The sequence below is a fragment of the Hydrogenophilus hirschii genome (genome assembly GCF_054656675.1).
Genome location: NZ_BAAHXQ010000001.1, coordinates 1271494 through 1328192, shown reverse-complemented (window position 1 = coordinate 1328192; position 56699 = coordinate 1271494). Strand labels below are relative to the sequence as shown.

Below are 56699 nucleotides of genomic sequence, written 5' to 3'. Positions count from 1 at the left end.
ACCTCCAAGGAAACCACGATCGGCTCGACCGTCGGGATCACCAGGATCGAATCGCGAAAGACCTGTCCTGGAACGACTTTCAACGAAGCAGGCGGGATAAGGATCGCCACACCGCCATTGCTGACGTCGAGCACGCGAAACGGGACGAGGTGCGGCGGTGCGCCGGGCGGAGCGGTATTCACTTTACACACGACGTTGTGGGATAGTGGTACATGGACGCGAAAATACTCGCGCCGCTGCAACCGGAGGATTCCGGTTGGGCGGGACGCTTGAAAGGCGCGCGTGCCTTGGTAATGCGCTAAACGCAACGATTCGACCGCGAATTGGGTCAATATGCCGTCGAGTTTTCCCTGGCAAACCGCCGGTTTTTCCACTACGCTTTGGTTGAGTGCTTCGTTTTGACTGAGATCAAGGAACAGCGCGTGATCCGCTAGACCTACGATCTGGGTGGGCATCACGTAGCGCTGCGCAACGAAAAGGCCAAGGTTCGTCCGTTGCTGCCACAAATTGCGCAAGATGAACTCGATCTCTTTCGGATGCGTGACGATGTGATCGGCGTAGCGGTCGAAATCGACCACGCGCAACGGTTCCTGGGCTGAACTCATGTGTTTCGTGGTTGCGAACGTATCGTTATCGGGTGTTCCTCCTGCATTTATATCACAATTTACCCATGGCCCCCTTTTTCTGCTGCTCTACACGGTACACCCACGCCAAGAGTTCAGCAACCGCGACATAGAGTTCCGGCGGAATGCGGGCGTCCAGGTCGAGCCCGATCAGGAGCTTCAACAGCTCAGGAGATTCATGGACGAAAACTCCCGCTTCCTTGGCTTTCTCGATGATCTGTTGCGCGACGATCCCTTTGCCTTTGGCGACGACACGAGGGGCTTCGTCGCCCGGTTGATATTTGAGCGCAACCGCAGCCGGGCGGGGAGCCGGTTGGGAGCGCGTATCGTTCGGTTCGGCCATCAGAGAGCTTCCGCTTCAACAAACGGGCGCCATTCGAGCTTCTGCACCGGAAGTTCGTCGTTTGCGAACGCCGCAAGCAGCTCGTGCATCCGCGCTTTGAGGAGTGTTGCGGTCTCTTCGGATGCGGCAGCAATCGCCACCTGTATCCCGTGCGGTGCGATCTCGACCCAAAAGGCGATCTTACCCAGCGTTTCCGAATCGATCGTCAGTTTAGAGCGCCACATCGGTGCCGGTTCGTCCGATTCGGAACCGGAGTGACGGCTGTCGCGGTTTTCGTCGCTGATCTCCCAGCGAACCTCGGTTCCAAGCCACGCAGAAAAGAGGAGATCGACACGGCCAAACGCCAGTGCGTCGAGTTGCCGTTGGACGAGTGGCAGTAGACGCTCAGGAATCGGCGTTTGCGCCGCAGACGTGGCAGACGACTGCCGCAAAGCATCCTGGGCGGTTGTTTCGGTGGCTTCTCCGGCTGGGGATGTTTGTGCAGCTCCTGGTGTGGCACGGGTCGAAGCGGTCGCTGGGTTGTTGTCCACGTTGTCATTACCCAACTCCACACCCAAAAGGCGTTGGACCAATGCCAGGAGCTTGTCCGTAGGGGAGGTTGAGCGGGGTGTTGCGGCTTGAGCAGATGCCGCAAGCGGGGCAAACGCACTCGCGAGCGCCGATTGCACCGCGGCTCTATCCCGTTCGATCGTCGCCTCCTGACCGATCGGAAGGCGTTGGGTCTGCGGTTCGGCTTGTAATTCGGTAATCGGATAGTGGCCTTGGGCCCACCGTGCCAGATGGGATTCGTAAAAGAGGCCAGATTGGCGAACGGTATCGGCAAGTTGTGACGGCACGAGTGGCGCGTGGTTTTGCTGAAGTCGCGCGTCTACGGGGGACAATACCGAGCGAAGCAGCACGTGGACCGGTTGGTTCTCAGAAAGATTCTGAAGCGCTGCTGAAAAGGGGTAGCGCGCCAGAGTAGGCGGGGTTGCTGGATTGTGCGCAATAGTCTGTCCTGTCTGCGCAGGGCTTTCCGGTGGTGTTCGTAGCGAAGTAGGGGTGATGAGTGCCGCCTGCTGCGCGGCGGTAACCTGTGCTGGCGTGTGGGATTGCGCTGCGGGCGCTGCCTGCTGCGCGGCGCTAGGTTGTGCAGGCGTGTGGGCTTGTTCCGCGGGTGGTGGCGTTGCGGTTGGCTGAGGTGTGGGTAAAGGATTGGAGCGTGCCGCGGGTGGTGGCGTTGCGGTTGGCTGAGGTGTGGGTAAAGGATTGGAGCGTGCCGCGGATAAGGATGGCGGGCTAGCAACCGATACCGGAAGCGGCGTTCTGGGTTCTGCGGTCGTGATCAGTTGGCGAAGCAGCGCCGCGGTTTGCGAAAATTGCGTTTGCGCCGCGGGGTTACTCGAAGACACCTGCGGTGGCGAGCTTGTGGCGGGGGCAGACGCTTCTCGGGCCCAGACTTGGTTCCCTTCGCGACGCATCACCACCAGTTCCAGCGTGTCACCCGCTTTCAGCGGGCGATCCATCGCCAAGGTCATCTCTTGGTCCGCCACCAAAGCCAAGAAGGTACCGTTGGGCAGCGGTCGCTGTATGGTGGCTTGGAAACGTTGCCCCTCTTGCAAGGCGCTTGGCAGTTCACTCGCCGTCGGGCTGACCGGGGTGATGCGGTGCAGCGCCTCGACGCGCGGTGCTGTCGTTTCCGGCGTCAATTCCTGGCTGAAAAGACGGATGCGCGCGGCCAGATCTGGAGGGATCATCTGGGATCAGGAGGGAGAACGTTCCATGCGGTGAGCAGTTTGCACAGACTCTGATAAGCAGGGTCGAGGTGTGTGCGCGCTTCGTTCAGCGCCTCCTGTGCCGCAAGCAACGCGGTGCGGCGCTCCTTTGCATCGACTGACGGTTCGCTGCTCGCCCTGCGATCCGCTTCGATGAGTAGTGGCAGGTTATTGGCAATGGTCTCCGCTTCTTCCCACGCGTTACGCTCCACTGCCTCCCGCAGCGCTTGGCAGTGTTCCGCAAGTTTCTGGTGTGGCGAGGTGTTTCCAGACACAGGCATAGCGTGTCTCACCGTCTTTCTCTACGAGGTTGCGTAGGTCTTTTTTCGCGCCTCTTCCGGCATTTCGGCCCACGCGTCTCGGATGGTGCGCAACAGGTTGGCCGCCTCTTTGAGCGGTGCGGCATTGTTGAGTGCGTTGGCGTGGGTGAGGCGCTCCGCGATGTAATCGTAGAGCGCAGCCAGCCGATCGGCCAGTTCGCCACCGGCCTCGAGATCCAGCGCGGCCTTCAGGCCTTCGATGACGATCGCGATCGCTTTGTTGATCGCAGCTGCGCGTTGCGGAATGTTGCGTTGTTCGATCGCCACTTCCGCTTGCGCGATGGCCATCAGCGCACCGTCGAACAGCATCAGGATGAGGCGATGCGGGTCCGCGGTCTGGACGGCGGTTTCAAGGTCGACCTGCTGGTAGGCGTTCACGCCACTCGTGCGGTTGAGCATGCATTCTCCTTTCGGGGGTTACCCACTACTGCTGCCGCTCAGTTGGGCCAGCTGCTGGGCCAGATAGGTGCCGGTCACGTTCATTTGGCCAACCAGCGCATCCATCGCATTGAATTGACGCAGATACATGGCTTCGATGCGCGCCAATCGATCTTCCAACAATAGTTGCTGATTGTCCAACAGCTTCACCGATTGTTGCAAACCTTTGATGCGCAGATCGATCAACCCGGAGCTTTCGGTGTAGGTATCGACCAGCGAAATGCCTTTGGCGGCCAATCCTTCAGTGGCGCCCGAACCGGCAAAGAAGTTGGCTACCGAGGCCCAATCGCTATTGAGCGCGTTCGTCAATTTGCTGTCGTCGATGGTCATGCGCCCGGTGACGTCGAACTCGACCCCGAAATCGAGCAGACGGGAAAAATTCCCCAACCCGGTGACTTCTTGACCCAGTACCTGCCGCAGTTGGTTGCGCAAACCGCGCAGACTGGAGTCGCCGTACAGATCGCCAAACGTTTTGTTCTCTTCGTCGTACCCGGAAAGGGTGTCGATCTGGTCCATCACCGTGTTGTAGGCATCGGCAAGGTTTTGAATTGCCGTTTTGGCTGGGTCGAGATCGCGGTCTACCGTTAGCGATTGCGTCGTGTTCGATTCCCCGGTAAGCGTCAGTGTGACGTTGTCAATGACGTCTGTGAGCGTATTGCTGCCGCGCGTAATGGCAATGCCATTGACCGTCAGTTGCGCGTCTTGTGCGCTTTGCACGCGGTAGAGCGTGTCGCTGCTGTTGGTGGAGAGCGCGTTGGGGTCATTGAAAGAGAGTCCGGCAAGCGCCCCCGTTCCCGTCAAGGTAAACGCATTCGCCGTTCCTGTTTCGGAACTGGAGATGACCAGTTGATCGACGGAACCGTTGTTGATGATGGTTGCGGTTACCCCTGCGTTGGCTTCGTTGATCTGGTCGCGGAGCTGTTGTAGTGTCGTGCCCGCTGCGATCGTCAAGGGAACCGTGTTTCCCCCGACGGTGATGTCGAGGGTGCCACCACCAGAAGGGTCAAACTGCGTTGTCGCGCTGGTTGCTACGCGCTGTTGTCGGGCCAGTTGCTGAACCGAAAGCTCGTAGATTCCAGCGGCTGCTCCCGGTTGCGCGGTGGCCGTGAAATCGGCGTTCGAGGCTACGGACGCTTTCGCTGCCGAAAACGTATCCGGGTTTTGTAGCGCTTCTAGTGCGCTTTGCAGTTCGGAAAGCGCCGATTTGATTTGACCGAACGCCGAAATTTGATTTTCATACTGGGTGCGCTTCTGTTGCAGACGGGTCAGCGGTTGCCGCTCGACCTGCATGATTTGCGACACCAGCCCTTGAATGTCCAGGCCGGAACCGATTCCTGTGGCGGTGATGGCCATGGCGCACCTCCTTTGCCGTGAGGCAGAGTTCGCTTACGCTTTTTCGCGTACCAGCAATCCTTGCAGTTTATCCAGTGCTTTGGCGATTTCCAAGATCTCTTGCGGCGGGATCTGCTTGATCACCTCTTTCGTGTTGGTATCGACGATCTTGATCACCAATTTTTCCGTATCTTTGTCGATTTGAAATTGTAACGCGCTGTTGAGCGCAGAGACGGTTTTCTGCACCTTTCGAACGGCATCTTCGACGGTTCGTTCGTCGAGTGGCGCGTTGGGTTGTGGCGCGGTGGCCTGCTGTGTCGCCGCGTTGGTTGCCTCTTGCGGTGGCGTTGGGCGTTCCGTACCCGAAGTGGCACGGTTTTGCTGCAGATTCCTTTCCGTCTCCGTTGCCCGAACAGCAGGCGGTGGCGTGACATCGCGAACCATCTGCGTTGCGCTCTGTTGCGGTAACGATACCGTGGGCGTAGTGCTCATCGTCGTCTCCTCATGGTCGAAAGGCGTCGTGCGCCAGGTCTCCCTCGCGCCGCCGCCTTAGCCCTTACCCGAATGTTACGCGGTTTGCTTAGCGCAACAGACTCAACACGTTTTGAGGTGCCGCGTTCGCCTGCGCGAGCATCGCGGTACCCGCCTGCTGCAGGATCTGCGCGCGCGACAGCGCGGCGGTCTCTTGCGCGAAATCGGCGTCGCGGATGCGGCTGCGCGAAGCCGAGAGGTTTTCGATCGACACTTGCAGGTTGTTGATCGTGGCCTGGAAGCGCGATTGCACTGCACCGAGCGTAGCGCGGATGTCGTTCACCGTTTTGAGCGCCGCATCGACTGCGCTGATCGCCGAAAGCGCGGCATCGACCGCTGAGATGGTGATTGCCGAGCTGGTTGCCGCGGCAGACCCGCCCGCAATCGCGGAACCCACATTACCTGAGGAGAAGATGCTGAGGGCATCAAAGCCAATTTTGTCGGAAGCGGTGATCGCGCTCGCGCCGCCCGCAGAATAGACGCCATTGGAATCAAACCCCGATGCGGTGGTTGTCCCGGAGAAATTGGCCCCCACTTGGAAGACGAACGCGGCAGCACCCGTTGCCGCCGAAAGCACCTTCACGCCGTTGAATTCAGTATCCCGACCAATGCGCTCGATTTCGAGCTGCAGTTGGCGGAATTCTTTCTGCAGTGCATCGCGGTCGGCAGTGGAATTGGTTGCATTCGCCGATTGCACCGCGAGATCGCGCATCCGTTGCAGAATATCACCGATCTGCCCCAGCGCCCCTTCGGTGACCTGCGCCATCGAGATCGCGTCGTTGGCGTTCCGCACTGCAACGGTCATCCCGCGAATCCCCGAGGTCATCCGTTCGGAAATCGCGAGCCCCGCGGCGTCGTCTTTCGCGCTGTTGATGCGTAGCCCCGAGCTCAACCGCTGCATTGCAGTCTGCATGTCGAGCCCCGTTTTGTAGAGGTTCCGTTGCGCGTTGAGGCTCATGATGTTGGTGTTGATCACGCTCATGGCTGGCTCCTTTCACTTTTCACTCGTTGATCTCAAGCCGTCAGGCTTTGTGTGTGTTAACGACGCGACGAGAAAAAGCTTTAGGGTTTTTTGATGACGACACGGTTCTTGCCGCTGCGTTTGGCTTCGTACATCGCGGCGTCGGCACGCGCAAGCGCCGTCTCCAACGCTTCGCCCGGCAAAACGGGCGTGACGCCCGCACTGAAAGTGATCACGCGGTGGCTGTCGCCGTAGAAGAAGAGTTCGCGGGTGAGCGCGCGTTGCAAACGCCGGACGACTTCCGCGGCTTGATCGAGCGGGGTATCGGGAAGCAGCAAGACGAACTCTTCACCACCGTATCGGCCGACGATATCTTGCGCACGCAAATGGGTGCGCGCCATGCGGGCGAGATAGACGAGCGCTTCGTCGCCCGCTTGGTGTCCCAACGTGTCATTGAGTTGCTTGAAATTGTCGATGTCCAAAAGCGCCGCGCAGAGGGGCGAACCCAACCGTTGGGCTCGATTCGCTTCGCGCGCGAAACTCTCTTCCAAACCACGACGATTGAGAAGCCCCGTAAGCGGGTCGCGGGCCACTTGCGCGCTCAATGCGGCAAGTTGCGCTTCCAGTGCTTTGACGCGCGCGTCCGCTTGCTCGGCCTGGGCTTTCGCCGCAGCCAATTCGCGGTGCGAGCGGCTCATCTCCTGATGCATTGCCCGTGTGTCTTGGAGAAGCTGTTGCAGCAGCGGCGAGACTTCAGCTAGGTCCGATGCCTTTTCGATGATATCGGCAGCTTCTTCCAACTCTTTCTGATAATCGGCGGAAAGATTGGTCACGCCGGCGATCTCGTCGAGGAAATGGGCGATCAGCGACTTGAGTTCCGCTTCTGCGGCGCGGCGAGCGGCAAAGATCTCCGCCTGCCGGTTCAGCGTCTCTTCCAGGCGAAATTCCGCTTCTCGAAGTTGCCTCAAATCGATTGGTGTTTGGGAATCTTCGGGGAGAGTTTGACGAAGGAGTTCGATCTGACCGTTTAGCCACTCCGGATGTGGGGTGAAAAGCGCGATGTTGCGCAGAATCACGTCGAGGAGATGGACTAGTTCGGCGATCAAGACGGATGCATCATCACGCGGCTGAGTGGTGGTATGTGCAGAATTTGTATCCGAAGTAACGGTGTGGGATTCTGGCGCGACGGGCAGCTCAGTTTTGGAATGAGGGGTAAGTTGTGCGGGACCGACTGCTGGGGGGCTCTCTTCGAGTTCGCTTTCGCTTTCATCACGTGTGGGGGCGCGTTTCCACGCAGCTACCAAATTGTTGAGTCGATCGAACAGGCGTTCGGGATTCTTGGTGGCCAGCACCCGCTCGAGCGAACGACGCTTCATCTCCGTGGTCCACTCGCGGTGGGGGAGTTCCCAGGCAGCGATCAGACGACGGATGAGGTCGTTCCAAGGGAGGTCTAAGAGCTTTTGGAACCGTTCGGGGATGGGCTCAGGAATCCCAGCCAGCTCACAGTACATCCGGGTGAAGTGCTCGGGTGTAGGAGGAAGGCGTTGTTGCGCCAGACGGACGAGCGTCTCTTTTGCGAGTTCGGTGGGTGCGGTAGCTCGAGGCATCTTTATTAGCCGGGTATTATGCTTGACAGTTTTCGGGATAGTAACTCAAGTTGTAATTGATCGAGGTGTGGTCCAATCGGTAAACTGATCACTTCATGAGCCAAGCGTTCAGAAATTGGGAACGAACCAGGTGGAAAGCCCAAATTCTCATAAGCCTGTTGAAGATGAGGAGGAATGGGATAGTGAATCAGAGTTTGAATTCCTTCTTTCGCCAGACGCTTCTGGAAGTCATCTCGGCATGCGTGTCGCACAACAAAGAGATGCCAAACAGGCTGTGCCCATTGAGGTGTATGGGGTAATATGATTTCTTTATTGTATAGTAAGCGATGATAAAAATCAGCGATTGCTGCTCGGCGTTTATTCCATTCGTCCAGATATTTCAATTTGACTCTCAGAACAGCAGCCTGAATAGGATCCAAGCGGCTGTTCCACCCCCGGACTTCGTTGACATATTTTACCTGCGAGCCATAGTTGCGGAGTAAGCGAATGCGGTCGGCAAGGTCAGGGTCGTTGGTCGTGACCGCACCTGCATCCCCCATGGCTCCTAGATTCTTGCCGGGATAAAAGCTCCAGGCAACGGCATCGCCGTGCGCCCCGATGCGCTTTCCCTTGTAGCATGCCCCGTGCGCTTGAGCGGCATCCTCCAGCACGCGCAGGCCGTAGCGGCGCGCAAGCGCAAGAATGGGGTCGAGGTCTGCTGGTTGTCCGTACAAATGCACCGGCAGAATAACCTTGGTGCGCGGAGTGATCGCCGCCTCGATTCGTTGGGGGTCGATGTTGTATGTGGCGGGATCGGGCTCCACAGGCACCGGTGTGGCGCCACACTGGCTTACCGCCAGCCAGGTGGCAATATAGGTGTTCGAAGGAACGATGACTTCATCCCCAGGGCCGACGTCCATGGCCAACAAGGCAAGGCGCAGTGCATCCAGACCATTGCCAACCCCCACGGCGTATTTGGCATCGCAATAGGCGGCGTATTCGGCCTCAAACGCCTCGACCTCTTCTCCCAAGATATACCAGCCACTGTCCATGACACGGGCCACAGCAGCATCGATTGCCTCCTTGAGTTCCAGATAAGCAGCGCGGAGATCAAGGAAAGGAATCAGGCTCATTTCAACCCCAAAGCCGCAAGATAAGCGTCGTAGTCGCGTAAATAGTCGCTTTCGTCGTAAAAATCCGAAGCCAGAACCATACAAACAGCACCCGAGGAGAAGTTATCCAGTTCCCGCCAGATCATGGGACAGATGTAGAGGCCAAAATAAGAGCGATTGAGGTGAAAGCGCTTCTTATGACTGCCATCATCCAATACCACATCAAAGCTACCCGACATGGCAACCATGAACTGGTGAAGCGCCTTATGGGCATGCCCCCCCCGCTCCGCACCACCGGGCACATCGTAGAGATAGTACACACGCTGAATTTCAAAAGGGATATGCCGATTTGCTTCGATGAAAGTCAAGTTGCCGCGGGGGTCGGTTATTTTAGGAAGGTCGATGAGGCGACAATCATCAACTGTCATACGCAATCCTTCTCAAATCAATTTCATAGAATTCGTGCACAGTCCCTCCCCCCCCAAATTCGGACTTAAAGCGGTATAGACTATCGTTCAAAATCATCCCATTATTTTCTGTACAGATGCCAAAATCGAACCAACGTTTGCCTTCTCGAAAAGCTTTATTAATGCAATACTCAAACACAACATCGAGTGCAGCTGTCTCGTAACCAATTGTGCTAGAGCCAACATACTGGACATGGACAACTAATGGAGTGATAAAGAGCACAACCCCAGCGATCACTTGATTGGCAAGGATTGCCACTACACAGCGGATGTTGTTAGGAAAGCGTTTCGCCAGCAGGGTAATTTCAGCCAAAGTATGAACTGGTTTGGCGTCATGTTTTCGGTTCAAATTGTCTGTTAGCACTGGCCAGAACTGTGGAAAGTATTCATTTCCTTCATGAATTTCAACACCTGCGCATAGCGCTTTTCGTAAACACCTTTTTCTCCTTTCAGAAGTTGGGCGTCTGTTTTGTAGATCAATAGTGCTACTTAAGTCGCAACGGATTCGTTTGGCGCCTAACCTGAACAGTGCATATACGTCGTCTTGGGAAGGTGTTAGGTGATAAAACCATGGAACAGATTTATACAGGAGAAGATGGTGGCCTTGCTCGGCATAGTGTTGAAAAATCAAAGACAGAGCCGCAATCTGTTGCTTTCCCTTTAATTTTCCCTGATGAAGAAGCCCGCCATAGGTGAGACCGGGATGACTCACAATGCAACGTTCATCACTGGGTAATTGAGCAGCAGGAAAAATACCTACCCATTTTTTTTCATTTTCAACAATTAGAGATCGGTCTTGAAAACGATTTCCATGGTACGACAAAAAAAGACGCGTATGCAAAAAGGTTGCCTGATGCGCGGAAGCACAAAACGCATCCCAGCTTTCAGCATCGGAATCCTGGTAGGCTCGGACTCGAAGACTCACTCTTCCTCCAGTACCGCCACTGCAAAACCGTTGCGGCCAAAATCGTTACCATTGTAGAAGACATATAGCCGGTCATCGATCTGGATTGGTGCGGCATACATAATCGCGTCGGAATCGAAACTGTCAGGCGTTACGTCGAGATTAAGGCGATCATCCATTCGTTGCCAGACATATCCATCTGGGGATTCAGCATAGCCCAGGCGGTAGGCACGATACGATTTGCGCCGTACCGAGTAGAACATTCGATAGCCCCCACTTGGCTTTGGGATGACGCATGGACGACCAAATCCGTGTTCATCAGGTTCGGTAATAGAAATTTGAACAGTTCCTTGCGCAGGCCAGTGAATTCCGTCTGCTGATTCGGCATAGCGGATGTCATAGACAGGCATCGACTTTCCGTCAACATCAAGCCATTGACTGCCCGCTACATACCACAAACGGTAGCGATCGTGCTCTTTGACGCAGTAGGGGCCACCACGGAAGTAAAGTTCGCTGTCGCTTCGCTCAAGAATAGGAGTTCGGCTGGCACGCAGGAACGTTTGGCCTCTGTCGTGAGAAATTGCAAGACCTGTCAACAGTCGATAGCGAATTTTTTGTCCAAGTTCAAAGCCGACGTAGTACATGTACCAGTTATCGCCACCCAGATCAACGATTGAGCACAGCAGAACACCGTTTTCGTCGAATGTACCGGGTGCTCCAATATCCAGTAGAGGTTCATCGGCCACGGCGATGACATGAGTAGGGTCGTTAGCGAGCACGTCAACATAACCTGGCCGCCCAATGCCTTGATCATCACAGCAGGTAATGAATACCCGGATTACTGAATCATTTAGGCGAATGGGTGTGGGAACCATGGCGTGGCTTCGTGCCCACCACATGGAACCATTTGGTGAATAGACTATGCCAAGTTTTTTCCAACGCATAAAATCAGCTTTTGATCTTGAAATAGCGCAAGCTAGATACCCGAGACGGTTCAGCAGATGTAGGACCGACGAGCGACGCAGGTTCAGTTGAGCGGGTAATGGTTACACCAGGACCAATCCAGTTATCTCGGCCAATGGTCAAGTTGTTAGCGATAGTGCTGTTCACGCCCAAAAAGGTGTTTTCTCCGATATCACAGAAACCCGAAATCACGACGTGAGATGAAATAAAACAATTGTCGCGGATAATCGAATGGTGGCCGATATGGTTGCCACTCCATAGAACGACATTGCGACCGATTTTGACGAAAGGCTGTACCGTGTTATCCTCGAAAATGAAACAGTGCTCACCAATCTCGACATTTCGCCAGACAAAGGCTCGAGGGCTAATATAGGAAGCAAGATGGTACCCTTTATCTTTGGCTGTGTCTGCTAAACGGGTACGCAATCTGTTTAGTTGGGTATAAACAATAGCGACGAATACGTCGTGGTTTTCAGGGGAGTAGGAATGTTCCAGGTTTTCGAACGGAACGACCGGTAAACCATTTAGGCGATCTCGTTTGAGATAAGCCGATTCGACCGCAAAGGCCACCACCTCATAGGGTGTATCAGCGTCGAAGTACTCATGAGCAATCTCAGCGAATGCGGAATCTCCGACAATAACAAGTTTTTTTGTTTTCATGGTAGTCATGGTTTTCGAATAAGAATATCTTCTCGGCGGTTTGCCATGGGCAAACCTTCTGCTTGAGGGAGTATCCATGCGTGAAATCCTTGAGCACGTGCACGAGAAAGAATAGCTAGAACAACTGAATCGTCAATGTGACCCAATTCAAGTTGATTAAATCGAACTTCTGGCAAATCATCACGACCAGTAAATTCGCGGTGGTATTTTATTCCTGTTGGACTTGAAAAAAAACGCTTGCGCATCGTAATGTTAGGAATGTCTCCAAGTAAAATTTCTCCGCCAAGAGTTAGAAGTGAAAGGGTAGAGTCGATGAATGTCCAGAGGTTGCCTTCAACAAAAACATATTGAATAACACTATATGCAATGATCGCATCGACTTTTCCTTTAAGCTGAGTAATCAACGTACTTACTTCTTCAGGATAGCGCCCTGGCCACTTATGGATATGTGATCCATCTGGTAGTAATGCAAGCATCTCTGGGCTATCAACGAAATGTAGTTCATGTTCGTGTGCTTTGCAAAAATCTGCTAACATTACAGGCAAGAGGCTGCATCCAGGACCGATCTCAAGAACGATCTTTTTTTTGTCATTCAGCGGACTAACTTTCGATATAATGTCAGAAAATATTTGACTTTCTTTTCCGTCTCTGTAATTATCTGGAAAACCTACCTTTTCGTGACGGCTCAAGTTTTTTGATTGAGCTAATTCACGAAATTTTTCATAGGTCAATTCGTTGAAATTAATATTTTTTTCTTTCGAACTCATGATGATTTATATATTCTTTGTTGACGATGTGTTTTATATTTTTTGAGTATTCATAATAATTTTTTTGTTTTTGCTAGTTTATACCATTTGTCAAGTTCTTTAGAAATCATTTCAGCAATATAACTTATTCCATAAAATTCAGCGTCAAATTTTCTCTGTTTGAGTGTGTCTATTGTTGAAAGTGTTATTTTATTTTCATATTCCTCTTTATCAATGTAAGGATTGGACAGGCCAGTTCCAAATCTATATTTTAGTAGCGGCTCTCCCCAATATATTATTTTTTTCATAAAAAAAGAACGAAAGGTTAGGACTTGATCTATGTATAAATTTGAGTGTAAAAGAGGGATATGGGTAATCATGTTTGGGGTGTATGCTGAGGATGCGCCTATTGTAAGCCCTACAGATGTTGGATTGGTTGCGATATTTTCCAAGTTTATTGGCCTTTGGTTTATCGGAGGTATCCAAAATTTTTTTTCTTGATCCATTATTTCTACTGGGGTGTGTATGTATAGAAACTCTGGTGCACCAAGACTCACCCAAAGTTCGGTTAATGTCGAAGCTCTCTTGGGGATTGAGATATCGTCTCCGTCTTGGATTACAACGAGATTAGCAAATTGAGATATTTCTTCCATGGATTTCTTGGCGTTCATGACTGCGCCGACATTTTTGTTATTTACTTTTACTATTACTTCGTGTTTCGTGTTGTTTTTTCTAACAAAATCTTCTATCAGTGAGGCAGTGTTATCTGTGGATGCATCGTCTGAGATATAAATTGTTAAATTTTCATAATCCTGATTGTACGCAGAAATTAGTGAGTCAATTATATATTTTTCTTGGTTGTATGTTTGTATGTAGAGAACGGTTTTTGGTTTTTTCATTTCATTTCCTTAAGTTTGTTATTACTGAATTCCATTTTGATTTTGTTTTATCTAGTGTGTATAACCTTTTGACGAACCAATTCAACTCTTTTCCTGCCCCAATGAAATTTTTGCTCAAGCAAAGATATAGAATTTTTTCAATCCATTTTTCTGGAATGTTTGGTGCTAGTGTAACGGGTGGGTTATCCTTTTTGTATGGAAAGATATCTGTTGCAATAACCGGATACCCCAACGCTCCATATTCTATTATTCGTAAGTTGCTTTTTGCTTCGTTGAATTCATTGTATTCGAGCGGCGCCAGAGCGAGATCGAGATCAAGCTCCGCCATTTTCCTGGGGTATTCGTGGAAGTCCACCCATCCATGTTTCTCAGGAACGAGATGTTCGAATTCGGGGAGCCACATCCCCATGAAGACCCAGTGGACTTCGTCTTTGGTCGCTTCGATCACCGGTATCAGCAGTTCCAAATCGCCACGGTGTTGCATCGCACCGACCCAGCCAACGCGTGGTTTGCGTGTGAGTCGTTCGGGATCATGCCGTTTGCGTTCGAGCTCTTGATAGAGCGGCTCCCAGGTCTCCCATTCGATTGCGTTGGGAATGACGTGGACTTCGGTACCTGGAGCGATATCGCCTACCAGTTCGGCAAGGGGATCGGTGCTGACGACGACTGCGTCCGCTAGCGCGAACATTTTGCGCAGACGTGCGCGGGCGTCGGGAGTGGTGCGGCGCGCCAGGTGGTAGAGACTGCTTTTTCGGGGCACGGCGTCCAGCCGGTCGTCCATGCCGAAGATGAGGCGTAAGTGGGGGTAGAAGGTTTTCCAGGCTTCGACGGTTTCTTCGACAGCGGGCCCCAAACGTTGGTGGAGCAGGACCACGTCGGGTTTGAGTTTGCCGATTTCGCTCACGCTGGGCATGCGGGGCGCGTCTTCGGGTACTGATTCGGCTTGAACCCATCCGGCACGCACCAAGGCTTGCAGCGGCATGCGGACGCGGTACTGGCCGCTGCCCCCTTTGACGGGAAAACCGAGTACTTTGATGCGGTTGTTGTGGTGGCGCTGCCAGGAAAGCGGAAAATTGAGGTCGAGCGTTGGGGTGGTGGCGGCGTAGTCGAAGTGCGGGGATGCAAAGGGATCGACGACAAGCCGTTCGCCCCAGCGGGCAAAGAGTGCGCGATGGGTTTGGGTACGTGCTTCCTGGTGTTGTAGGAGCGCAAGGGGTTTGCGTAGCATGCGCCCAACGACTGCGCTGCCGTGGTGGATGAGGCGGCTCAAGGGTTGCACGCGGATCTCGAAACCCGCGGCTTCGGCTTTGAGGCAGTAGTCGATCTCAAAGTCAAACTGGGCAAACGTCTCCTCATCGAAGCCGCCAAGCTGGGCGAAAAGCGCCCGGCGGGTGGTGAAGCCGACCGAGGATAGGGCGCTGACTCGATGGGGCAGCGCGAGTTGTTTGAGTGCGCCAACGTCGTTGAGTTTGGCTTCGCGGTAGGCGGGGCGTGCTGGGGCCCAGAGGTCGCTCCCCCCCAGCCAGAGGCCAGCGCTCTCAATCAGGCTGAATTCGGGTTGCACAAGCAGCGGTCCAACGGCTCCTACCGTTGGGTCGGCTGCTTCGCGCACCAGCCGTTCGAGCCAATGGGGTTCGCGAGCTTCGATGTCGCAGTGGAGAAAAACCAGGATCTCCCCGTTTGCTGCCGCTGCGCCGACGTTGTAAAGGCGCGCGAGCGCATAGGGGCCTTGGTCGCGCACGATCGAGACGTACGGGTGTTGCGCGCGGATTTCGGCAAAGAGCGCGGCGATGTCGGGGTCTGTGGTGGCATGGTCGACCAGGATCAGTTCCCAATCCGGATATTGGGTGTGTTCTAAGAGTGACGTCACGGCCGCTTCGGCCAGGTGGTAGACGTCGGCAACCGGCATGATCACGCTCACTTTGGGCCAGGTAGCCATTTCGCGTTCGATGCGCCAGGTACCAGGGAGGAGGCCGGGCAGGATCGCGACGTTTTGCTGCGTGCGCGCAAAATGGTCTTCGAGCGCCAGGCGGCGCGCCAAGGTCTCTTGGGACGCCTCGCCAATTTCGGAATCCTGGCTAGCGGTATTCGGGTCTGTCTGATCCGGGATCGAGACGAGCGGCTCTGTGACGTGGTGGATGCGGGCTTCCGGGATTTCACTGACGCGCAACAGGGCGTCGTATCGTTCGGCATGGGGATAGGGTTGAAAACCACCCAGCGCGATGAGCGTTTCCGTGCGGAACCACACGGCCGGGCCGATGTAGTCGAAGCCGTAGAGCAAAACCCTGTCGAAGTCGGGTTTGAACCACGGGCTGTGGCGGGTTTCCCCTTGAAGATGGTCGTGGTCGCTATAGACCGCGACAACCTGCGGGTGCTCGACGAACGCTTCGGCAATGAGCAGCAGCGCTTCCGGTGCCAGTTGGAACCCGGCAGGAAGCACGGCAACGGCGTCTCCGCCATATTCGGGGAGCAGCGCATTCACCGCCTGCGCGACGATTTCAGGCGCGTCGAGGGTGTCGAGTTGCAGCCAGCCCAGGAAATCGGCTTCCTGGAAAATGGGGTCGGGAACCGGTTGGTCGGAGACGACGATCCAGCGCCAGTGGGGGTAGAGTTGGGTTTGCAGCGAATCGGTGGTCTGCGCAAGCAGCGGCAGGTCCGATTGGCGGGCAAAGGTGATGAGGGTGACGACCGGGCGATGCGCCCAACTCATCATCCGTTCCGCGAAAACTTCTGCGTCCGCTTCTTGCAGAGAACGGCGTTTGCGCCACGCCTCAAAACGGTCTTCCGGGTTGTAGATCGCTTCCGGTGTAGGGAGGGTGACGGGGGTGATGGTGAGGTCGTAGGGCGGAGGGAGTTGTTTTTCGGGGGGCAAGACCGTGTTGAGGATCGCGGCGTATTCACCCGCGTGGGCTTCCAGTGTGCGGTGTTCGCGGACGTACGCGTAGGCAGCCTCACCAAGTTCCCTTCGCGCTGCTGGGTTTTCGATGAGGTCGATGAGCGTGGCGAACCACTGCTCCGGGTCGTTGGGGATGACTTTGGCCAAGCCGAGGGCTTTGGCTTGGGCAAACGGGGCGACGTCGGAGCAGAGGGTAGGGATACTGAGCGCGCTGTACTCGACCCATTTGAGGTCCGACTTGCAGCGATTGAACGGGGTGTCGTCGAGCGGCGCGAGCGCGATGTCGAGGTCGAATTTGGCGAGTGTGGGGAGGTAGTTCCAATAGTCGACTGGGGTTTTGATCAGGCGGACTTGCTCGCACGCTTCGAGGTCTTGGGTCCAGGCGCCCATCAGAACGATCTCTACACGCTCTCGGTACAGGCTGGCGACGCGCAGGAGCGCGCTTTCGATCTTTTTCAGGTCCGGTGTGTGGCTGACGGTACCGGCAAAACCGATGCGGATGGGGGCATCGCTCTGTTTCGCTGGCCGGGCACGGCGAGCTTCCGCGATGAACTGGGCGGGCAGGTGATTGGTGAAGAGGTGGCACGGTCGATGCGGCGCCCCCAGGGTTTCGGCAAGGGGTTGGGTGGTGGTGATGACAGGGAGTTCAGGAAAATTTTTGAGGAACTTGTCGATTGCGCCGATGATGCTTGACGCATAGTAATTGAATTCGGGGTGGTTGGGCGGCAGCGCGGAGAGGTTGTCGTCGATTTCAAAGAGGCAGGGGTAGTTAGGGACGAGCTTTTCGGTGACGAATTCGTAATGATGGACGTTGACGAAGTCGCGGTGAATGAGGTAGAGGTCACAGCCCTCCTCGAATTGACTGGGGGAGGGGATGAGGCGAAAGCGGACGTGGTGCGCCAGCGCTTTGAGCGGATTGAGGATACGCAGGTTGAGGAGGAAGTGGGAAAGCGAATGTTGCGAGCAGACGCCAACAGTGATTTTTTGCCCAAAGTTTTGGGTTTCGATAATGGGCATTCGGGGCCTCCTCCTGCGTTTTTCTTCATTATAACGAGCCGCAACCGCGTTACAACCACCCTTTGCGCTTGAAGTAAAGGTAGGGTGCGATTCCCGAAATCACCATCATCAGGAGCGCCAGAGGATAGCCTAGCTCCCAATGCAGTTCTGGCATGTGATCGAAGTTCATGCCGTAGATGCTGGCAACGAGCGTGGGCGGCAGGAAAACCACCGCAGCGATCGAGAAGATTTTGATGATCTGGTTTTGCTGGATGTTGATGAACCCCTGCGCGGAGTCCATGAGAAAGTTGACTTTTTCGAAGACGAAGGTGGTGTGGCTCATCAGGGTTTCGATGTCGCGCATCGTTTCGCGGCAGTTTTCTTGCAGTTCTGGGTTGCTGTTTTTGAGTTGCCGCAGGAGGTAACCCAGCGCCCGCTGGGTATCCATTAGACAGAGCCGGATCCGTCCGTTGCTGTTTTCGATTTTGGCCAAGCGGTCGATCGCTTCTTCCAAGTCGGCATTCTCTTCTTCGAGCACCATCACGCTGACGTCCTCGAGCCGTCGGTGAAGGTCTTCGATGGTGTCGGCCAGGTTCTCGACTTTTTGTTCGAGAATGGTCACAAGCAGCGTCATCGGGTCGCTGGCTGGGATTTGTCCATGCCGGGCGCGCATGCGCAGCAGACGAAAGTCAGCAAGCTCTTCTTCGCGAAAGGTGATCAACCGCTGCGGTTGCAAAATGAATGCGACCGTTGAGGTGATGTGCCGTCCTTCTTCCTGGGCAAGGAACAGCGAGTGGATGTGCAGCCCTTGTTGGTCTTCGAAGAAGCGGGCTGAGGCTTCGATCTCTTCGACGTCGTCGACGTCGGGCAGTTCGGCGTTGATGATGCGCTCGATCTGAGCGCGCTCTTCCGGGGTTGGGTCGATCGCGTCGATCCAAAGGGCGCGGTTGAGCGAATCGGGACGCTCGGACGCGTTTTCCGAAAGGCGGAGTTCGCTGAGACAGCCGTTCTTGCTGGTGAATGCGCGGAGCATGTGGTGTGACCCTGACCTATTTTGCGGCTATTATAGTGTATGTCATTGACGAAACCGTGACGGAGGGTGAGATGAAGCAGCGGCCGGTCCGTTTTTCCCGCTATTTGTCGCTGCGGCTTTTTGCCGTGGCGCTCTTGACCGCGCTGCTGGCGGGGGTTGGACTACTGGTATTGGTGGTCGCGCCGCTTCTGGTGGAACGGGCAAATGCGCTTTTTGCCGCCCGGACCGCTGCGGTGGAACAACAGATGCGCGCGTCGTTCGCCCCCTTGACGACGCTGTTGCGGGTGGCGCCCCCAGCGCATTTTGGGCCAAAGCCGTATGACGGGCTCGACCGTTTCATCGCTCGCGCCCGGACGGTCATCGAAACCGTTCCGATCGTGACTTCCATGGTTGCGGGAAACGAGGCGGGGGTGGGGTGGCTCTATCTGGCGGTACCGGAGTTGCCCCCTCTGGTTCGGTTGACCGACCGGACGGAGTGGGGGGATCGGCACCGTTTTCTGTTCCTCGACGAGCAAGGGAAAACGGTCCGAGAGGAAATGCGTTACCTGCCTTATGATCCCCGGGATCGCGCGTGGTATCGGTTGGCACAAGAACATCCAGGTCAGGTGGTATGGACGGAGCCGTACCGCTTTTTCACGACCAAGGAGACTGGGGTAACGGCGTCGATCGGGTGGCGGGATGACCGCGCCGGTTTTGCTGCAATGGGGTTCGACGTCCGGTTGGTCGAGTGGCAGCAGGTAGCGAGGGATGCCGCCGCACAGCTGGCAGGGCGGGTTGTGATCAGCGACGGCGCGGGTCGGGTGATCGCCGATTCGCAAGGGATTGCCATGGCATCTGAAGCCGGTGAGAATGACGTGTTGCCGCAATTGCCACTGGCACAATCCCCATGGTCTGAGCTGTTGCGCCATTTTGGGAAGGCCACGCTCTTTTTCGACACCGGTACGTGGTGGGTGGGTACGGTTCACGCTTTGACGTTTCCTGGGTTGGCGTGGCAGGTGTGGTTGTTTACGCCACTTACGCATGTGATCCCCGATTGGTACCTCTGGGCTGGCGGTTGGCTTTTGGTGGTGGCGTTCAGTTTTTTGTTGGCACGGGTGTTGAGCGTGCGTTGGGCCAAGCGGTTGGCAAAGCCGCTTCAGACGTTGGCTGCTGCGGCAGAGGCGATCGGCAAACAGCAGTTCGATACTGCGGTGCCGCGTCAGCAAGCCGTTTGGGAACTTTATCTTTTGGCGCAAGCGCTCGACGGGCTGCGACGGCGGTTGCGGGTGGCAGTGGGGCGGTTGGAAAAGCAACGCGAGGTTCAGCATCAGCAAATAGCCGCGCTCAACGCGTTGGAAGAGCGGCTCTCGTACGTAGGGCTACATGACCCGGTCACGGATCTTCCCAACCGTCGTCTTTTCGTGGAATCGCTCAAGCAAGCAGTACTGCGCGCGGCACGGCAGCGGACACGGCTCGCGGTGCTTTTCATCGATTTCGACCATTTCAAGACGTTGAACGACACCCATGGGCATGAGGCGGGTGATCGCTTCTTGATCGAGATGGCGGCGCGTTTGAAAACGTCGCTGCGACGCAGTGACCTCGCTGCGCGCTTGGGGGGCGATGAGTTCGCGGTGCTGCTCGACGGTGTAGGGGAAGAGGAAGCGATCAGAGTGGCGCAAACACTGCTTAGCCACCTCTCTGAACCGGTGGCGTTGGGAGCTGTCTCGTGGCACGCCAGTGCCAGTATTGGGGTGGCGTGCTTTCCGGAGCACGGCAGCGACCCGCAAGCGTTGCTGCGCGCTGCCGACCTGGCGATGTACTGGGCCAAAGAAACCGGGCGTGGGCGGGTGGTGTGCTATGCACCGGAAAAAGACGAAGCGTTTCATGCGCAAGAGTGGATCCGAAGCGCACTCAATGGTGCGGAGGCGCGTGGGGAGCTCTCTTTGTGGTGGCAGCCACAGATCGCGTTGGCGACTGGAGCGGTGGCGGGCGCGGAGGTGCTGCTGCGTTGGCACCATCCTGAAAAGGGGTTGGTTTCCCCCGCGCAATTCATTCCTGTGGCGGAGGCGAGTGGGTTGATGATCCCTATCGGGCATTGGGTGCTGGAGCAAGCGTTGCAGGAGTGGCGCAGTCTGCTGGCAGAAGGGGTGGCACCGCCACGCGTTGCAGTGAACGTTTCCGTGATTCAGTTGGCGCGGGCCGATTTTGCCACGATGGTCAAGGAGGTGCTGGAGCGCTTCGATGTCCCGCCGTCGGCGCTGGAACTCGAACTGACCGAGTCGATGATGGCAGATATGCCCGTAGCGCGCACGCGATTGGCCGAGTTGGAAGCGCTTGGGGTGCGGTTGGCGATCGACGATTTCGGAACAGGCTATTCGTCGTTGGCCTATCTGAGCGCGCTGCCGTTCGACCTGTTGAAGATCGACGCGATGTTCGTTCAGGCGATCGGTTCGAGCTATGCTCGAAACTGGTGTACGGAGTGATTGAAAAGGGCGGCGTACTCTGCTGAAATCGGTTTTACCGAACTGATGAACAGCAAAGGAGCACGCCACCATGAGTAAAGATAACATCGTTTCTTTGTTGATGCCAGGGGGTATCGAGGACTCGTTGACGGAGTTGCTGCGCAATGGCGCCAGGCGACTGATTCAGCAAGCGATCGAGGCGGAGCTGGCCGAGATGCTGGCAAAGTATGAGGGGCAGACAGACGAACAGGGGCGCCGTGCGGTGGTTCGCAATGGTTATCTGCCGGAGCGGGAAATTCTGACCGGCGTAGGACCGGTAACGGTGAAGGTGCCGAAGGTGCGCAGCCGTGGGAAGGAATCGGTGGTATTTCGCTCCTCACTGGTGCCGCCGTATGTGCGCAAAGCCCGTCGGGTGGAGGCCGCTCTGCCGTGGCTCTACCTGAAGGGCATCTCGACCGGCCAGATGAAAGAGGCCCTGGAGGTGCTCGTCGGCCCCGAGGCAAAAGGGCTGTCTGCTTCGGTGATTGGCCGCCTGAAACGGGAGTGGGAAGCGGAATATACCGAATGGTGCCAGCGGGACATGAGAGGGGTGCGCTGGGTTTATTGGTGGGCAGACGCCATCTACAGCGGCCTGAGGGCCGAGGGCCAGAAGCTGTGCGCCCTGGTGATCATCGGCGTCAACGAATGGGGCGAGAAACATTTTCTGACCATCGAGGATGGCATTCGGGAATCGACCCAGAGCTGGCGGGAGGTGCTGCTGGGGCTGAAGCAGCGCGGCCTTGATGTGCCGCCGAAACTGGCAGTAGGCGACGGCGCCTTGGGCTTCTGGGCGGCGCTCGAGGAAGTGTATCCCGAAACCCGTCACCAGCGCTGCTGGGTGCACAAGACGGCCAACGTACTGAACTACCTGCCCAAAGCCGTTCAGCCCAAGGTCAAGAAAGCCTTGCAGGAGATCTGGATGGCCGAAGACCGGGCATCAGCCCACAAGGCCTTCGACCATTTCGTTGCGACATACCAAGCCAAATACGCGAAGGCGGTGACCTGCCTGGAAAAGGACCGGGAGGCCCTTCTGGCCTTCTACGACTTTCCGGCCGAACACTGGGTGCATATTCGCACGACCAATCCCATTGAGTCGGCCTTTGCCACGATTCGCCACCGGAGTGACCAGGCCAAAGGCTGCGTGAGCCGAAACACCCTGCTGGCAACGTTGTACAAACTGGGAATGAGCGCACAGAAACGCTGGCGGCGGATACGAGGGTTCAACTACCTTGCCAAGGTTGTCGAAGGAGTAAAGTTCAGGGACGGAGTGGAAGTCAATGACAAACGCGAAACCGACGAAAGCAGGAACGCCGCCTGATCAGGTCATACACCAGATTTGACTATAGCTCGATCGGTTCGTCGTCCGCTGCCGATGCGCTGGTCGAAAGCTTCGTGCGGATCGCGAAAGCGCTTCAGATGGATACCGTCGCCGAAGGGGTGGAGCAGGAGGAGCAAGCTGAATTTTTGCGGCGCAACGGAGTTGCTTTTGCTCAGGGCTATTTCTTTGCCCGTCCAATGCCGTTTTCGGCTTTTCGTGATTGGATGTTGCGGCGCACAAGTTCTGTTAATCGCTCTTGAATTTTTTCTTATCACGTCGTAAGCTTTGTGCCACGCGATAGCCATTTGACGCGTTCACACCAAAGAAGGAGACTTGCATGTGGAAGGTTCTGGCGATTGACCCGGTGAAATGCACCGGTTGTCTGCAGTGCGAGATGGCTTGTTCGATCGAAAACTACGGCGTGATCGCAACGAGCAAATCCCGCATCAAGGTGTTCAATTTCGAGCACGAAGGCAGAAAAGTCCCTTATACCTGTACCCAATGTGCCGAAGCGTGGTGTCTGCACGCGTGCCCGGTCGATGCGATCCGTCTGGACCAAGGCACGGGGGCCAAGGTGGTCGACGAAGGGACCTGCGTGGGATGTAAAGTGTGTACGATCGCGTGTCCGTTTGGCACGATCAATTACGTGCAGGAGACCGGCAAGGTGCAGAAGTGCGACCTCTGCGGCGGAGATCCGGCGTGCGCCGCGGCGTGTCCTACCGGCGCGATCACCTATGTGGAGGCCGACTGGGCGGGGTTGAACAAAATGCAACAATGGGCAGCGAAAACCGCCGCTGCGGTGTTGGCGTAAGGAGGAGGGTGCGATGGGTTACGCAAACCGCATTTTGCGCGTCAATCTGACGACGGGGACCTGCCAAGCCGAACCGCTCAACGAAAAGTGGGCGCAGTTGTACCTGGGGTCGCGGGGGTTGGCAAGCCGGTATCTGGTGGCAGAGGTCGATCCAAAGGTCGATCCGCTCTCGCCCGAAAACAAATTGATCTTTGCTACCGGGCCCCTCACGGGGACGATTGCCTCGACCGGTGGGCGCTACACGGTGGTGACGAAAGGGCCGCTTACGGGCGCGATCGCCTGTTCCAACTCCGGGGGATTTTTCGGCGCCGAGCTGAAATTTGCCGGTTGGGACATGATCATTTTCGAAGGGCGTGCCGAAAAACCGGTCTATCTCTACGTGGAGGACGACCAGGCCGAACTGCGGGACGCCTCCGAACTGTGGGGCAAAAGCGTCTGGGAGACCGAGGAGTGGATCAAGACGAAACACCAAGATCCGCTGATTCGCGTCTCTTCGATTGGCCGTGCTGGGGAGAATCAGGTGCTCTTTTCGTGCATCGTCAATGACCTGCACCGCGCGGCCGGGCGTTCCGGCGTGGGCGCGGTGATGGGTTCGAAGCACCTCAAAGCGGTGGCGGTGCGGGGGACCAAAGGGGTCAAGGTCAAAGACCTCAAACGGTTCCTCGAGGCAACGAACGCCGCAAAGCAAGTGCTGGCGACCAACCCGGTGACCAGCCAAGGGCTGCCGAAATATGGCACCCAGGTGTTGATGAACGTGATCAACGAAGTGGGGGCGTTGCCCACACGCAACATGCGCGAAGTACAGTTCGAAGGGGCCGATGCGATCTCAGGCGAAGCGATGCACCGCCCGCGGCCCAGCGACGGTAAACCGCAACTGGTGACCAACGCGGCATGCTTCGGGTGCACGATCGCGTGTGGACGGATTTCGAAGATCGACAAAAACCACTTCACGGTGAAAAACAGCCCGAAATATTGGGGGGCGTCCGGAGGTTTGGAATACGAAGCAGCCTGGGCACTGGGGGCCGACACGGGGGTCGATGACCTCGAAGCGTTGCAGTATGCGAACCTCTTGTGTAATGAACAGGGGATGGATCCGATCTCGTTCGGTTCGACCGTTGCGGCGGTGATGGAGCTCTATGAGCGCGGCGTGCTCACCGCGGAACAGATCGGTTTTCCGGCACCGTTCGGTTCGGCGGAAGCGCTTGCGAAATTGGCCGAACTGACCGCGAACGGCGAAGGGTTCGGTCGCGACGTCGGGCTGGGTTCGAAGCGGCTCTGTGAGAAGTATGGCCACCCGGAACTCTCGATGACGGTCAAAGGGCAGGAGTTTCCGGCGTACGACCCGCGGGGGATCCAAGGGATGGGGTTGGCCTACGCAACCAGCAACCGCGGCGCGTGCCATCTGCGTGGCTATACCGTGGCGTCGGAAATCCTGGGTATTCCGGAGAAGACCGACCCGCTTACCACGGAAGGGAAACCGGAGCTGGTGAAGGCGTTCCAGGATGCCACCGGTGCGTTCGATTCCGCTGGGATCTGCGTGTTTACCAGTTTCGCCTGGACGGTTGCCGACATCGCGCCGCAGCTCGACGCGGCGATTCCGGGAGAATGGACACCAGAACGGCTGCTTGAAGTGGGCGAGCGGGTCTGGAACCTGGAGCGGTGGTTCAACACGCGAGCTGGCTTTTCCGCAAAGGACGACACGCTGCCGAAACGGCTGCTCGAAGAGCCGGCCGCGACTGGCCCCGCGAAAGGGATGGTGAACCGCTTGGGCGAGATGCTGCCGAAATACTACGAAGTGCGCGGCTGGACCGCAGACGGTGTGCCGATGCCGGAAACGTTGGCCCGTTTGGGTGTCGACGTGTGAACGGGGTCTTAGCGTAAACACCGATGGGGCTGTTGCGGGCATGCGACAGCCCTTTTTGCTGGGAGGAGTTGTGTGATGCGTCATCTGATTTTGGGTAATGGCCCGGCAGGGGTTGTCGCTGCGGAGACGCTACGCCGGTATGCGCCGGAAGATGAGATCTTGCTCTATGGTTGTGAGGGGGAGCCGCCCTATTCGCGGATGGCGATCCCGTACCTTCTGGAAGGGAACATCGACGAGCGTGGAACGTATCTGCGCAAACAAGAGGGGTATTTCGCGGCGCAGCGCATTACGCTGCGTGAGGGACGGGCGGTGGCGGTGGACACGGCCGCACGTACGGTGCTTTTCGCGGACGGACATCGCGAGCATTTCGACCGCTTGTTGGTGGCTACGGGTTCTTCGCCGATTCTGCCGCCGATTCCCGGGATCGATCTGCCCGGGGTGACTCCGTGCTGGACTTTGGCCCATGCGCGCGCGATTGCCGAGCGTTTGCAGCCGGGGGCACGGGTGGTGCAGATGGGCGCTGGTTTTATCGGTTCGATCCTGTTGGAAGCATTCGTCAAAGCGGGTGCAAAGCTCACGATCGTCGAACTCGGTGATCGGATGGTGCCGCGGATGATGACGCCCGTGGCGGGAAACCTGATTCGCCGCTGGGTCGAGGAAAAAGGGGTGCAGGTGTTTACCGAAACGCGCATCGACGCCATTGCGCTGGGTGCGGGGCAGGGTAACGACACCGCTGCGGGACCGGACGGCGCACCGCTATTGGTGCAGCTGTCGAACGGCGAACGGTTGCCAGCTGACATGGTGATCGTGGCGGCTGGGGTCAAGCCGAACGTGGCGTTCCTGGAAGGAACACCGGTGCATGTCGCAAGCGGCGTGCTCGTCAATGAGCGCATGGAAAGCGCAGGGGCTGGGATCTTTGCCGCCGGCGACTGCGCCGAGGCACCCGACCTGTTCACGGGTCAGCACTTGGTTGCTGCGATTCAACCCAACGCGGTGGATCAGGCACGGGTCGCTGCGGTCAATATGGCCGGAGGGCACGCTACCCTCAAAGGGGTGTTGGCGATCAACGTACTCGAAACCTTGGGGCTGGTGTCGACCTCGTTTGGTCAGTGGCAGGGGGTACCAGAGAACCAGGGCGGGAGCGGCGTCGAATGGGTGGACGAAGCGGCGTATCGCTACCTCAGCTTGCAGTTTCAAAAGGACCGGCTGATCGGGGCGACTGCGATCGGTCTTACCGAGCATGTAGGGGTCTTGCGCGGTCTGATCCAAGGGAAGGTAGCGCTTGGGCCGTGGCACGAGCGGTTGTTGGCGAACCCATTGGCGTTCGTCGAAGCCTATCTGGCGCGGGCACAATATTCGGCGTTGTTGGCTGCATAAGGAGGCAGTGTGACCCAGGTGACGTTGAAGCTCTTCGCCTCACTCTCCGATTATTTGCCGGCGGCAGAGCGAGTCGGCAACCGTGTCGTCGTCGAGGTGGCCCCGGATGCGACGGTGGCGCAGTTGCTCGACCGCTTTGCAGTGCCTGCCGAACAGGCCAAATTGGTATTGCGAAACGGCGTCTATCTGGCTCCGGAAGAGCGGGCCACGACGCGGCTGGCCGATGGCGACGAGATCGCGGTCTGGCCGCCGGTGGCGGGCGGGTAGGGCGCGGCATGCCCGAGCAGCATGGGACCGTCTGGGTTCCGCTTCAGGAACGAGAGGTGACCGCAAGCGAGGCTGAGTGGTTGCGCGCGCTTCGCACTGCGGCACCCAATATCGAGGTCGATAGGATGGCCCAAGTTGCCTGGGTCGGGTCGCTTCGCTGGCAGTGGCAGGTGGTGTCCCCGTTGCAGCTGGGCGCGTTGTCGCTCCCCCGACTTCGGGTCACCGTGTTCGCCGCGCAAGAGGCGTTCGCTGCCGCGCAGCAATTGCTGGCAACGCTGGATGCGCGCATGCGGCGCGGCGGAGGGTAAGGGGCGCAGCCGCGCATGAATCACGCGCTCGAGGCGTTGTCGCAAGCACTCACATTGGTCGTGCGCTGGGATGAGACGCTGGCGTCGATCGTCCGGCTTTCGCTCGAAGTAAGCGGCTCGGCGCTCTTTTTTGGCGCGCTGCTCGGGTTGCCGCTCGGCGCGGTACTCGGGGCGACCCAATTTCGCGGGCGTGGGTTGGTGGTTGCGTTGCTGCAAAGCCTTTTGGGGGTGCCCTCTGTCGTTGTCGGCGTGGTGGTCTTTTTGTTGCTTTCCCGCGCTGGCCCGCTGGGGTTCTTGGGATGGCTTTATGATCCAGCGGGTATGGTGGTGGCGCAAACCCTGTTGGTCGCGCCGCTCGTTGCGGCGATTACCCGCCAGGTGGTAGAGGGGGCGCGCGAGCGGTTGGCGGAAGAGCTCACGATGATGCGGTTGGGGTTTGCCGAGCGGCTCTTCGCGCTGATCTACGACTGCCGCTTTTCGTTGCTCTTGGCCCTCTTTTCCGGTTTTGCCCGCGCGGCGAGCGAAGTGGGGGCGGTGATGATCGTCGGCGGCAATATCGAGGGAATGACGCGGGTGATGACCACCGCGATCGCGTTGGAGACGGCGAAGGGGGATTTGACGTTGGCGTTGGCGTTGGGCATCGTGCTGGTAGGGATCGTCGCGACGATTCACCTGGTAACCAGTGGTCTGGAGGCGCTGGCACGGCGGCGCGCCGAGGGGTGAGGGTGGCGGTACTCCCAGTCGATGTACAGGGGGTCTCCTGGCCCAGCGAGGCGCAACCCGTGTTGCGCAACCTCACCTGGCGCATTGCCGGTGACGGGATCACCGCGATCCTGGGGGAAAATGGTGCCGGCAAGAGTTCACTGTTACGGTTGGTGGCTGGACTCATTCGTCCGGCGGTTGGTACGGTGACGTGGCGGGGCGCGACAACACCGCCGGCGGCGATCCGATGGGTGGCGCAGCAGCCGCAATTCTTGCGCGCGTCGGTGGCAACGAACCTCTGGTTCGCGGCGCTGCCGTTGCCGGGGCGCTGGTCGGCAAAGCGGAAACGCATCTCGGCGGTGCTCGAACGGGTGGGATTGGCCGAACGCGCCAACGAGCCCGCGCTGCGGTTGTCGGGTGGCGAGCGGCAGCGGTTGGCGCTGGCACGGGCGTGGTTGGCACAACCCGAGTTGCTCTTGCTGGACGAACCGACGGCGAATCTCGACCCGGGGGCAACAGCGGCGGTTGAGCGACTGATCCAAGAGATGCGCAGCAGCGGGATTCGCATCGTGATGACCACCCACCATCTGGCGCAGGCGGCGCGGTTGAGCGACGAGGTGGTGTTTTTGGCCGACGGAGAGATCTCGGAACAGACGCCAACCCGGCAGTTTTTCGCCGCGCCGAAGAGCGTGGCGGCACGCCGCTTCATTCGCAGCGAAACGCCGTGGTGGTTTCGGTTGCCGGAATGAGGTGTCTTGGTGGTGATTTTGGTTTTATCTGGTCTATGGGAAAGGTGATGAGTTATGGAGGAGATCATGGTTACTTGGAGCAGACGCCGGTGGTTGGCCGCAGCTTTGACCATGGGGATGGTGTCGCGAAGCTGGGGCCAGGAAGCGCAGGTCGATGCCGTTCGGCTCGCGACGACCACTTCGGTCGATCATTCGGGGTTGTTGGCGTGGCTGGCACCGCAGTTGCGTCGCGAGGCACAGGTGGTTTTGCAGGTGTTGGCTTTGGGTACCGGGAAGGCGCTTGCGGTGTTGGGGCGAGGGGACGCCGACTTCGGCATCACGCACGACCCCGAAGCAGAAGCCGCATTTTTGGCGCAGCACCCTGGTTGGCTCCGAAAGCCTTGGCTGATTGGACGGTTCCTGTTGGTTGGTCCCAAAGCCGATCCGGCGGACGTGGAAGGGCGCCCGGTGACCGACGCGTTCGTTCGCATTGCGGAAACCGACGCAGCGCTTTTCGTCTCCCGTGGGGATCAGAGCGGAACCCATGCGCGCGAACGCACGTTGTGGGCGGCAGCTCAGATCGACCCACGCGCACGGTTGGGGACGCGTTACCGCTCCGTGGGACAGGGCATGGGGCCGACGCTCGTGATCGCGAACGAAATGGCCGCCTATACGCTTGTCGACGAGGGGACGTGGTTGGCGCTGCAGGGGCGGCTACCCAATCTCGAAGTGGTGATCGCATCCGACCCTTTGCTCGACAATCCCTACGCGATTCTGGTTCGGGAAACCGCGTGGAAGAATGGCGTGCAGGATCCTGTTGGGCGCGCCGCGCGCTGGCTCTGGGAGGCACGCGAGGCGATTGCGCGCGGGTTCGAGGTGCACGGGGTGCATCCATTGCGGCCAGCGCCGTGACGCGCCGCGTGTAGTGGGCTTTTGGCGCGCGGATACGTGTGCGTCAGGGGTGCGCCGCGGATGCGCGTTGCCACGAGCCCGATTTTCCGCCGTGTTTCTCTTCGAGTTGCACCGCTTCGATCGTCATGCCGCGGTCGATCGCTTTCACCATGTCGTAGATGGTGAGGAGCGCAACGCTTGCGGCAGTGAGTGCTTCCATTTCGACGCCGGTACGTCCGACGGTCTCTGCCCGTGCTGTACAGTGAATCGTGTTGGGGGGTTCCGGGATGAAGTCGATCGCCACATGGGTCAGCGGCAACGGATGGCAGAGGGGAATCAGTTCCCCGGTTCGCTTCGCCGCCATGATGCCGGCAACGCGCGCCACGCCCAGCACGTCCCCTTTTTTGGCGTCGCCTGCCAGGATGCGGTCGAAAGTGGCGGGCGCCATGCGAATGCGACCGCTTGCGACCGCGACGCGATGGGTTTCCCGTTTCGCGGCCACATTGACCATGTGCGCTTCACCCTGCGCGTTGAAGTGGGTGAGATCGTTCATTGCCGTGCCTCGTCCTTGCGCTGAAAAGCGTATCATAGTGAAAAAGCAGGATTTGAGGTAGGCGCGATGGCGCACATGCGGTATGGCGAACCGGAGCGGGGCGTTGCGGCGCACAGCCACCCGTCGCATCATCGATCGATGCGCCGCCGCTTCGTGGGGTTTCTGGGACTGGCGGTGTCGGGGGTAGCCGGAGCGTTTCAATTGCCCGACTTGAGTGGTTCGAGCGCTACGGTCTTTTCGGCGCAGGAAGAGGCGGCGGTGGGGCGTGCGGCGATGCGCGAAATCCGCGAACGCGATCCCAGCTATTGGGACGATCCTGCGCTGGCCGAATACCTCACCGGTTTGACGCAGCAGCTTGCCGCCGGTCTCACGGGACGGCTCGATGTCCCGGTTTTCACCGCGTTTCTGCTCAAAGATTGGACCATCAATGCGTTTGCGCTCCCGGGGGGGTATTTGGGCTTTCATGCCGGGTTGATCGCGGCAACCGAAAGCGAAGCGGAACTGGCCGCGGTAGCGGCGCACGAAGTGGCCCACGTGGCGCAGCACCACATCGCGCAGATGCTGGAACAGCAGAAAGGGGCGTCGCTTTGGGTGTTGGGTTCGCTCCTCATCGCGGCGCTCGCGGCGCGTTCCGGTACCGGACAGTTGCCAGAGGCGGCCGCAGCAGCGGGCTCGGCTGCAGCGGCGCAGCAGCAATTGGCCTTTTCGCGCGCGTTCGAACGCGATGCCGACCGAGTGGGGTTGGAACTTTTGGCCCGCGCCGGTTTTGCGCCCGAAGGGGCGGTGCGTTTCTTTGGGCGGTTGCTCAACGCCACCCGCTTAGGTGAAACCGGTTTTCCCCCCTATCTGCGCACCCATCCCTTGACGATCGAACGCATCGCCGACCTCGACAACCGTATTCAGAGCGGCGAATTTCGCGCCCGTTTCGGTTCGGCGGGCAAAGAGGCGCTCGATCCGTGGGGGTTCGCGTTCGTTCGCGGCACCGTGTTGGCCGAACGGGGAACGGCGGGAGAGGCGCTCGCTCAGGCGCGTGCGGCGGCGCAAGATCCGGTCGGGCAGGTGTGGCGCGTGCGCGCGGCACTGCGGGCCGGGGAGCGGGCTGCGGCTAAGGAGTGGCTCGTTCGCTTTGTCCAACAGTGGCCCGAGGGGCGCTGGCGTGCGCTCTGGGAGGCGGAAGCCTGGCGTGCTTTGGGCAATTTGGCGGAGGCGCTCGCCGTTTTGCGGCGGGCGCTGTCGGCGCAGCCCGAATCGCTGGCGCTGCGTGCTGCCGCGGTGCGTACTGCGATCGCAGCAGGAGAGCGGGAATGGGCGTGGCAGCAGGCGCGTGAAGGAGTCGAGCGCTATCCGAAGCGCGATTTGGCGTGGCGCTTACTGGGTGAAGTGGCTGCGGCGCGTGGGGATCAGGCGTGGCAGCATCGGGCGCAAGGGGAGCGGTTCGCGCTCGACGAGCGATGGCAGGCGGCGCTCGATCAATTCGAAAAGGCGCGGTTGGCGCGACGGGAAGACGACATCTGGGTGGCTGAGGTGCAGGTGCGGGCGAACCGCATGCGCGAGGCGATCCGCGCCGAACAGAGAGAGCGGGGGCGTAGCGTGCGCTGAGGGGTGCGTGCGATGGGGCGAGCAGTGGCACTGGCGTTGGGGTTGTTATGGGCGGTGAGTTACCCGTTGCTGGCGATTCCCGAAAGCGGTAGTGCGCAACTCGTCTGGGTGTTCACCGCTTGGCTGGTTGCGATCGTGTTCGCGGCGGGGACAGGGCGCGATGGCTGAAGCGACGCGCGGTTTGGTGCTGGTGGCACCGGGCGTTGCGGCAGCGGCGGCGTTCGGCTATCTCCTGTTGCTGTTTGCCGTGGCCTTTTGGGCCGACCGCCGCGCGGCGCAGCACCGTTCCGTGATCGATCGCTCCTGGGTCTATTCGCTTTCGATCGGCGTCTATTGCACCGCTTGGACCTTCTTTGGCAGCGTCGGCGTTGCGGCGGAGCGGGGGCTGTGGTTCTTGCCGATCTACTTCGGACCGACCCTCGTGATGCTGGCTGCTCCTCTGGTGCTCGTTCCGATGTTGCGCGTTGCCAAATCGTTGCGGCTCACGTCACTGTCGGATCTTTTGAGCACCCGTTTCGGCCATCGCGCCCTTTTGGGGCGGTGGGTGGCGCTGGCGCTCGTCGTGGTTTCGATTCCCTATGTCGCGTTGCAGTTGAAGGCGATCGCGCTGGCGTTCGAGATCGTTTCGGGCGGAGCAGGCGGTGAGGCGGCGCGAACGTTCTGGTTGGTGGTGGTGTTGGCGCTTTTTGCCGCCCTTTTCGGGACACGGCGATTGGACGTCACCGAGCGGCACGAAGGGTTGGTGGCCGCGGTGGCGTTCGAGTCGGCGGTGAAACTCGGTGCGTTTCTGCTGCTTGGGGTGGTGATCGGTGCCGTCTTGCTGGGCGACGCAGAGGGCGCACTTCGCGCCGCTTGGTGGGAGGCGTGGCAAGCGGTCCCCAAAATCGACGCGGTTGCCGCGATGGGGTACGGCGACTGGTTGGCGCTGATCGTTTTGGCCGGGGTGGCGTTTCTGTTGTTGCCGCGGCAGTTTCAGGTGTTGGTGGTCGAGAACGTCCGTGCCGAACATTTGACCCGTGCGTCATGGCAGTTTCCGCTCTACCTCTGGGCACTCAACCTCTTCGTGGTGCCGGTGGCGCTCCTCGGTAAAGTGTTGCTACCCGATGGGGTGACTTCCGACGGTTTCGTCTTGACCGTCCCCCTGGCGCTGCATGAGCACTGGTTGGCGGTGGTGGTTTTCTTGGGGGGGATTTCGGCCGCGACCAGTATGGTGATCGTGGAAAGCGTGGCGCTCGCTACGATGATTTCGAACGATTGGGTGGCGCCTTGGTGGCTTCGTCGCGGGAAAACGCTTGCAGCCGGGCATCTCTTGTGGGTGCGGCGCGCGGTGATCGTCGCGGTGATCGCAGCCGGTTACCTCTTTTTTCTCTTGGCCGGGGAGTCGCACGCGCTGATCGCGATCGGTTTGGTCAGTTTCCTGGGTGTGGCGCAGCTCGCCCCGGCGGTCGTCGCGGCGTTTCTCTGGCCAGGCGCGTCTGCGGTTGGGGTCGCGGCGGGGTTGTTCGTCGGGTTGGTGGTGTGGGGCTACACGGCGCTTTTGCCGCTTCTCATTCGCAGCGGTTGGTTTCCGGAAGCGTGGCTGACCGTTGGCCCTGCTGGGATCGCGTGGTTGCGCCCGGAAGCGCTGTTCGGGGTCGAGGGGATGGCGCCAGTCACAGCGAGCTTGGTCTGGAGTGTGTTGGCGAACGGAGTCGTGCTGATCGCCGTTTCCGTGCTCCGCCCTCCCGATGGCGCAACGCGGGCAATCGCGCGCCGTTTCGTCGCCGATCCGTTGTTCCGGGCATCGCGGAAAGGAGCGGCGACGATTGCCGATGCCTCTGTGGCTCCGGTGCGCAGCCATTGGCGGGCGAAGACGCAAAGCAGCGCCGTGCTGGAGGTGCTGGCGCGTTTCGTCTCTGCGGAGCGATTGGAGGAAGCGTTGCGCGCGTTTCGTGCCGAACGTGGGTTGGCAGCGGACGCCCCGCTCGTGGTCGACGAGGCGTTCGTGGCATTTGCCGAACGGCTGCTCTCCGGGGCGATCGGTGGGGTAGCGGCGCGGTTGGTGCTGGAAGGTGTGCTGGGGGAACGGGCGCCGGCGTGGGACGAGGTGATGGCGCTGGTCGACGAGGCGCGTGCGGTGCGCGAGGCGAACGAGCGGTTGCGCGAGCTCGATCGGATGAAGGACGAGTTCATCGCATCGGTGAGCCACGAACTACGCACACCGCTCGCCGCGGTGCGCGCCTATGCCGAGCTGTTGGCGGCGGACCCGGATATCGACCGAGAGACGCGGCGGAAGTTTTACCAAACGATGGTTCGTGAAAGTGAGCGGCTCACGCGGTTGGTCAATCAAGTGCTCGATCTGGCGAAGCTCGATTCCGGGCATGCCGAATGGCGCCATGAGGCGGTCGATTTGCGCACGGTGGTGCACGAGGTTGCGGAGACGATGCGTCCGGTGATGCGCGAGCGTGGGGGGGAATTGGGTGTCGTGGTGCCACAAGAGGAAGCGATCTGTTTCGGTGACCGCGATCGGCTGGTTCAGCTTTTGCTAAATCTCGTGGGGAACGCCGTACAATTCATGAAGGTGCCCCACGGGAAAGTGGCGGTGACGTTACAACCCGACGCACAAACCTGGCGGCTTATCGTCGAGGACAATGGGCCGGGTGTGCCACCCGAAGAACGGCAGGCAATCTTCGAACGCTTTCACCGCGCGTCGAAGACCCGCGCACACAGCACGGGAACAGGGCTGGGGTTGGCGATCGCCAAACGGATTGCCGAGCACATGGGGGGGGCGATCGCAGTCGACGAGAGTCCGTTGGGAGGGGCTCGGTTCGTGGTGACTCTGCCACGGGGAACGGTTTCACAAGAAAATCGGGAGAGGGAAGATGAGCCACAAGATCTTGGTGGTGGATGACGAGGAGGCAATTTCTCTTGCATTGGAATTTCTGCTCCAACGGGCTGGGTATGAGGTAGCCGTTGCCCGGGATGGCGTCGAGGCCCTCGAGCGAATCGCGGCGTGGCGGCCTGACTTGGTGCTGCTCGATATCATGATGCCCGGAAAAGACGGTTTCGAGGTGTGTCAGAGCGTGCGTGAGATGAATGACCTCACACCGCAACCCAAGATCGTCATGCTCACCGCGAAAGGGCGCGATGTCGAGCGCACGAAAGGGCTCGCGGTAGGGGCAGACGACTATGTCGTCAAACCCTTTTCCACTGAAGAGCTGCTGCAGCGCATCGCGCGGCATCTTGGTCAGGAGGCCGCGTGATGGCAATCGGTGCGCGCGCACGATTCTGGCTGACCTACGCCGTGATCGCGGCGTTGGTGACGATCCCTTTTTCCGTGACGCTCTTTTTCGTCTGGCTGGATATGGACGAAGTCCAGCGCAACCTCTTGCGGATGATCGCGCCCCATTGGCTGCCGATCGGAACCGCGGTCACCGTTTTGAGTCTGGTGCTCGCCGGGGTGGCGCTCCACCGCCTCTATCGCGTCTATGTCCAGGGGTTGGCGGCAATGGCCGAACAGCTCGACGTGATGCGTACGGCTCCGAGCGGTTTTCGTATCCCGAGTTTTGGTCCGCCAGAGGTGCGCCGGGTTGCCGAAGCGGCAAACCGTTTGGCCGAAGCGAAAGAGGCCGCAGCGACCGAGGTGCAAGCGCGCATCGACGAAGCGAAGCGCAGTGCGGTCGCGGAACGCAATCGTCTGGCGGCGTTGATGGCGCAGCTCGACGAAGCGGTGGTCGTCTGCAACCCCGACGGGCGCGTGTTGCTCTATAACGAAGCGGCGCGGCAGCTCGTCGCAGCGTTCGTCGGCGAACAAACCGCCGTTGCTGCAACGAGTGCATTGGGTTTGGGGCGGACGGTGTTCACGTGGATCGATCCTGCGGTATTGGGACACGCGCTCGACACCGTAAACGCGCGCCTGCAAGCGGGCGACACGGCGCCGCGCGCTCGATTCGTGATCGTCGCTCCTACGGGGCGGGTGGCACGGGTCCGTGTGGCGCCGGTTACCGCAAGCGGTGAGACGACGCTGAGCGGGTTCGTGTTGGTGATCGATGACGTGACCGAAATGCTCGAACGGGAAGCTCAGCGCAGTCAGGTGCTTTTCGAGATGACCGAAGGGAACCGAGCGTCGTTGGCGAACGTGCAGATGGCCGTAGAGATGCTCGGGCAGCCCGATTTGAGTCCCGAGTTGGGTGCACGCTTCCGTGACGTGATCGCGCGGGAGCTCACCGTGATGCGCACGCGTCTCGATCGCGCGGTGAACGAGGTGCGTGAGACACTGGCGACCCGTTGGCCAAGGGAACCGATTGCGGTGAGTGAGCTGGTGGCACTTGCGGAGCGATTCGTTTCCGAGCGCCTCTCAGTTACGGTCCGGCTGGAATGTGACGCAGTGGCCGATCATTGGGTTGCAGCCGATGCTTTTTCTTGGCTGCGGATGGTCGCGGCACTGGTCGAGCGGCTGCGCGACGATTACGACGCCGACCCGATCCGTTTTCGGGTTCGGCCAGATGGCAAAGGGTGGATTCATTGGGACCTGGTCTGGCACGGTGGGGCGTTGAGTTCCGAGATCGTTTCGGGCTGGGAGCTGGAGCCGGTCGTCGTACGCGGCGAACGGTATCCGTTTACGGTCCGTGAGGTGTTGGAACGGCACGGCGCGGCGATGTGGTTCGATCGTGTCAAAGCGCGGCACGAAGCGTTTCTCCGCTTGGCGATCGCCGAAGAGGCTGTCGCAGCCAAACCGCAGGGGACGGCAGTGGAAGCAAAAACGCTCGAGGCGCCAGCGGGGCAGGAACGCGAAACCGAACGGCCACTCTTTTTCGATTTCGACCTGTTTGCGTGGGGCGCGCATTCCGGAGACCTCGACAACCGCCGCCTTGCCGAGCTCGCGTATACGGTTTTCGATACCGAAACCACGGGACTTCGGCCCTCTGAGGGGGACGAGATCATCCAGATCGGTGCGGTGCGGATCGTCAATGGGCGGGTGTTGCGTGAAGAGGCGTTCGAGCAACTGATCGACCCGCAGCGACCGCTTGCGAAAGAGTCGATCGCGATTCATGGGATCCAACCCGAAATGCTGGTCGGGCAGCCGACTGCCGAGGTGGTGCTTCCGCTTTTTCACCGCTACGCAGAAGGGACCGTGTTGGTCGCGCACAATGCGGCGTTCGACATGCGCTTCCTGGAACTGAAAGAGGCAAAACTGGGGATTCGTTTCGATCAACCCGTGCTCGACACGCTGCTGCTTGCCTATTTCCTCTTCCCTAACCAAGATTCGAACCGCTTGGAGGCGTTGGCGGAACGGTTTGGGATTCGGATCCTCGGGCGCCATACCGCGTTGGGGGATGCGATCGTCACCGCCGAGGCGTTTGTGAAGATGATCCCATTGCTCGAGGAGCGGGGGGTGCGGACCCTCAAAGCCGCGCGAGAAGCGGCGCAGCAGACCTACCTCGCGAAATTGCGTTACTGACGGTGGGTTGTGATGCTGTTGCCACGCACCGCCCGGTTTTTCGTGAGTTTGGCGATTGGTATCGCCCTCTTTCTCTGTGCCGCGTGGCTGGCGGAAAAGTGGGGTGTGGCGCCGCGCGTGATCGGGTTGTGCTTTCTGGTGGCGACGATCGCGCTTTATGCCGGGATTGGTGTGGCGATGCGCACCCAGGACGTGGTCGAGTACTACGTCGCTGGGCGCCGCATCCCCGGCATCGCCAACGGGATGGCTACCGCAGCTGACTGGATGAGTGCAGCGTCGTTCATCGGGCTGGCGGGGGCGATCTACCACCAGGGGTTCGAAGGGTTGGCCTACCTCACCGGCTGGACCGGTGGGTTCGTGCTGGTGGCGCTCTTTTTCGGACCTTATTTACGCAAATTCGGGCAATTCACCGTCCCCGAGCTCGTCGGTGAACGCTACGGACCCACTGCGGAGTGGCTGGCTGTTTGCGCGGTGGTGTTGGCTTCGTTTGTCTATCTGGTCGCGCAAATCTACGCGGTCGGTCTGGTCGCGAGCCGTTTTGCGAGCGTGCCGTTCGAAATCGGGCTTTTCGTCGGCTTGGCCGGTATCTTGGTCTGTTCGTTTCTGGGCGGAATGCGGGGTGTGACGTGGACGCAAGTCTCCCAGTACTTGATCCTGATCGTCGCGTACGTTGCGCCGCTCGTGGTGCTTTCGCAGCAGCGGTTCGACCTCCCCATTCCCCATTTCGCGATGCCGCAATTGGCGCAGGCCGAACGGGCGATCGAAGAGCGGGTGACCTTCGAACCCGCGGAGATCGCGGTGCGGGCGCAATTCCAGGCAGAGGCCGACCATTACCGCCAGTTGTTGGCTGCTTGGCCGCAGTCGGTCGAGCCGGAGCGATTGCGTTTGTGGGAGCGGTGGCAGATTGCGCGCGAAGCAGGAGAGCGCCCCGAATCTTTGCGTGCGATGGAGGACGAGTTGCGCGCGCTCACGAAAGGCGCAGACAGTGCGCGTGCGTTTTGGATCGCGCGCTTAGCGGACGCGGAGCGGGCGGCGCTGCCGCTTCGCCCCTTTTTCGCCGCGTGGAGCGGCCAAAGCGAAGCGGAAAAAGACGAGAAGCGGCGCAATTTCTTGGCGCTGATGTTCGTTTTGATGGTGGGAACGGCTGCGTTGCCGCACATCTTGATGCGCTACTACACCACGAGCACGGTCGAAGAGGCGCGCACCTCAACGGCATGGACGCTCTTTTTCGTGGCGATCCTCTACCTGTGTGCGCCACTCTACGCGCTCTTTGCCCGTGTGGAATTGGGGCAGTGGTTCGGGACGTCGATCGAAGCGGCGAGCCATTGGTTGGCGAATTGGACCAATCTGGGGTTGGCAACCTTCACCGACCGCAATGGCGACGGTTTGATTCAAAGTGCCGAATTGCGGTTGAGTCCCGATGCGGTGGTGTTGGCGCTGCCCGAATTGAGCGCGTTGCCCTATACCATCGCGGGGTTGGTCGCGGCAGGCGCGCTGGCCTCCGCGCTCTCGACCGCCGATGGGTTACTGCTCACCATTTCCAACGCGTTGGGGCACGATATCTATTACAAGCGTTTGATGAAAGCGCAGTCGAGCACCCATCGCCGCTTATTGGTGAATAAAACCTTGCTGTTGCTCACGGCCGTTTTCGCGGCATGGGTTGCGGCACTCAGGCTCGATACCATTCTGCTGTTGGTGGGTCTGTCGTTTTCTCTGGCTGCAGCAACCCTTTTTCCCACGGTTTTGCTCGGAATCTTTTGGCGGCGGGCAACCCGTGTCGGGGCCGTGGTGGCGATGGTTGGCGGCTTTGCGGTGAGCGTCCTCTATTACGTCCTCAACCATCCGGTCTTTGGCTTTGCCGGCGACACCCGAATTTGGGGAATCGACCCGGTGGCTTGTGGTGTGTTCGGGGTGTTGTTCGGGTTTGGCGCTCATGCGGTGGTGGGCGCTTTCGGTTGGGGCGCGCGCGCAAGCGACGCTGTGTTCGTCGCGAGGATGCAGCAACCGGAGTGATAAAATCGATATTTAGGTCATTTTTTCGGAACCACGATGAAAACCGCAGCGATTCGTCAAGCGTTTCTCGAGTTTTTCCGCAGCAAAGAGCACGAGGTCGTTCCCTCGAGTTCCCTCGTCCCGCACGGTGACCCCACGTTGCTGTTTACCAACGCGGGGATGAATCAGTTCAAGGATGTCTTCTTGGGGTTTGACGAACGTCCCTACAAGCGGGCGACTACCGCGCAAAAGTGCGTGCGCGCCGGCGGCAAGCACAACGACCTGGAAAACGTCGGCTATACGGCGCGGCACCACACTTTCTTCGAAATGTTGGGCAACTTCAGCTTCGGGGATTACTTCAAGCACGAGGCGATCCATTACGCGTGGGAGTTGGTGACCCGAGTTTTCGCGATTCCTGCCGAACGGCTCTGGGTGACGGTCTATGCCGAGGACGACGAAGCCTACCGCATTTGGACCGAGTCGGTAGGGGTTCCCGCAGAACGCGTGGTGCGCATCGGCGACAACAAAGGGGCGCGGTACGCTTCGGACAATTTCTGGATGATGGGGGACACCGGCCCGTGTGGACCATGCACCGAGATTTTCTATGACCATGGCCCGGAAATCCCGGGCGGACCGCCGGGATCGCCCGATGAAGACGGGGATCGCTATATCGAGATCTGGAACCTCGTCTTCATGCAGTACAACCGCGACGAAAAAGGGGAGATGCACCCGTTGCCCAAGCCGAGCGTCGATACCGGCATGGGGCTGGAACGCATCGCCGCGGTCTTGCAAGGGGTCCATTCCAACTATGAGATCGATCTCTTTCAAACGCTGATCGCAGCGGCGCAAGAGGTGACGGGCTGTGCCAACCGAGATAGTCCAAGCCTCAAGGTGTTGGCCGACCACATCCGTGCGGCAACCTTTCTCATCGCCGACGGTGTGATTCCCGGTAACGAAGGGCGCGGTTATGTGCTGCGCCGCATCATCCGTCGCGCGATCCGCCACGGGTGGAAACTGGGCGTGCGGGCCCCATTCTTCTGGAAACTGGTTGCGTCCGTCGTCGCCGAAATGGGCGAGGCCTACCCGGAAATCGCGGCGCGCCAGCAGTTGGTCGAAGCCACGTTGCAGGCCGAAGAGGAGCGCTTCTTCGCGACGATCGCCAACGGTATGGCGATGCTGGAAGCCGCAGTCGCCGAGCTCGAAGCACGGGGTGAGCGTATGCTCGACGGTGAATTGGCGTTCAAGCTGCACGATACGTACGGTTTTCCGCTGGACCTCACCGCTGACGTCCTGCGCGAACGCGGCCTCACCGTCGATGCGGCGGGGTTCGACGCTGCGATGGCGCGGCAAAAGGCGCTGGCGCGCGCAGCGGGTAAGTTCAAAGTGAACCTGGAAGCGATCGACTACGCCGGGCCAGCAACCGCTTTCGAAGGGTACGAGCATCTGGAAACCGAAAGCGAGGTGGTCGCGCTCTACCGTGAAGGCGCGTCGGTTGCGGCGCTCGAAGAGGGAGAGAGTGGTGTCGTGGTGCTCGCGGCAACGCCGTTCTACGCCGAATCGGGCGGCCAGGTGGGCGACCGTGGGCTATTGCGCGCCACCGACGGGCTTTTCGCGGTCGAAGATACCCAGAAGATACGGGCCGACGTCCATGGCCATCATGGCGTGGTCACAACCGGTGTGATCCGGGTCGGTGACCGGGTGACGGCGCGGGTTGATCACGCTGCGCGCGCGGCAACCGCCCGCCACCATTCGGCCACGCACCTCCTGCACAAAGCGCTGCGTGACGTACTGGGGCCTCATGTCGAGCAGAAGGGCTCCGAAGTCGCGCCGGAGCGGTTGCGTTTCGATTTTTCCCACCCCAAACCGCTCACTGCCGAGGAGATCGCCGAGATCGAACGGCGGATCCTCGACGAAGTGCTCGCGAACACTCCCGTTTCTGCTCAAGTGATGCCGCTGGAGGCCGCGAAAGCCTCGGGCGCGATGATGCTCTTCGGGGAAAAGTATGGCGAAACGGTGCGCGTGCTGTCGATCGGCAGTTCCAAAGAGCTTTGTGGCGGAACCCACGTGGCGCGTACCGGCGATATCGGGCTGGTGAAGATCACGTTGGAAACGGCGATTGCATCGGGCATCCGGCGCATCGAAGCGGTGGCTGGGGAAGTCGCGTTGGCCTACGTCCAACAGCTCGACGCGACGCTCGGCGCTGCTGCCGAACGGCTCAAGGTGGCTCGGGACGAAGTGCCCGAGCGGATCACGGCGCTTCAAGAGGCGCTCAAAGCTGCAGAAAAAGCGCGCGAACGCGCAGTGGAACGTGCCGCTGCAGCACTTGCCGAAGCGCTCGTTGCTCGGGCGGAAACGCGCGATGGCGTGAAACGGCTGGTCGCACAAGTCGAGGTCGATTCGGTCGAGGCGTTGAAGCGTCTGGCCGAGTTGGCGCGGGACCGACTGGGCCCTGAAGCGGCCGTCCTCCTTGCCGCAGCGATCGACGGCAAAGCCGTTTTCGTCGCGGCGGTGGGCCGTGCGGCAGTGGCGCAGGTGAAAGCGGGCGAGTGGGTGAAGCGCGTTGCCGCGACCATCGGCGGTCGTGGCGGTGGGAAGCCGGAATTCGCGCAAGCGGGGGGCGGCGATCCAGCCCGTTTGGCGGAGGCGCTGGCCGCTGCCTGACCGACGCACACGATACCGGTGCTGGGCGTGCTCGGCGACCCACCGGGCATTGCGCGTGGCGCCCGCGGTTTTTACCGTATTGGTCATTTTCTTGCCAGAGTTCGGGCGTAAAGCGCACGACGCGATTGCGCCCAGCACCGACCCTTCGGGGACGTGGTGGCATTGCAGACAGTTCGGCGTGGCGCGTGCGTTGGCAATGTAAGGAATCGTGGCGCGAAAGTAGGATTCGGTCAAATTGTCGATCGGTTCGGAATAGGGCTTGCCGTTCGTCAGTACTTGCTGTTCAACGGGGTCGGGCTCGCGTTCTCCTTGGCGGTGCTTGCCGAACTGTTCATCGACCACGGGCGAACGGACGATTCGGACGCTACGTAGGTTTTGTACGTCACGCAGCCGATCAAGGGAGCGTTCTCGTTCGCCGATGGTGCCCACCACCATCGCTTCGGTGAGGTGCACGCGGACGGTTTCCGTAGCGGTTTGTGCGTGGGCAGTTTTGTTTTCGAGATGTGGCAACTATAGCACAGTCAAGAGAGCGCGGCGAGGTCGATCCCTGGCCACACGTTAGCAAGCGCGTGCGCGAAATCGTTTTTGATCCGGGCAAGCGTCGTTTCGTTGTCCGCTTCGAAGCGCAACACCAGAACGGGCGTGGTGTTCGACGCGCGCGCAAGACCAAAACCGTCAGGGTATTCGACGCGAACCCCATCGAGCGTGATGATCTCCGTGGCGTCGGTAAAGCCCGTGTAGTTTTGGAGTTTTTCGACGAGTTGGTGCGGTTCGCCCTCGCCCATTTTGATGTTGAGCTCGGGGGTGGCGACGGAATCGGGGAGCGCTTCGAGCACTTCAGAAGGGTTCGGGTGGCGCGAAAGGATTTCCAACAGGCGCGCTGCGGCGTAAAGCCCGTCGTCGAAACCGTACCAGCGCTCTTTGAAGAAGATGTGACCGCTCATTTCGCCGGCCAGGAGCGCGCCGCTTGCTTTGAGCTTTTGTTTGATGAACGCGTGGCCCGTTTTCCACATGAGCGGTTGACCGCCATGGTCGCGGATCCATCGGGCTAAATGGCGGGTGCATTTGACGTCGTAGAGGATCGTCGCGCCCGGGTTGCGTGCCAGGAGGTCCGCAGCAAAGAGCATCAATTGCCGGTCAGGGAAAATTATTTGTCCGGCTTTGGTGATCACGCCCAACCGATCGCCGTCGCCGTCGAACGCCAAACCGAGTTCGACGTCGCCGGAAGTGACCGTCGCGACCAGGTCGCGGAGGTTTTCGAGTTTGGAGGGGTCGGGGTGGTGGTTGGGGAAAGTGCCGTCGACTTCGCAATAGAGCGGATGCACCTCGGCACCGAGCGCGGTGAAGAGCGGCGGCGCGACCGCCCCGGCAACGCCGTTACCGCAATCGATCGCGATTTTCAGCGGACGCGCCAGGCGTACGTCACTGGCGATGCGAGCGACGTACGCAGGGACGACATCAACTTCCCGTTCCGTTGCCGGTTGCGGAGCCACGACGAGGTTGTTTTCTTGGAGACGGCGGCGCAGGTCGGTGATGAGCGGCCCGTAAAGGGTTTCGCCGGCGAGCACCATTTTGAACCCGTTGTATTCGGGCGGGTTGTGGCTGCCCGTGACCGAAACGCACGAGTGGGTGCCCAGGTGTTCGGCGGCGAAATAGGTGACCGGTGTGGGAACGCAGCCGATCGCGATCACGCCGACGCCGGCGTGCCGAATGCCGCACGACAGCGCTTCGGCAAGAACTGGACCCGACAACCGACCGTCGCGACCGATGACGATCTCGGTGACGCCTCGCCGTACCGCTTCACTGCCCAGCGCCCAGCCGATCGCGAATGCGGCTTCCGTGGTGAGGGTACGATCGACGATCCCGCGGATGTCATAAGCTTTGAAGATCGACGCGTCTGGGACGAACGGTGTCATCAGTGGTGGCCTTTCGGGGGTTCGCCGGTGAAAAGGAATTCGCGGCTGCAGTACGGGCAGACCGCTTTCCCGCTTTTGACTGGGTCGAGGTAGACACGCGGATGCAACAGGGCGACGGGTTCGTCGGGGAGCGGGCAGCACAGAGGCAGATCCGCAGCGGTAACGGTGATCTGCCGCTCCTTACGGACCGAATCCAACGGGTTTTCGCTCATCCTGGGCTCCTTAGACGTACGTCAGCCAGTGGTCGTATTCGGGGGCACGGCCGTTGACGATCTCGAAGTAGCGCGCTTGGATTTTCTCAGTAATCGGCCCGCGGCTCCCGGAGCCGATCACGCGGTCGTCGAGTTCGCGAATCGGCGTGACTTCGGCGGCGGTGCCCGTGAAGAAGGCTTCGTCGGCGATGTAGATGTCGTCACGCGTCAGGCGCCGCGCAACGAGCGCAATGCCGAGCTCACGCGCGATGTGATGGACGGTGTCGCGCGTGATCCCAGTGAGCGCGCACGCGATTTCGGGTTCGATGAGCTGTCCGTTCTTCACCAAGAAAAGGTTTTCTCCAGCACCTTCGGCAACGAAACCCATCGTGTCGAGGAGCAGCGCTTCGTCGTACCCTTGGCTCGTCACCTCCAGGTTGGCGAGGATCGAGTTGGCGTAGGTGCTGGCCACTTTGGCGCGTGGCATCGTGACGTTGACGTGTTGGCGCTGGAACGACGAGGTTTTGACGCGAATCCCTTTTTTCAATCCCTCTTCACCCAAATACGCGCCCCACGGCCACGCGGCGATTGCGACGTGTACCTTAGCCCCTTTCGGGGAAACGCCCATCTTTTCCGAGCCGTAAAAGGCGATGGGGCGGATGTAGCACGACGTGAGGTTGTTGGCGCGCACCACCGCTTTGTGCGCTTCCATCAGGGTTTCGAGGGAGTAGGGGATCGGCATCATGTAGATCTTTGCCGAATTGAAGAGCCGCTCGGTGTGCTCACGCAGGCGAAAGATCGCTGGCCCGCGTTCGGTTTCGTAGGCGCGTAGGCCTTCGAATACGGCCAGTCCGTAGTGGAGCGAGTGGGTGAGCACATGGGTGGTGGCCTCGCGCCAGGGCACGAGTTCGCCGTCGTACCAGATGGTGCCGTCACGATCGGACATCGACATCGCCGAAGCTCCTCAAGAATGCGTGGTAATGCGCCAATTGTAGCGCAACGCCCGAACGCCAAGAAGGGGGCGGCCTAGACCGTACGGAGGATTTTTGCGATGGTGGCGATGAGGCGCGAACGGTCCAACACGCCGATCAACGTCCCGTCTTCGACTACCGGATAGGCATGGTAGTGGTTCTCGGCAAACGCCCGCGCGGCATCGAGAAGGGTGTCCTCGGCGTCAAGGGTGACCACTTTGCGGTTCATGAAATCACCGACATTGCCGGCCAGTTCGTTGAGGTACGCATCGGCAACGAGGGGCTTCAACAGGTCTTTTTCGGAAAAGAAACCGATCAATTTGCCGAAACGGTCGGTCACCGGCGCACCATTCACGCGATGGACGACGAGCGCTTCCAGCGCTTCGGTGAGCGCAGTTTCCGGATGAAAGACGAGCGGGTCGCGGCGGACGAAATCGCGGACAAAGAAATCGGTCAGCATGATGTTTGCTTCTCCTCTTGCGCAGCCGCCTTGCGGGGGCAAGGCTGGCTGCATCCCCCGTCACAGGAAATGCCAAAGCGGCCAAGGCCACCGCAAGAACCTTGGAGCGCGCGTCGCCCAAAGAGTACGCCAATTGCCGCGAAGAGGACGAAGAGCAGAAACACAGCAAGCGTGGCCAAAAAAGTACTCATGGTGGACGCTCCTTGTTTCGATCAGCCGCCGAAATCGTCGAAGAGGATGTTTTCGCGCTCGACTCCCAGATCGAGCAACATCTGTGTCACTGCGGCGGTCATCACGGGTGGGCCGCAGAGATAGTATTCGCAATCCTCCGGCGCGGGGTGATCTTTGAGATAGTGTTCGTAGAGGACATTGTGGATGAACCCGGTATAGCCCGTCCAGTTGTCTTCGGGTTGCGGGTCGGAAAGCGCGATGAACCAACGGAAATTGGGGTATTTTTCCTGCAGCCGGTTGAAGTCGTCGACGTAGAAGAGCTCTTTCTTCGACCGGGCCCCGTACCAGAAGGTGATCTTGCGCTTGCTGTGCAGGCGCTCGAGTTGGTCGAAAATGTGCGAGCGCATCGGGGCCATCCCCGCGCCACCGCCGATGAAAACCATCTCATTGTCGGTGTCACGGGCGAAGAATTCGCCAAAGGGACCGGAAATCGTCACCTTGTCACCGGGTTTGAGGCCGAAGATGTACGACGACATCTTCCCAGGTGGCAGCCCAGGACGTGGCGGCGTCGCGATCCGGACGTTGAGCATGATGATGCCCTTTTCCAGCGGATAGTTCGCCATCGAGTAGGCGCGCACGATCGGTTCGTCCACTTGGGAGACCAGATCGAAGAGCCCCATCTTTTCCCAGTCACTGCGAAAGGGCTCAGGGATATCGAAATCTTTGAAGTGACGGACATGAGGCGGGGCTTCGATCTGAATGTAACCGCCCGCGCGGAAATCGACGTTTTCCCCCGGGGGCAGTTCGAGCACCAGCTCTTTGATGAAGGTGGCGACGTTGCGGTTGCTCTTGACGGTACATTCCCACTTCTTGACGCCGAAGACCTCTTCGGGGACTTCGACCTTCATCGGCTGTTTGACGGTGACCTGGCAGGAGAGGCGGTAGCCCTCGCGCGCCTGCTTTTTGTTGATGTGTGCGGCTTCGGTAGGCAGCAACGCCCCGCCGCCATCGAGCACTTTCACCTTGCATTGGCCGCACGAACCGCCACCACCACACGCCGAGCTGACGAAGAGTTTCGCGTCGGCAAGCGCACCGAGCAGTTTGCTGCCAACCGGCGCCGCGATGGTTTTCTCCCCATTGATTTCGATGGGAACCGTACCGCTTGCGACCAATCGCTTGCGGGCCGCCAGAATGAACGCCACCAGCGCCAGGACGATCGCTACGAAAAAAAAGACGCCCAAGATGACTTCGATCATGAGTCACTTCCGTTCGCGTGTCAGAGTTTCAAACCAGAGAAAGCCATGAAGCCGAGCGCCATCAACCCTGCGGTCATGAAGGCGCTGCCAAGCCCTTGGAGACCAGCCGGGATATCGGCGTATTTGAGCTTTTCCCGTACCGCAGCCATCAGCACGATCGCCAACGCCCACCCCAGGCCGGAGCCGACGCCATAGACCACGCTCTCGGCAAAGTTGTAGTCGCGCTCGACCATGAAGAGCGTGCCACCGAGAATCGCACAGTTCACGGTGATAAGCGGCAGGAAGATCCCAAGCGCATTGTAAAGCGCTGGGACGTAGCGGTCGAGGAACATCTCGAGAATCTGTACCGCAGCGGCAATCAGGCCGATGAAGCTCAGAAAGCCGAGAAACGAAAGGTCGACGTCGGGTAGACCCGCCCAGGCGAGCGCCCCTTCGGCGAGCAGGTAGTGGTTGATGAGGTTGTTGAGCGGGATGGTGAGCGATTGCACCACCACCACCGCAATCCCCAGGCCAATGGCCGTTTCGATCTTTTTCGAAATGGCCAGGAAGGTGCACATCCCCAGGAAGAAGGAGAGCGCCAGGTTTTCGATGAAGACGGCGGTAATGAAGAGGTTCAGGAGTTCCATCTCACACCCCCTCCGACTGTGGCGCCGCGCGGACACGGAATTCCGCGGTTTCACGCTGTTTCGGTTGCCAGGTGCGCACGGCCCAGATGATGAGTCCGATCAGGAAAAAGGCGCTTGGGGGAAGGAGCAACAGCCCATTCGGGACGTACCAGCCGCCATCGTTGACCGTGGGCAGTACCGGATAGCCAAAGAGCGTGCCAGACCCGAGGAGTTCGCGGACGAAGCCGACCGTGAGCAGGATCGCACTATACCCGAGCCCGTTGCCGATACCGTCCCAGAAGCTCGCCACAGGCGGATGGCTCATCGCATAGGCCTCGGCACGCCCCATCACGATGCAGTTGGTGATGATGAGGCCGACGAAAACCGAGAGTTCGCGGCTGATTTCGAACGCGAAGGCTTTGAGGAACTGGTCGACGACGATCACGAGCGTACTGATGATCGTCATCTGGATGATGATGCGGATCGAACTCGGGATATGCTCACGGATCAAGCTGATGAACAAGTTGGAGAACGCGGTCACGAGTGTGAGTGCGATCGACATCGTGAATGCGGTGGACAGTTTCGAGGTGACCGCAAGCGCCGAGCAGATCCCGAGCACCTGCAAGATGATCGGGTTGTTGGCTACGATCGGTTGTGTCAGGGTCTTTTTGATTTCGCTCATTGCCCATCCCCCTTGCTTCTCAATGATTGCAGGAAGGGTCCGTACGCGCGTTCGCTCAACCAGAAACGGACGGTTTGATCGACCCCTTTCGAAGTGAGCGTCGCGCCCGCCAACCCATCGACGGCGAACTGCGCTTCCGGCGTGTTGGGATCGACACGGCCTTTGACGACGTGGATCGCTACCTGACCCTGTTCGTCGAAAGCTCGTTTGCCGTGCCACAGCGCGCGCCATTTGGGGTTTTCCACCTCGCCGCCCAGACCCGGCGTTTCTGCCTGTTGGTAGAACTTGAGACCGCGGATCGTGGTGCCATCCCCTTCCAACGCCAGGAAACCCCACATCGTCGACCAAAGACCGGAGCCGTGGATGGGGAGTACGATCACTGTGACTTTGCCGTTCGCGTCGCGCTTCAGGTAGACGGGCATCACTTTGGGCAGCCGTTTGATGCGCGCGGGGTCTTCGCTGCGCGCAAGCGGTTGCGACCAGTTGGGGTCACGCGCGATTTTTTGCGGGTCAGCGGGTAGGGGCGGCGGCGTATCGAGAACCCGGCCCGTTCCCAGCTCCACCCACACCTGTTCGAGCGACTTGAGGGCTTCGGCGGGAGAAATCGGGCTGCCTGGCTGCCAAATGCCGGCGACTTCGACGATGTTCTTCGCCCGAAATGCTGCTTGATTGTGCTGTTGCAGTGGGCGCAGCGCCACGACCGTGGCCGAGACGAGTGCGGCGCAGAAGAAGCAGACGACGAGCGCCACGGCGACGATCTTACGCAGGTCGTCGTTGGGTAGCGCCCAGATCGCTTTCAGGTTGAAGGTTTCAGAGTTGGACATAGCGACGCTCCCGACGCGAGAGATGCCAACGCATCACCAGATAGTCGATGAACGGGGCCCAGACGTTCGCAAAGAGGACCGCGAGCATCGCCCCTTCCGGAAAGGCGGGGTTGGCAACGCGGATCAGCACCACCATGAAGCCGATCAACAGACCGAAAATCCAGCGTCCGGCTTGGGTCATCGACGCGGAAACGGGGTCGGTGGCCATGAAAAACATCGCGAGCATCAAGCCACCCACGGCGAAGTGCCAATACCACGGCATCGCCGCCATCGGGTTGTTTGCGGGGCCGAACCAGTTGAAGAGCAGTGTAGTCACGATCACCCCGATCGCAACGCCGGCAACGATCCGCCAGGAGGCGATCTTGGTGTAGAGGAGGAACAACCCTCCGATGAGGATTGCGAGCGCCGAGGTTTCTCCCAGCGACCCAGGAATGAACCCCAGGAAGGCGTCCCACCAAGTGTAGCCAGCTTGCGCGATACCTGCCATGCCCTCGGATGCGCCGATTCCCAACGGCGTGGCGCGGGCGTATCCATCGACGGCAACCCAAACGGTGTCGCCCGACATCGCACTCGGATACGCGAAAAAGAGGAACGCGCGGCCGGTAAGCGCTGGGTTGAGGAAGTTCTTTCCCGTGCCGCCGAAAATCTCCTTGCCGAAGACGACGCCGAAACTGATGCCCAACGCCACGAGCCACAGCGGCGCGTTCGGTGGCATCGTCAAGGTGTAGAGCATCGAGGTGACCAGGAACCCTTCATTGACTTCATGTTTGCGCACTATGGCGAAGAGGACCTCCCAGAGTCCCCCCACCACCAGCGTGGTGAGGTAGATGGGAAGGAAATGGAGGAGTCCCAGCACGAAGTTGCCGACGACGCTTTCCGGGTCGAACGAAAAGCCGAGCGCGAGATAGAGCGCGCCGCGCCAATCGCCCTTTTCGGCGCCGAACGCGCTCACGGCGAGGTTCGCTTGGTAACCCGTGTTGTAACAGGCCATGAGCACTGCGGGCAGCAGTGCGACGACCACATAACTCATCATCCGCTTGAGGTCGATCGCGTCGCGCACGTGCGGGGCGCTCTTCGTCGGCTGGTTGGTCCAGTAGAGGAAGGTTTCGACCATCTCGTAGAGCGGGTACCACCGCTCCCATTTGCCTCCGGGCAGGAAGTGGGGCTCCCAACGGTGGAATCGGTCTCTGAGCGACATTAGCCCTCCCGTTCGATCTTTTCGAGTGCGGCGCGCAAGTAGGCGCCATAGTCGGTTTTCCCCACGCAGGCGAATGAGAAGATCGCAACGTCTTCTTCTTCGAGCTCCAGGCAACCCAATTTCTGAGCCATGTCGGTATCCCCGACGACCAGATAGCGCAACAGTTGCGTAGGCAGGATTTCGAGCGGGCAGATCTCTTCGAAAATGCCCGTGGGGATCATCGCCCGGGGACTCCCTTGCTGGGCCGTGGTAAAGCGTGGCGCCTCGTTGCGGTTGAAGAGCACGCGAAAGAGCGAAAAGCGCGGCAGCAGCGGATTGATCCACCCGAGCAGCGGCTTATCGTCGCGTTTGGGTTCGGGTAGGACGCTCACTTGGAGATGGTAACGCCCGAGATACGCGAGCGGCCCGATCGCGCGGCGTCCATCGAGCGGCGAACCCGAGATGGGACGGCAAGGGCCGTCGCAGAGTTCGCCTTCCAGCAGCGCTTCGATACTTGCCCCGAGCGGAACCCGCACGAGACGCGGCTGCCGCACCATCTCACCACCCAGTGCGACGACGCGCTCGGTGTCGATGCGCCCTTCCAGAAAGAGGGTCCCGATCGCGATCACGTCCTGGTAGTTGAGATACCAGACGGTGCGTTCGAGTGAAACCGGTTCGAGGAAATGGATATGGGTGCCTGGGAGCCCCGCCGGATGCGGACCCGCAAACGCCACGGAACGGTAACGCGCGCCTTCGGGCATCGGCAGGTGTTCGCCAGGGGCTTGGCACAGATAGATTTTGCCGTCGGTGAGGTGTGCCAGGATGGCCATCCCGGCGCGAAACGCTTCGGGACGTTCACCGATGACGACCACTGGGTCGGCGGCAAGGGGGCGGGTATCGATCGCGGTGACGAAAATCGCGGCGGGGCGACTCGCCGGGTCAGGAATCTTGCCGAAGGGCCGAGTGCGTAGCGCCGTCCACAGACCGCTGGCGCAGAGGCGCGAAACGACCGCTTCGGTGTCGAGGTCGAGCAGAGCGTCGGGCGCAATCGGTTCGAACCGGGTTTCTTCGGCGTTCGGGTCGGCGTCGCATTCGATCACAACGTTGAGCAACGCGCGGCGCGCGCCCCGCTCGATCGCGACAACCGTCCCGGTTGCCGGTGCGGTGAACAAGACAGTTGGGAATTTTTTGTGGGCAAAGAGCGGTGCTCCTTTCGTCACCCGGTCGCCTTCGGCAACCAGCAGCTTGGGCCGCATGCCCCGGTAATCGGGTCCCAGCAGCGCCACGCGGCGAATGGGTGCCGTGTGGCCGCTGATTTGTTGCTGGGGCGCGCCGGGCAGCGGCAAGGAGAGCCCTCGCGATAGCGTCACAGTGTGCATGGTCGCGCTCTCTTCTTCCCCATACGGATAAAATCTCGCTATTCTATCTTTTCTGAATCGAAATTGACCCTTTTTGAAGGGAGGCGAGGCCCAATCGTTTTTTATCGAGGAATTACCGTCAAAGGGTAGGGGCGCGGTAAACTCGCCGTGATCCCGCCCCCGGGCATCTAGAGAAAAGAACGGAGTGAAACCATGAGCACGCGCGACCCCGCTTTTCGTGAAGCAGCGCTCGAGTACCATCGCCGCCCTACCCCGGGCAAGATTTCTGTCGTTCCCACCAAAAGTCTCTCCAACCAGCGCGATCTGGCGCTCGCCTATTCACCCGGTGTGGCGTTCGCGTGCGAAGCGATCGCGAAAGATCCGTTGCAATCCTACGAACTCACCGCTCGGGGCAACCTCGTTGCGGTGATCACCAACGGAACCGCGGTGTTGGGTTTGGGGAACATCGGCCCCCATGCCGCGAAGCCGGTGATGGAAGGGAAGGGGTGTCTGTTCAAGAAGTTCGCTGGGATCGACGTCTTCGATATCGAGCTCGACGCGAACGACCCCGACAAAGTGATCGAAATCGTTGCTGCGCTCGAACCGACTTTGGGGGGCGTGAACCTCGAAGACATCAAGGCGCCCGAGTGCTTCTACATCGAGAAGAAGCTGCGGGAGCGGATGAAAATCCCGGTTTTTCACGACGATCAGCACGGCACCGCGATCATATCGGCTGCGGCACTCTTGAATGGTTTGATCGTCGTGGGCAAACGGATCGAAGCGGTCAAACTGGTTTGTTCGGGTGCCGGTGCCGCTGCGATCGCATGTCTGGATCTCATGTGCCAGCTGGGGTTGCGCAAAGAAAACATCTTCGTCTGCGATTCCAAAGGGGTGATCTATGAAGGGCGTGAGCCCGACATGGAGCCCAACAAAGCGCGCTATGCGCAACGCACATCGGCACGCACGCTGGCGGAGGTGATCGAAGGGGCGGACGTCTTCTTGGGGTTGTCGCAAGCAGGGGTGCTCAAGCCCGAGATGGTGGCGAAGATGGCCAAGGATCCACTCATTTTCGCATTGGCGAACCCCACGCCGGAGATCATGCCGGAAGAGGCGAAAGCGGTTCGACCCGATGCGATCATCGCGACCGGCCGTTCCGACTACCCCAATCAGGTGAACAACGTCCTCTGTTTCCCGTTCATCTTTCGCGGTGCGCTCGACGTCGGGGCGACCACGATCACCGAAGCGATGAAAATCGCATGCGTGCATGCACTGGCAGAGCTGGCGCGCGCGGAGACGAACGACGTGGTCGCGAACGCATACGGCGGCATCGAATTGACCTTTGGTCCCGAATACCTCATCCCGAAGCCCTTCGACCCACGCTTGATCGTCCGAATCGCGCCCGCCGTGGCGAAGGCAGCGATGGACTCGGGGGTTGCGACACGGCCGATCGACGACTTCGACGCCTACCGGGCGCAACTGCAAAACTTCGTCTACCACTCCGGCGTGGTGATGAAACCGATCTTTACCGTCGCGCGTTCGCTGCCGATGGAGGAAAAGCGCGTGATCTTCTGCGAAGGGGAAGACGAGCGGGTGTTGCACGCCGCGCGCGCGGTGATCGACGAACGGCTGGCGCGGCCGATTCTGATCGGCCGCCCGGCGGTGATCGAGATGCGGCTGAAAAAATTGGGTTTATCGCTGGAACCGGAACGCGATTTCGACCTGGTCAATCCCGAGTCCGACCCGCGCTACAAACCGTTGTGGCAACAGTACCACAAGATGATGGCGCGGTGCGGGATCACGCCGGAAATCGCCAAAGCGCGTATGCGCCGCGATACGACGCTGATCGGGTGTATGCTGCTCAAGAACGGTGAAGCGGACGCGGTGATCTGCGGAACCTTTGGCACGTTCGAATACCACCTGCAGCACGTCCGCGACGTGATCGGTTTGGCGCCGGGTGCAAAACTCTTGGCTGCGATGAACATCGTGATGACCGGCAAGCACACGCTGGCGGTGGCCGATACCTACGTCAATTACGACCCGACCGCCGAGCAGGTGGCGCAGATCGCCGCAATGGCCGCCGACGAGTTCGCCCGTTTTGGGATCGAACCGCGGGTTGCGCTCCTGTCCCATTCCAATTTCGGTTCCGCCAATACCCCTTCGGCGCGCAAGATGCGCGAAGCGCGTGATTTGCTCCATGCACTGCGGCCCGATCTCAACATGGACGGCGAGATGCACGCAGATGCGGCGCTGTCGCACGAGGTGCGCAGTCGCTTGATCGACGACGAAGATTGCACCTTGAGCGGTGAGGCGAACGTACTGATCATGCCGACCGTTGACGCCGCCAATATTGCGTTCAACCTGGTGAAACAGGTTTCAGGGCAAGGCGTTTCCGTTGGGCCGATGCTGCTCGGTGCCGCGATGCCGGTTCAGATTCTGACGCCGTCGGCGACGGTGCGGCGGTTGGTCAATATGACGGCGGTGGCAGTAGTCGACGCGAACGAATTGCGCGACCGTTTGATCAACACGTGATTGGGAGAACGAAATGACGACGATTCACGCGATTCGAATCTCGGAGCACGGTGGGCCTGAGGTGATGCAGTGGGAACCGGTCTCGTTGCCTGCTCCTGGGCCTGGAGCAGTGCAAGTCCGCAACCGTGCCGTTGGTGTCAATTTCATCGATATCTACCATCGGACCGGTCTCTATCCCGTGCCGCTGCCCTCTGGTCTCGGTCAAGAAGGAGCGGGCGAAGTCGTTGCGGTGGGGGAAGGAGTCACCGACCTTCAAGTGGGCGATCGGGTGGTCTATCTCACTCCCACTCCGGGTGCGTACGCGGAAGCGCTCAACATTCCCGCCGACCGCGCGGTGAAATTGCCCGATGCGGTCTCGTTCGAGGTCGCCGCAGCGATGTGGCTGAAGGGGCTCACGGCGCAGTACCTGTTGCGGCAGACCCACAAGGTACAACCAGGGGAGTGGCTGTTGGTCCATGCGGCTGCCGGCGGGGTGGGGTCGATTCTCGTGCCGTGGGCGAAGCGTCTTGGCGCAAAAGTGATCGGCACAGTCGGCAATGACGACAAAGCCGCACGGGCCAAAGCGCTCGGTTGCGACCACGTGATCGTCTATACCCGGGAGTCCTTTCCAGAACGGGTGCGTGAATGGACCGGCGGGCGCGGTGTCGACGTCGTCTATGATTCCGTGGGTGCCGCAACCTTCGAAGGCTCGCTCGATTCGTTGCGTCCGCTGGGGTTGATGGTCTCGTACGGCAACGCTTCCGGTAAGGTGCCCCCTTTCGATATCGGGTTGCTCGCCGCGAAAGGGTCACTCTTTCTCACCCGTCCGACGCTCTTTACTTATACGGCCGAGCGGGCCAACCTCCTCAAAATGGCGGAAGAGCTGTTCGCTGCGTGGCAAGCGGGGTGGTTCACGGTCGAGATCGGGCAGCGGTTTGCGTTGTCCGACGCAGCCGACGCGCATCGGGCATTGGCGTCACGGCAGACGGTAGCGAGCACGATCCTGGTGCCATGAGCACGCAGGCGCATCCTTTCGTTCATCTTCGGTTGCATACCGAATTTTCGATTCGCGAAGGGATCGTCAAAATCCCGGACGCGGTGAAACGGGCTGCCGCCGAAGGGATGCCCGCACTGGCGATCACCGACGTGATGAACGTCTTTGGGCTGGTCAAGTTTTACAAGGCGTGCCGCAGCGCTGGGGTGAAGCCGATTATCGGGGTTGACGCCCGTGTTGCCCACCCGGATGCGCCGAATGACCCCGAACGTGCCCTTGAACTGCTCTTGATCGTTCGCAACCGCGACGGCTATCGGCAGCTGTGCGAATTGGTTTCACGCGCCTGGCTCGAGAATCAGCATCGTGGCCAGGCGCTCTTGCGCCCGGAGTGGCTCACTCGTGAAACGTGTGCCGGACTCATGGCGCTTTCGGGTGGCGCCCGTGGCGTGCTGGCGCCAGCATTGTTGGCAGGAGAGACACGGGGGGCGAAAGCAGCGCTGGCCCACTGGGCCGGGTGTTTTCCCGACGGCGCGTTCTTTGTCGAGGTGCAGCGTGCGGGTCTCCCCAACGAAGCGGAATACTTGGCGGCAGCGGTCCCTTTTGCGGCAGAGTTGGGTGTACCGGTGGTCGCAACACATCCCATCCAGTTCCTTCGCCCAGAAGATTTCACCGCCCACGAGGTGCGGTTCTGCATCGCCGAAGGGTATGTCCTCAACGATCCCAACCGTCCGCGCCCGTTCACAGAAGCGCAGTATTTCCTCTCCGCCGAGGAGATGGCAGATCGTTTTGCCGATCTCCCGGAAGCGCTCGAGAATACGCTCCTCATTGCGCAAAAGGCGAATTTGACGATCACGTTGGGCAAGAGCTTTTTGCCGGCGTTCCCGACCCCGGAAGGGATGTCGCTCGACGAATTCTTCATCAGCGAAGCAAAGCGTGGGCTCGCGGCTCGACTCGAAGAGCGCTTTCCGGATCCGGAAGAGCGGGAGCGGGAGCGCCCCCGTTACGAGCAACGGCTGGCGTTCGAGTGCGACACCATCATCCAGATGGGGTTTCCCGGGTACTTCTTGATCGTTGCCGACTTCATCAACTGGGCGAAACAAAACGATGTGCCGGTGGGACCGGGCCGCGGTTCGGGTGCGGGCTCGCTCGTTGCTTATGCGCTGCGGATCACCGATCTCGACCCACTCTCCTATGCGCTCCTTTTCGAACGGTTTTTGAACCCGGAACGGGTCTCGATGCCCGACTTCGACGTCGATTTTTGCCAGGAGAAGCGTTATCGAGTGATCGACTACGTGCGCCGAAGGTATGGCGCTCAAGCCGTGAGCCAGATCGCGACGTTCGGCTCGATGGCGTCCAAAGCGGTGGTACGCGACGTCGGCCGCGTGTTGGGTCTTCCCTATGGGTTGTGTGACCGGATTTCGAAGCTCATTCCCACCGAAGGGGTGAAGCCGGTTTCGCTGGCGAAAGCGCTCGAACTGGAGCCCCAGCTTCAAGAGCTGATGGAAGACCCCCAAGACGGGGAAGCGATTCGCCAGTTGTTCGAATTGGCGCAACCGCTGGAAGGATTGACGCGCAACGTCGGGATGCACGCGGGTGGGGTACTGATCGCACCGGGGAAAATCACCGATTTTTGCCCATTGTTCGTGCAAGAGGGCGATGACCCCAGCCCGGTGTCGCAGTTCGACAAAGACGACGTCGAAGCGGTTGGGTTGGTGAAGTTCGATTTTCTGGGGCTCAGAAACCTCACGATCATCCGCGAGGCGCTCGATCAGATCGAACGCTTGACCGGGGCACGCCCCGACTTGGCGCGCATGGGATTCGACGATCCTCAAACCTACCAGCTCCTGCGTGACGCGAATACCACCGCGGTCTTCCAGTTGGAATCCGAAGGGATGAAGAAGCTCCTCAAGAAGCTTCAGCCCGACCGTTTCGAGGACATCATCGCGGTGCTCGCGCTCTTTCGCCCCGGTCCGTTGGGCTCCGGGATGGTCGATGACTTCATTCTCCGCAAGCAAGGCAAGCAGGCGATCG

General features: G+C 59.6%; 51 protein-coding genes (2 of these 51 only partly in view). 21 read left to right on the top strand and 30 right to left on the bottom strand.

Annotated features, from left to right (window positions below; all coding sequences use genetic code 11):
• The 18 genes from ACYQ4Z_RS06475 to corA all read right to left on the bottom strand — a co-directional run.
• Window positions 1-605, bottom strand: the 5' portion of a protein-coding gene (locus ACYQ4Z_RS06475) for a flagellar brake protein (RefSeq protein ID WP_459860399.1). Its footprint begins 157 nt before the window's first position; 605 of the gene's 762 nt are visible here — the first part of the coding sequence; it begins with the start codon at window positions 603-605; the stop codon falls past the left edge of the window.
• A gap of 52 nt (window positions 606-657) precedes the next feature.
• The gene (locus tag ACYQ4Z_RS06470; protein WP_459860398.1) at window positions 658-966 is read right to left on the bottom strand and encodes an EscU/YscU/HrcU family type III secretion system export apparatus switch protein; all 309 of its coding nucleotides are present in this window, start codon (window positions 964-966) and stop codon (window positions 658-660) included.
• The gene (fliK, locus tag ACYQ4Z_RS06465; RefSeq protein ID WP_459860397.1) at window positions 966-2702 is read right to left on the bottom strand and encodes a flagellar hook-length control protein FliK; all 1737 of its coding nucleotides are present in this window, start codon (window positions 2700-2702) and stop codon (window positions 966-968) included. Before fliK ends, ACYQ4Z_RS06470 begins: the two co-directional genes overlap by 1 nt.
• Window positions 2699-3001 carry a hypothetical protein gene (locus ACYQ4Z_RS06460; RefSeq protein WP_219972796.1) on the bottom strand — a complete coding sequence of 101 codons (303 nt, stop codon included), beginning with the start codon at window positions 2999-3001 and terminating at the stop codon, window positions 2699-2701. The genes fliK and ACYQ4Z_RS06460 overlap by 4 nt, the downstream gene beginning before the upstream one ends.
• A 21-nt stretch (window positions 3002-3022) precedes the next feature.
• Entirely contained in the window at window positions 3023-3439 is a 417-nt protein-coding gene (fliS, locus tag ACYQ4Z_RS06455) for a flagellar export chaperone FliS (RefSeq protein WP_459860396.1), read from the bottom strand.
• Window positions 3440-3457: 18 nt separating this feature from the next.
• Window positions 3458-4831, bottom strand: coding sequence for a flagellar filament capping protein FliD (gene fliD, locus ACYQ4Z_RS06450; protein ID WP_459860395.1), 1374 nt, complete (start codon window positions 4829-4831; stop codon window positions 3458-3460).
• 33 nt (window positions 4832-4864) lie between these two features.
• Window positions 4865-5302 carry a flagellar protein FlaG gene (locus tag ACYQ4Z_RS06445; protein WP_438438131.1) on the bottom strand — a complete coding sequence of 146 codons (438 nt, stop codon included), beginning with the start codon at window positions 5300-5302 and terminating at the stop codon, window positions 4865-4867.
• 88 nt (window positions 5303-5390) lie between these two features.
• Complete coding sequence (locus ACYQ4Z_RS06440) at window positions 5391-6323, bottom strand: flagellin N-terminal helical domain-containing protein (protein WP_459860394.1); 933 nt, start codon at window positions 6321-6323, stop codon at window positions 5391-5393.
• 80 nt (window positions 6324-6403) lie between these two features.
• A complete protein-coding gene (locus ACYQ4Z_RS06435; RefSeq protein WP_459860393.1) occupies window positions 6404-7909 on the bottom strand; it encodes a GGDEF domain-containing protein in 1506 nt (501 codons plus the stop codon).
• Window positions 7910-7914: 5 nt separating this feature from the next.
• Window positions 7915-9021: a DegT/DnrJ/EryC1/StrS family aminotransferase gene (locus ACYQ4Z_RS06430; RefSeq protein WP_459860392.1), complete on the bottom strand. Its 1107-nt coding sequence runs from the start codon at window positions 9019-9021 to the stop codon at window positions 7915-7917.
• On the bottom strand, window positions 9018-9428 hold the full coding sequence (locus ACYQ4Z_RS06425; protein WP_459860391.1) for a sugar 3,4-ketoisomerase: 411 nt from the start codon (window positions 9426-9428) through the stop codon (window positions 9018-9020). The genes ACYQ4Z_RS06430 and ACYQ4Z_RS06425 overlap by 4 nt, the downstream gene beginning before the upstream one ends.
• A complete protein-coding gene (locus ACYQ4Z_RS06420) occupies window positions 9418-10392 on the bottom strand; it encodes a GNAT family N-acetyltransferase (protein ID WP_459860390.1) in 975 nt (324 codons plus the stop codon). Before ACYQ4Z_RS06420 ends, ACYQ4Z_RS06425 begins: the two co-directional genes overlap by 11 nt.
• Entirely contained in the window at window positions 10389-11315 is a 927-nt protein-coding gene (locus ACYQ4Z_RS06415) for a glycoside hydrolase family protein (RefSeq protein WP_459860389.1), read from the bottom strand. The genes ACYQ4Z_RS06420 and ACYQ4Z_RS06415 overlap by 4 nt, the downstream gene beginning before the upstream one ends.
• 4 nt (window positions 11316-11319) lie before the next feature.
• Window positions 11320-11994 carry an acetyltransferase gene (locus ACYQ4Z_RS06410; protein ID WP_459860387.1) on the bottom strand — a complete coding sequence of 225 codons (675 nt, stop codon included), beginning with the start codon at window positions 11992-11994 and terminating at the stop codon, window positions 11320-11322.
• 5 nt (window positions 11995-11999) lie between these two features.
• Complete coding sequence (locus tag ACYQ4Z_RS06405; protein WP_459860386.1) at window positions 12000-12761, bottom strand: SAM-dependent methyltransferase; 762 nt, start codon at window positions 12759-12761, stop codon at window positions 12000-12002.
• A gap of 50 nt (window positions 12762-12811) precedes the next feature.
• A complete protein-coding gene (locus tag ACYQ4Z_RS06400) occupies window positions 12812-13639 on the bottom strand; it encodes a glycosyltransferase (protein WP_459860385.1) in 828 nt (275 codons plus the stop codon).
• A 1-nt stretch (window position 13640) separates the two neighbouring features.
• Window positions 13641-17552 (bottom strand): glycosyltransferase, encoded by a 3912-nt coding sequence (locus tag ACYQ4Z_RS06395; RefSeq protein ID WP_459860384.1) that lies wholly within the window; start codon window positions 17550-17552, stop codon window positions 13641-13643.
• Window positions 17553-17601: 49 nt separating this feature from the next.
• Window positions 17602-18564 (bottom strand): magnesium/cobalt transporter CorA, encoded by a 963-nt coding sequence (gene corA, locus ACYQ4Z_RS06390; protein ID WP_219971883.1) that lies wholly within the window; start codon window positions 18562-18564, stop codon window positions 17602-17604.
• Between the two features lie 71 nt (window positions 18565-18635).
• On the opposite strand from corA, the gene ACYQ4Z_RS06385 reads away from it, so the two are divergent.
• From ACYQ4Z_RS06385 to ACYQ4Z_RS06335, 11 genes are all read left to right on the top strand, one after another.
• Complete coding sequence (locus tag ACYQ4Z_RS06385) at window positions 18636-21026, top strand: bifunctional diguanylate cyclase/phosphodiesterase (RefSeq protein ID WP_459860383.1); 2391 nt, start codon at window positions 18636-18638, stop codon at window positions 21024-21026.
• Between the two features lie 70 nt (window positions 21027-21096).
• Complete coding sequence (locus ACYQ4Z_RS06380) at window positions 21097-22362, top strand: IS256 family transposase (protein ID WP_287683922.1); 1266 nt, start codon at window positions 21097-21099, stop codon at window positions 22360-22362.
• Window positions 22359-22622 (top strand): EAL domain-containing protein, encoded by a 264-nt coding sequence (locus tag ACYQ4Z_RS06375; RefSeq protein ID WP_459860487.1) that lies wholly within the window; start codon window positions 22359-22361, stop codon window positions 22620-22622. Before ACYQ4Z_RS06380 ends, ACYQ4Z_RS06375 begins: the two co-directional genes overlap by 4 nt.
• Before the next feature lie 77 nt (window positions 22623-22699).
• On the top strand, window positions 22700-23173 hold the full coding sequence (locus ACYQ4Z_RS06370; protein ID WP_217126457.1) for a 4Fe-4S dicluster domain-containing protein: 474 nt from the start codon (window positions 22700-22702) through the stop codon (window positions 23171-23173).
• Window positions 23174-23186: 13 nt separating this feature from the next.
• A complete protein-coding gene (locus tag ACYQ4Z_RS06365) occupies window positions 23187-25037 on the top strand; it encodes an aldehyde ferredoxin oxidoreductase family protein (RefSeq protein WP_219971880.1) in 1851 nt (616 codons plus the stop codon).
• Between the two features lie 75 nt (window positions 25038-25112).
• Window positions 25113-26414, top strand: coding sequence for an NAD(P)/FAD-dependent oxidoreductase (locus ACYQ4Z_RS06360; RefSeq protein WP_219971879.1), 1302 nt, complete (start codon window positions 25113-25115; stop codon window positions 26412-26414).
• A 9-nt stretch (window positions 26415-26423) separates the two neighbouring features.
• Window positions 26424-26681, top strand: coding sequence for a MoaD/ThiS family protein (locus tag ACYQ4Z_RS06355; protein ID WP_119335444.1), 258 nt, complete (start codon window positions 26424-26426; stop codon window positions 26679-26681).
• A 56-nt stretch (window positions 26682-26737) separates the two neighbouring features.
• A complete protein-coding gene (locus ACYQ4Z_RS06350; RefSeq protein WP_219971877.1) occupies window positions 26738-26989 on the top strand; it encodes a hypothetical protein in 252 nt (83 codons plus the stop codon).
• A 15-nt stretch (window positions 26990-27004) separates the two neighbouring features.
• A complete protein-coding gene (locus ACYQ4Z_RS06345; RefSeq protein ID WP_219971876.1) occupies window positions 27005-27712 on the top strand; it encodes an ABC transporter permease in 708 nt (235 codons plus the stop codon).
• A gap of 2 nt (window positions 27713-27714) precedes the next feature.
• Complete coding sequence (locus ACYQ4Z_RS06340) at window positions 27715-28440, top strand: ATP-binding cassette domain-containing protein (RefSeq protein WP_219971875.1); 726 nt, start codon at window positions 27715-27717, stop codon at window positions 28438-28440.
• A gap of 66 nt (window positions 28441-28506) precedes the next feature.
• Window positions 28507-29331 carry an ABC transporter substrate-binding protein gene (locus ACYQ4Z_RS06335; RefSeq protein WP_217126463.1) on the top strand — a complete coding sequence of 275 codons (825 nt, stop codon included), beginning with the start codon at window positions 28507-28509 and terminating at the stop codon, window positions 29329-29331.
• Between the two features lie 43 nt (window positions 29332-29374).
• Here the strand turns inward: ACYQ4Z_RS06335 and moaC are convergent, their stop codons facing one another.
• Complete coding sequence (moaC, locus tag ACYQ4Z_RS06330) at window positions 29375-29863, bottom strand: cyclic pyranopterin monophosphate synthase MoaC (RefSeq protein ID WP_217126464.1); 489 nt, start codon at window positions 29861-29863, stop codon at window positions 29375-29377.
• Between the two features lie 66 nt (window positions 29864-29929).
• Between moaC and ACYQ4Z_RS06325 the strand changes: the two genes are divergently transcribed.
• From ACYQ4Z_RS06325 to alaS, 7 genes are read left to right on the top strand one after another with little or no spacing between them, the layout of a single operon-like run.
• Window positions 29930-31462: a M48 family metalloprotease gene (locus ACYQ4Z_RS06325; RefSeq protein WP_219971873.1), complete on the top strand. Its 1533-nt coding sequence runs from the start codon at window positions 29930-29932 to the stop codon at window positions 31460-31462.
• Window positions 31463-31474: 12 nt separating this feature from the next.
• The gene (locus ACYQ4Z_RS06320; RefSeq protein WP_170141305.1) at window positions 31475-31630 is read left to right on the top strand and encodes a hypothetical protein; all 156 of its coding nucleotides are present in this window, start codon (window positions 31475-31477) and stop codon (window positions 31628-31630) included.
• On the top strand, window positions 31623-34352 hold the full coding sequence (locus ACYQ4Z_RS06315; RefSeq protein ID WP_459860379.1) for an ATP-binding protein: 2730 nt from the start codon (window positions 31623-31625) through the stop codon (window positions 34350-34352). Before ACYQ4Z_RS06320 ends, ACYQ4Z_RS06315 begins: the two co-directional genes overlap by 8 nt.
• Window positions 34324-34704, top strand: a complete 381-nt coding sequence (locus ACYQ4Z_RS06310) for a response regulator transcription factor (protein WP_219971870.1) — start codon at window positions 34324-34326, stop codon at window positions 34702-34704. The genes ACYQ4Z_RS06315 and ACYQ4Z_RS06310 overlap by 29 nt, the downstream gene beginning before the upstream one ends.
• Entirely contained in the window at window positions 34704-36902 is a 2199-nt protein-coding gene (locus ACYQ4Z_RS06305; RefSeq protein ID WP_459860377.1) for a 3'-5' exonuclease, read from the top strand. Before ACYQ4Z_RS06310 ends, ACYQ4Z_RS06305 begins: the two co-directional genes overlap by 1 nt.
• Window positions 36903-36914: 12 nt before the next feature.
• Window positions 36915-38915, top strand: coding sequence for a VC_2705 family sodium/solute symporter (locus ACYQ4Z_RS06300; protein WP_219971867.1), 2001 nt, complete (start codon window positions 36915-36917; stop codon window positions 38913-38915).
• A gap of 36 nt (window positions 38916-38951) precedes the next feature.
• On the top strand, window positions 38952-41555 hold the full coding sequence (alaS, locus tag ACYQ4Z_RS06295) for an alanine--tRNA ligase (RefSeq protein ID WP_219971865.1): 2604 nt from the start codon (window positions 38952-38954) through the stop codon (window positions 41553-41555).
• Between the two features lie 521 nt (window positions 41556-42076).
• Here the strand turns inward: alaS and ACYQ4Z_RS06290 are convergent.
• The 11 genes from ACYQ4Z_RS06290 to ACYQ4Z_RS06240 form a co-directional block, all read right to left on the bottom strand.
• Window positions 42077-43471, bottom strand: coding sequence for a phosphomannomutase/phosphoglucomutase (locus ACYQ4Z_RS06290; RefSeq protein WP_459860374.1), 1395 nt, complete (start codon window positions 43469-43471; stop codon window positions 42077-42079).
• Window positions 43471-43683 carry a zinc-finger domain-containing protein gene (locus ACYQ4Z_RS06285; protein WP_119335431.1) on the bottom strand — a complete coding sequence of 71 codons (213 nt, stop codon included), beginning with the start codon at window positions 43681-43683 and terminating at the stop codon, window positions 43471-43473. Before ACYQ4Z_RS06285 ends, ACYQ4Z_RS06290 begins: the two co-directional genes overlap by 1 nt.
• A 10-nt stretch (window positions 43684-43693) precedes the next feature.
• The gene (locus ACYQ4Z_RS06280; RefSeq protein ID WP_219971861.1) at window positions 43694-44614 is read right to left on the bottom strand and encodes a branched-chain amino acid transaminase; all 921 of its coding nucleotides are present in this window, start codon (window positions 44612-44614) and stop codon (window positions 43694-43696) included.
• A gap of 74 nt (window positions 44615-44688) precedes the next feature.
• Window positions 44689-45093: a CBS domain-containing protein gene (locus ACYQ4Z_RS06275; RefSeq protein WP_170141304.1), complete on the bottom strand. Its 405-nt coding sequence runs from the start codon at window positions 45091-45093 to the stop codon at window positions 44689-44691.
• A complete protein-coding gene (gene nqrM, locus ACYQ4Z_RS06270; RefSeq protein ID WP_119335428.1) occupies window positions 45087-45284 on the bottom strand; it encodes a (Na+)-NQR maturation NqrM in 198 nt (65 codons plus the stop codon). The genes ACYQ4Z_RS06275 and nqrM overlap by 7 nt, the downstream gene beginning before the upstream one ends.
• A 21-nt stretch (window positions 45285-45305) precedes the next feature.
• Window positions 45306-46520: an NADH:ubiquinone reductase (Na(+)-transporting) subunit F gene (gene nqrF / locus ACYQ4Z_RS06265; RefSeq protein WP_119335427.1), complete on the bottom strand. Its 1215-nt coding sequence runs from the start codon at window positions 46518-46520 to the stop codon at window positions 45306-45308.
• Between the two features lie 20 nt (window positions 46521-46540).
• Window positions 46541-47146, bottom strand: a complete 606-nt coding sequence (gene nqrE, locus ACYQ4Z_RS06260; protein ID WP_119335426.1) for an NADH:ubiquinone reductase (Na(+)-transporting) subunit E — start codon at window positions 47144-47146, stop codon at window positions 46541-46543.
• 1 nt (window position 47147) lies between these two features.
• Entirely contained in the window at window positions 47148-47807 is a 660-nt protein-coding gene (locus ACYQ4Z_RS06255; protein ID WP_219971856.1) for an NADH:ubiquinone reductase (Na(+)-transporting) subunit D, read from the bottom strand.
• Entirely contained in the window at window positions 47804-48631 is an 828-nt protein-coding gene (locus ACYQ4Z_RS06250) for a Na(+)-translocating NADH-quinone reductase subunit C (RefSeq protein ID WP_219971855.1), read from the bottom strand. The genes ACYQ4Z_RS06255 and ACYQ4Z_RS06250 overlap by 4 nt, the downstream gene beginning before the upstream one ends.
• Window positions 48618-49829, bottom strand: coding sequence for an NADH:ubiquinone reductase (Na(+)-transporting) subunit B (locus ACYQ4Z_RS06245; RefSeq protein ID WP_217126481.1), 1212 nt, complete (start codon window positions 49827-49829; stop codon window positions 48618-48620). The genes ACYQ4Z_RS06250 and ACYQ4Z_RS06245 overlap by 14 nt, the downstream gene beginning before the upstream one ends.
• Window positions 49829-51187, bottom strand: a complete 1359-nt coding sequence (locus ACYQ4Z_RS06240; RefSeq protein WP_219971854.1) for a Na(+)-translocating NADH-quinone reductase subunit A — start codon at window positions 51185-51187, stop codon at window positions 49829-49831. Before ACYQ4Z_RS06240 ends, ACYQ4Z_RS06245 begins: the two co-directional genes overlap by 1 nt.
• A 192-nt stretch (window positions 51188-51379) precedes the next feature.
• Here ACYQ4Z_RS06240 and ACYQ4Z_RS06235 point away from each other — a divergent pair, with 192 nt between their 5' ends.
• The 3 genes in view from ACYQ4Z_RS06235 to dnaE are tightly spaced (at most 13 nt apart) and all read left to right on the top strand, a layout consistent with a single transcriptional unit that may run on beyond the window.
• Window positions 51380-53695 (top strand): NADP-dependent malic enzyme, encoded by a 2316-nt coding sequence (locus tag ACYQ4Z_RS06235; RefSeq protein WP_459860369.1) that lies wholly within the window; start codon window positions 51380-51382, stop codon window positions 53693-53695.
• A gap of 13 nt (window positions 53696-53708) precedes the next feature.
• Entirely contained in the window at window positions 53709-54689 is a 981-nt protein-coding gene (locus ACYQ4Z_RS06230) for a quinone oxidoreductase family protein (RefSeq protein ID WP_119335420.1), read from the top strand.
• On the top strand, window positions 54686-56699 hold the 5' portion of the coding sequence (gene dnaE / locus ACYQ4Z_RS06225) for a DNA polymerase III subunit alpha (RefSeq protein WP_459860367.1). Its footprint extends 1517 nt past the window's final position; only the first 2014 of its 3531 coding nucleotides appear in the window; the start codon lies at window positions 54686-54688; its stop codon lies off the right edge, out of view. The genes ACYQ4Z_RS06230 and dnaE overlap by 4 nt, the downstream gene beginning before the upstream one ends.

Coding starts and splice junctions, on each gene's coding strand:
- ACYQ4Z_RS06245 (WP_217126481.1), bottom strand. CDS start 49,829: ATGTCGCTCAGAGACCGATTCCACCGTTGGGAGCCCCACTTCCTGCCC.
- ACYQ4Z_RS06415 (WP_459860389.1), bottom strand. CDS start 11,315: ATGCGTTGGAAAAAACTTGGCATAGTCTATTCACCAAATGGTTCCATG.
- ACYQ4Z_RS06300 (WP_219971867.1), top strand. CDS start 36,915: ATGCTGTTGCCACGCACCGCCCGGTTTTTCGTGAGTTTGGCGATTGGT.
- ACYQ4Z_RS06290 (WP_459860374.1), bottom strand. CDS start 43,471: ATGACACCGTTCGTCCCAGACGCGTCGATCTTCAAAGCTTATGACATC.
- fliK (WP_459860397.1), bottom strand. CDS start 2,702: ATGATCCCTCCAGATCTGGCCGCGCGCATCCGTCTTTTCAGCCAGGAA.
- ACYQ4Z_RS06435 (WP_459860393.1), bottom strand. CDS start 7,909: ATGCCTCGAGCTACCGCACCCACCGAACTCGCAAAAGAGACGCTCGTC.
- ACYQ4Z_RS06425 (WP_459860391.1), bottom strand. CDS start 9,428: ATGACAGTTGATGATTGTCGCCTCATCGACCTTCCTAAAATAACCGAC.
- ACYQ4Z_RS06470 (WP_459860398.1), bottom strand. CDS start 966: ATGGCCGAACCGAACGATACGCGCTCCCAACCGGCTCCCCGCCCGGCT.
- ACYQ4Z_RS06255 (WP_219971856.1), bottom strand. CDS start 47,807: ATGAGCGAAATCAAAAAGACCCTGACACAACCGATCGTAGCCAACAAC.
- ACYQ4Z_RS06370 (WP_217126457.1), top strand. CDS start 22,700: ATGTGGAAGGTTCTGGCGATTGACCCGGTGAAATGCACCGGTTGTCTG.
- ACYQ4Z_RS06305 (WP_459860377.1), top strand. CDS start 34,704: ATGGCAATCGGTGCGCGCGCACGATTCTGGCTGACCTACGCCGTGATC.
- nqrF (WP_119335427.1), bottom strand. CDS start 46,520: ATGATCGAAGTCATCTTGGGCGTCTTTTTTTTCGTAGCGATCGTCCTG.
- ACYQ4Z_RS06280 (WP_219971861.1), bottom strand. CDS start 44,614: ATGTCGATGTCCGATCGTGACGGCACCATCTGGTACGACGGCGAACTC.
- ACYQ4Z_RS06235 (WP_459860369.1), top strand. CDS start 51,380: ATGAGCACGCGCGACCCCGCTTTTCGTGAAGCAGCGCTCGAGTACCAT.
- ACYQ4Z_RS06360 (WP_219971879.1), top strand. CDS start 25,113: ATGCGTCATCTGATTTTGGGTAATGGCCCGGCAGGGGTTGTCGCTGCG.
- fliD (WP_459860395.1), bottom strand. CDS start 4,831: ATGGCCATCACCGCCACAGGAATCGGTTCCGGCCTGGACATTCAAGGG.
- ACYQ4Z_RS06315 (WP_459860379.1), top strand. CDS start 31,623: ATGGCTGAAGCGACGCGCGGTTTGGTGCTGGTGGCACCGGGCGTTGCG.
- corA (WP_219971883.1), bottom strand. CDS start 18,564: ATGCTCCGCGCATTCACCAGCAAGAACGGCTGTCTCAGCGAACTCCGC.
- ACYQ4Z_RS06410 (WP_459860387.1), bottom strand. CDS start 11,994: ATGAAAACAAAAAAACTTGTTATTGTCGGAGATTCCGCATTCGCTGAG.
- ACYQ4Z_RS06230 (WP_119335420.1), top strand. CDS start 53,709: ATGACGACGATTCACGCGATTCGAATCTCGGAGCACGGTGGGCCTGAG.
- ACYQ4Z_RS06395 (WP_459860384.1), bottom strand. CDS start 17,552: ATGCCCATTATCGAAACCCAAAACTTTGGGCAAAAAATCACTGTTGGC.
- fliS (WP_459860396.1), bottom strand. CDS start 3,439: ATGCTCAACCGCACGAGTGGCGTGAACGCCTACCAGCAGGTCGACCTT.
- ACYQ4Z_RS06250 (WP_219971855.1), bottom strand. CDS start 48,631: ATGTCCAACTCTGAAACCTTCAACCTGAAAGCGATCTGGGCGCTACCC.
- ACYQ4Z_RS06385 (WP_459860383.1), top strand. CDS start 18,636: ATGAAGCAGCGGCCGGTCCGTTTTTCCCGCTATTTGTCGCTGCGGCTT.
- ACYQ4Z_RS06405 (WP_459860386.1), bottom strand. CDS start 12,761: ATGAGTTCGAAAGAAAAAAATATTAATTTCAACGAATTGACCTATGAA.
- ACYQ4Z_RS06380 (WP_287683922.1), top strand. CDS start 21,097: ATGAGTAAAGATAACATCGTTTCTTTGTTGATGCCAGGGGGTATCGAG.
- alaS (WP_219971865.1), top strand. CDS start 38,952: ATGAAAACCGCAGCGATTCGTCAAGCGTTTCTCGAGTTTTTCCGCAGC.
- ACYQ4Z_RS06400 (WP_459860385.1), bottom strand. CDS start 13,639: ATGAAAAAACCAAAAACCGTTCTCTACATACAAACATACAACCAAGAA.
- nqrE (WP_119335426.1), bottom strand. CDS start 47,146: ATGGAACTCCTGAACCTCTTCATTACCGCCGTCTTCATCGAAAACCTG.
- ACYQ4Z_RS06430 (WP_459860392.1), bottom strand. CDS start 9,021: ATGAGCCTGATTCCTTTCCTTGATCTCCGCGCTGCTTATCTGGAACTC.
- ACYQ4Z_RS06320 (WP_170141305.1), top strand. CDS start 31,475: ATGGGGCGAGCAGTGGCACTGGCGTTGGGGTTGTTATGGGCGGTGAGT.
- nqrM (WP_119335428.1), bottom strand. CDS start 45,284: ATGAGTACTTTTTTGGCCACGCTTGCTGTGTTTCTGCTCTTCGTCCTC.
- ACYQ4Z_RS06365 (WP_219971880.1), top strand. CDS start 23,187: ATGGGTTACGCAAACCGCATTTTGCGCGTCAATCTGACGACGGGGACC.
- ACYQ4Z_RS06345 (WP_219971876.1), top strand. CDS start 27,005: ATGAATCACGCGCTCGAGGCGTTGTCGCAAGCACTCACATTGGTCGTG.
- ACYQ4Z_RS06445 (WP_438438131.1), bottom strand. CDS start 5,302: ATGAGCACTACGCCCACGGTATCGTTACCGCAACAGAGCGCAACGCAG.
- ACYQ4Z_RS06325 (WP_219971873.1), top strand. CDS start 29,930: ATGGCGCACATGCGGTATGGCGAACCGGAGCGGGGCGTTGCGGCGCAC.
- ACYQ4Z_RS06240 (WP_219971854.1), bottom strand. CDS start 51,187: ATGCACACTGTGACGCTATCGCGAGGGCTCTCCTTGCCGCTGCCCGGC.
- ACYQ4Z_RS06285 (WP_119335431.1), bottom strand. CDS start 43,683: ATGAGCGAAAACCCGTTGGATTCGGTCCGTAAGGAGCGGCAGATCACC.
- ACYQ4Z_RS06335 (WP_217126463.1), top strand. CDS start 28,507: ATGGTTACTTGGAGCAGACGCCGGTGGTTGGCCGCAGCTTTGACCATG.
- moaC (WP_217126464.1), bottom strand. CDS start 29,863: ATGAACGATCTCACCCACTTCAACGCGCAGGGTGAAGCGCACATGGTC.
- ACYQ4Z_RS06460 (WP_219972796.1), bottom strand. CDS start 3,001: ATGCCTGTGTCTGGAAACACCTCGCCACACCAGAAACTTGCGGAACAC.
- ACYQ4Z_RS06310 (WP_219971870.1), top strand. CDS start 34,324: ATGAGCCACAAGATCTTGGTGGTGGATGACGAGGAGGCAATTTCTCTT.
- ACYQ4Z_RS06440 (WP_459860394.1), bottom strand. CDS start 6,323: ATGAGCGTGATCAACACCAACATCATGAGCCTCAACGCGCAACGGAAC.
- ACYQ4Z_RS06275 (WP_170141304.1), bottom strand. CDS start 45,093: ATGCTGACCGATTTCTTTGTCCGCGATTTCGTCCGCCGCGACCCGCTC.